This window comes from Lentzea sp. NPDC003310 (assembly GCF_040610935.1).
Lineage (GTDB): Bacteria > Actinomycetota > Actinomycetes > Mycobacteriales > Pseudonocardiaceae > Lentzea.
The window spans coordinates 1-56,752 of record NZ_JBEXNC010000021.1 but is presented as its reverse complement, the minus strand read 5'-3'; the positions used below and the strand labels follow the sequence as shown (position 1 = coordinate 56,752).

Annotated in this window: 52 protein-coding genes (1 of these 52 cut by a window edge); 25 read left to right on the top strand and 27 right to left on the bottom strand. The window is 69.8% G+C overall.

Annotation, left to right across the window (positions count from 1 at the left end):
- Positions 1–595, top strand: the 3' portion of a protein-coding gene (locus ABZX02_RS36000) for an exodeoxyribonuclease III (RefSeq protein WP_355305208.1). Its footprint begins 275 nt before the window's first position; 595 of the gene's 870 nt are visible here — the last part of the coding sequence; its start codon lies beyond the left edge, outside the window; the stop codon is at positions 593–595.
- On the opposite strand, the gene ABZX02_RS35995 is transcribed toward ABZX02_RS36000, so the two are convergent.
- The 5 genes from ABZX02_RS35995 to ABZX02_RS35975 all read right to left on the bottom strand — a co-directional run bounded on the left by ABZX02_RS35995 (position 573) and on the right by ABZX02_RS35975 (position 3,992).
- On the bottom strand, positions 573–1,892 hold the full coding sequence (locus tag ABZX02_RS35995) for a HAMP domain-containing sensor histidine kinase (RefSeq protein ID WP_355305206.1): 1,320 nt from the start codon (positions 1,890–1,892) through the stop codon (positions 573–575). The genes ABZX02_RS36000 and ABZX02_RS35995 overlap by 23 nt on opposite strands.
- A complete protein-coding gene (locus ABZX02_RS35990) occupies positions 1,889–2,560 on the bottom strand; it encodes a response regulator transcription factor (protein ID WP_355305204.1) in 672 nt (223 codons plus the stop codon). Before ABZX02_RS35990 ends, ABZX02_RS35995 begins: the two co-directional genes overlap by 4 nt.
- Before the next feature lie 4 nt (positions 2,561–2,564).
- The gene (locus tag ABZX02_RS35985) at positions 2,565–2,696 is read right to left on the bottom strand and encodes a hypothetical protein (RefSeq protein ID WP_355305202.1); all 132 of its coding nucleotides are present in this window, start codon (positions 2,694–2,696) and stop codon (positions 2,565–2,567) included.
- The gene (locus ABZX02_RS35980) at positions 2,693–3,055 is read right to left on the bottom strand and encodes a hypothetical protein (RefSeq protein WP_355305201.1); all 363 of its coding nucleotides are present in this window, start codon (positions 3,053–3,055) and stop codon (positions 2,693–2,695) included. The genes ABZX02_RS35985 and ABZX02_RS35980 overlap by 4 nt, the downstream gene beginning before the upstream one ends.
- Before the next feature lie 64 nt (positions 3,056–3,119).
- A complete protein-coding gene (locus ABZX02_RS35975; protein WP_355305199.1) occupies positions 3,120–3,992 on the bottom strand; it encodes a hypothetical protein in 873 nt (290 codons plus the stop codon).
- Positions 3,993–4,150: 158 nt separating this feature from the next.
- On the opposite strand from ABZX02_RS35975, the gene ABZX02_RS35970 reads away from it, so the two are divergent.
- On the top strand, positions 4,151–4,390 hold the full coding sequence (locus ABZX02_RS35970; protein WP_355305197.1) for a hypothetical protein: 240 nt from the start codon (positions 4,151–4,153) through the stop codon (positions 4,388–4,390).
- Between the two features lie 29 nt (positions 4,391–4,419).
- Here the strand turns inward: ABZX02_RS35970 and ABZX02_RS35965 are convergent, their stop codons facing one another.
- Positions 4,420–5,196, bottom strand: a complete 777-nt coding sequence (locus ABZX02_RS35965; RefSeq protein ID WP_355305195.1) for a hypothetical protein — start codon at positions 5,194–5,196, stop codon at positions 4,420–4,422.
- 233 nt (positions 5,197–5,429) lie between these two features.
- Here ABZX02_RS35965 and ABZX02_RS35960 point away from each other — a divergent pair, with 233 nt between their 5' ends.
- Positions 5,430–7,610 carry a LuxR C-terminal-related transcriptional regulator gene (locus ABZX02_RS35960; protein WP_355305193.1) on the top strand — a complete coding sequence of 727 codons (2,181 nt, stop codon included), beginning with the start codon at positions 5,430–5,432 and terminating at the stop codon, positions 7,608–7,610.
- Positions 7,611–7,663: 53 nt separating this feature from the next.
- Here the strand turns inward: ABZX02_RS35960 and ABZX02_RS35955 are convergent, their stop codons facing one another.
- Positions 7,664–8,731: an LCP family protein gene (locus ABZX02_RS35955; RefSeq protein WP_355305191.1), complete on the bottom strand. Its 1,068-nt coding sequence runs from the start codon at positions 8,729–8,731 to the stop codon at positions 7,664–7,666.
- A gap of 34 nt (positions 8,732–8,765) precedes the next feature.
- On the opposite strand from ABZX02_RS35955, the gene ABZX02_RS35950 reads away from it, so the two are divergent.
- The 7 genes from ABZX02_RS35950 to ABZX02_RS35920 all read left to right on the top strand — a co-directional run bounded on the left by ABZX02_RS35950 (position 8,766) and on the right by ABZX02_RS35920 (position 17,600).
- Complete coding sequence (locus ABZX02_RS35950) at positions 8,766–9,194, top strand: DUF6542 domain-containing protein (RefSeq protein ID WP_355305189.1); 429 nt, start codon at positions 8,766–8,768, stop codon at positions 9,192–9,194.
- Between the two features lie 82 nt (positions 9,195–9,276).
- Positions 9,277–11,160, top strand: coding sequence for a bifunctional polysaccharide deacetylase/glycosyltransferase family 2 protein (locus ABZX02_RS35945; protein ID WP_355305187.1), 1,884 nt, complete (start codon positions 9,277–9,279; stop codon positions 11,158–11,160).
- A 15-nt stretch (positions 11,161–11,175) separates the two neighbouring features.
- Complete coding sequence (locus tag ABZX02_RS35940; RefSeq protein ID WP_355305185.1) at positions 11,176–11,739, top strand: TetR/AcrR family transcriptional regulator; 564 nt, start codon at positions 11,176–11,178, stop codon at positions 11,737–11,739.
- 78 nt (positions 11,740–11,817) lie between these two features.
- Positions 11,818–13,011, top strand: coding sequence for a cytochrome P450 (locus ABZX02_RS35935; protein ID WP_355305183.1), 1,194 nt, complete (start codon positions 11,818–11,820; stop codon positions 13,009–13,011).
- Positions 13,011–13,205, top strand: a complete 195-nt coding sequence (locus ABZX02_RS35930) for a ferredoxin (protein WP_355305181.1) — start codon at positions 13,011–13,013, stop codon at positions 13,203–13,205. The genes ABZX02_RS35935 and ABZX02_RS35930 overlap by 1 nt, the downstream gene beginning before the upstream one ends.
- Positions 13,206–13,514: 309 nt before the next feature.
- Entirely contained in the window at positions 13,515–14,444 is a 930-nt protein-coding gene (locus ABZX02_RS35925; RefSeq protein WP_355305179.1) for a hypothetical protein, read from the top strand.
- A gap of 228 nt (positions 14,445–14,672) precedes the next feature.
- Positions 14,673–17,600, top strand: coding sequence for a BTAD domain-containing putative transcriptional regulator (locus tag ABZX02_RS35920; RefSeq protein WP_355305177.1), 2,928 nt, complete (start codon positions 14,673–14,675; stop codon positions 17,598–17,600).
- A 453-nt stretch (positions 17,601–18,053) separates the two neighbouring features.
- Here the strand turns inward: ABZX02_RS35920 and ABZX02_RS35915 are convergent, their stop codons facing one another.
- From ABZX02_RS35915 to ABZX02_RS35900, 4 genes are all read right to left on the bottom strand, one after another.
- Entirely contained in the window at positions 18,054–18,245 is a 192-nt protein-coding gene (locus ABZX02_RS35915) for a ferredoxin (protein WP_355305176.1), read from the bottom strand.
- A complete protein-coding gene (locus ABZX02_RS35910; RefSeq protein ID WP_355305174.1) occupies positions 18,242–19,450 on the bottom strand; it encodes a cytochrome P450 in 1,209 nt (402 codons plus the stop codon). Before ABZX02_RS35910 ends, ABZX02_RS35915 begins: the two co-directional genes overlap by 4 nt.
- 31 nt (positions 19,451–19,481) lie before the next feature.
- Complete coding sequence (locus ABZX02_RS35905; RefSeq protein WP_355305172.1) at positions 19,482–21,023, bottom strand: ABC-F family ATP-binding cassette domain-containing protein; 1,542 nt, start codon at positions 21,021–21,023, stop codon at positions 19,482–19,484.
- 125 nt (positions 21,024–21,148) lie between these two features.
- On the bottom strand, positions 21,149–21,685 hold the full coding sequence (locus ABZX02_RS35900; RefSeq protein WP_355305170.1) for a TetR family transcriptional regulator: 537 nt from the start codon (positions 21,683–21,685) through the stop codon (positions 21,149–21,151).
- A gap of 73 nt (positions 21,686–21,758) precedes the next feature.
- Between ABZX02_RS35900 and ABZX02_RS35895 the strand changes: the two genes are divergently transcribed.
- The 5 genes from ABZX02_RS35895 (at position 21,759) to ABZX02_RS35875 (ending at position 26,663) form a co-directional block, all read left to right on the top strand.
- Positions 21,759–22,829, top strand: a complete 1,071-nt coding sequence (locus ABZX02_RS35895) for an FAD-dependent monooxygenase (protein ID WP_355305168.1) — start codon at positions 21,759–21,761, stop codon at positions 22,827–22,829.
- A gap of 206 nt (positions 22,830–23,035) precedes the next feature.
- Positions 23,036–24,187, top strand: a complete 1,152-nt coding sequence (locus ABZX02_RS35890) for a nitric oxide synthase oxygenase (protein ID WP_355305377.1) — start codon at positions 23,036–23,038, stop codon at positions 24,185–24,187.
- A gap of 11 nt (positions 24,188–24,198) precedes the next feature.
- Positions 24,199–25,263 carry an APC family permease gene (locus ABZX02_RS35885; RefSeq protein WP_355305375.1) on the top strand — a complete coding sequence of 355 codons (1,065 nt, stop codon included), beginning with the start codon at positions 24,199–24,201 and terminating at the stop codon, positions 25,261–25,263.
- 39 nt (positions 25,264–25,302) lie between these two features.
- On the top strand, positions 25,303–26,400 hold the full coding sequence (locus ABZX02_RS35880; RefSeq protein WP_355305166.1) for an NAD(P) transhydrogenase subunit alpha: 1,098 nt from the start codon (positions 25,303–25,305) through the stop codon (positions 26,398–26,400).
- On the top strand, positions 26,397–26,663 hold the full coding sequence (locus tag ABZX02_RS35875) for an NAD(P) transhydrogenase subunit alpha (RefSeq protein ID WP_329794064.1): 267 nt from the start codon (positions 26,397–26,399) through the stop codon (positions 26,661–26,663). Before ABZX02_RS35880 ends, ABZX02_RS35875 begins: the two co-directional genes overlap by 4 nt.
- Here the strand turns inward: ABZX02_RS35875 and ABZX02_RS35870 are convergent.
- Positions 26,653–27,705, bottom strand: a complete 1,053-nt coding sequence (locus ABZX02_RS35870; protein ID WP_355305373.1) for an RNA-guided endonuclease TnpB family protein — start codon at positions 27,703–27,705, stop codon at positions 26,653–26,655. The genes ABZX02_RS35875 and ABZX02_RS35870 overlap by 11 nt on opposite strands.
- Before the next feature lie 18 nt (positions 27,706–27,723).
- Positions 27,724–27,846: a helix-turn-helix domain-containing protein gene (locus ABZX02_RS35865; protein WP_355305371.1), complete on the bottom strand. Its 123-nt coding sequence runs from the start codon at positions 27,844–27,846 to the stop codon at positions 27,724–27,726.
- 74 nt (positions 27,847–27,920) lie between these two features.
- On the opposite strand from ABZX02_RS35865, the gene ABZX02_RS35860 reads away from it, so the two are divergent.
- Complete coding sequence (locus ABZX02_RS35860) at positions 27,921–29,282, top strand: NAD(P)(+) transhydrogenase (Re/Si-specific) subunit beta (protein ID WP_355305164.1); 1,362 nt, start codon at positions 27,921–27,923, stop codon at positions 29,280–29,282.
- Here ABZX02_RS35860 and ABZX02_RS35855 read toward each other — a convergent pair.
- From ABZX02_RS35855 to ABZX02_RS35845, 3 genes are read right to left on the bottom strand one after another with little or no spacing between them, the layout of a single operon-like run.
- Positions 29,248–31,218 carry a diguanylate cyclase gene (locus ABZX02_RS35855; protein ID WP_355305162.1) on the bottom strand — a complete coding sequence of 657 codons (1,971 nt, stop codon included), beginning with the start codon at positions 31,216–31,218 and terminating at the stop codon, positions 29,248–29,250. The genes ABZX02_RS35860 and ABZX02_RS35855 overlap by 35 nt on opposite strands.
- A 54-nt stretch (positions 31,219–31,272) precedes the next feature.
- A complete protein-coding gene (locus ABZX02_RS35850) occupies positions 31,273–32,076 on the bottom strand; it encodes an SAM-dependent methyltransferase (RefSeq protein ID WP_355305160.1) in 804 nt (267 codons plus the stop codon).
- A gap of 40 nt (positions 32,077–32,116) precedes the next feature.
- A complete protein-coding gene (locus tag ABZX02_RS35845; protein WP_355305158.1) occupies positions 32,117–33,151 on the bottom strand; it encodes an MFS transporter in 1,035 nt (344 codons plus the stop codon).
- A gap of 57 nt (positions 33,152–33,208) precedes the next feature.
- On the opposite strand from ABZX02_RS35845, the gene ABZX02_RS35840 reads away from it, so the two are divergent.
- From ABZX02_RS35840 to crcB, 3 genes are read left to right on the top strand one after another with little or no spacing between them, the layout of a single operon-like run.
- Positions 33,209–33,652, top strand: coding sequence for a MarR family transcriptional regulator (locus ABZX02_RS35840; RefSeq protein ID WP_355305156.1), 444 nt, complete (start codon positions 33,209–33,211; stop codon positions 33,650–33,652).
- Positions 33,653–33,668: 16 nt separating this feature from the next.
- Entirely contained in the window at positions 33,669–33,959 is a 291-nt protein-coding gene (locus tag ABZX02_RS35835) for a CrcB family protein (RefSeq protein ID WP_355305154.1), read from the top strand.
- Positions 33,956–34,294: a fluoride efflux transporter CrcB gene (gene crcB, locus ABZX02_RS35830; RefSeq protein WP_355305152.1), complete on the top strand. Its 339-nt coding sequence runs from the start codon at positions 33,956–33,958 to the stop codon at positions 34,292–34,294. The genes ABZX02_RS35835 and crcB overlap by 4 nt, the downstream gene beginning before the upstream one ends.
- Here the strand turns inward: crcB and ABZX02_RS35825 are convergent.
- The 4 genes from ABZX02_RS35825 to ABZX02_RS35810 form a co-directional block, all read right to left on the bottom strand.
- Entirely contained in the window at positions 34,239–36,806 is a 2,568-nt protein-coding gene (locus tag ABZX02_RS35825) for an NACHT domain-containing protein (RefSeq protein WP_355305150.1), read from the bottom strand. The genes crcB and ABZX02_RS35825 overlap by 56 nt on opposite strands.
- Positions 36,807–36,815: 9 nt before the next feature.
- Positions 36,816–39,290, bottom strand: a complete 2,475-nt coding sequence (locus tag ABZX02_RS35820; RefSeq protein WP_355305148.1) for an NACHT domain-containing protein — start codon at positions 39,288–39,290, stop codon at positions 36,816–36,818.
- 19 nt (positions 39,291–39,309) lie between these two features.
- Complete coding sequence (locus tag ABZX02_RS35815) at positions 39,310–41,541, bottom strand: AAA family ATPase (RefSeq protein WP_355305370.1); 2,232 nt, start codon at positions 41,539–41,541, stop codon at positions 39,310–39,312.
- Positions 41,542–41,666: 125 nt separating this feature from the next.
- Positions 41,667–42,095 (bottom strand): MarR family transcriptional regulator, encoded by a 429-nt coding sequence (locus ABZX02_RS35810; RefSeq protein WP_355305146.1) that lies wholly within the window; start codon positions 42,093–42,095, stop codon positions 41,667–41,669.
- Between the two features lie 136 nt (positions 42,096–42,231).
- On the opposite strand from ABZX02_RS35810, the gene ABZX02_RS35805 reads away from it, so the two are divergent.
- The 3 genes from ABZX02_RS35805 (at position 42,232) to ABZX02_RS35795 (ending at position 43,776) form a co-directional block, all read left to right on the top strand.
- Positions 42,232–42,834 (top strand): hypothetical protein, encoded by a 603-nt coding sequence (locus tag ABZX02_RS35805; protein ID WP_355305144.1) that lies wholly within the window; start codon positions 42,232–42,234, stop codon positions 42,832–42,834.
- Position 42,835: 1 nt separating this feature from the next.
- Complete coding sequence (locus ABZX02_RS35800) at positions 42,836–43,054, top strand: DUF6343 family protein (RefSeq protein WP_355305142.1); 219 nt, start codon at positions 42,836–42,838, stop codon at positions 43,052–43,054.
- Positions 43,055–43,149: 95 nt separating this feature from the next.
- On the top strand, positions 43,150–43,776 hold the full coding sequence (locus ABZX02_RS35795; RefSeq protein ID WP_355305140.1) for a TetR/AcrR family transcriptional regulator: 627 nt from the start codon (positions 43,150–43,152) through the stop codon (positions 43,774–43,776).
- Here ABZX02_RS35795 and ABZX02_RS35790 read toward each other — a convergent pair.
- From ABZX02_RS35790 to ABZX02_RS35780, 3 genes are read right to left on the bottom strand one after another with little or no spacing between them, the layout of a single operon-like run.
- Entirely contained in the window at positions 43,764–45,101 is a 1,338-nt protein-coding gene (locus ABZX02_RS35790; RefSeq protein ID WP_355305138.1) for an NAD(P)/FAD-dependent oxidoreductase, read from the bottom strand. The genes ABZX02_RS35795 and ABZX02_RS35790 overlap by 13 nt on opposite strands.
- A 20-nt stretch (positions 45,102–45,121) precedes the next feature.
- Positions 45,122–45,481 (bottom strand): VOC family protein, encoded by a 360-nt coding sequence (locus ABZX02_RS35785; RefSeq protein ID WP_355305136.1) that lies wholly within the window; start codon positions 45,479–45,481, stop codon positions 45,122–45,124.
- A 12-nt stretch (positions 45,482–45,493) separates the two neighbouring features.
- On the bottom strand, positions 45,494–46,732 hold the full coding sequence (locus ABZX02_RS35780) for a hypothetical protein (RefSeq protein ID WP_355305134.1): 1,239 nt from the start codon (positions 46,730–46,732) through the stop codon (positions 45,494–45,496).
- A 143-nt stretch (positions 46,733–46,875) separates the two neighbouring features.
- On the opposite strand from ABZX02_RS35780, the gene ABZX02_RS35775 reads away from it, so the two are divergent.
- Both ABZX02_RS35775 and ABZX02_RS35770 read left to right on the top strand, forming a co-directional pair.
- Positions 46,876–48,216 carry a S8 family serine peptidase gene (locus tag ABZX02_RS35775; RefSeq protein WP_355305132.1) on the top strand — a complete coding sequence of 447 codons (1,341 nt, stop codon included), beginning with the start codon at positions 46,876–46,878 and terminating at the stop codon, positions 48,214–48,216.
- Positions 48,217–48,417: 201 nt separating this feature from the next.
- Entirely contained in the window at positions 48,418–48,921 is a 504-nt protein-coding gene (locus ABZX02_RS35770; protein WP_030474501.1) for a DUF3145 domain-containing protein, read from the top strand.
- A gap of 18 nt (positions 48,922–48,939) precedes the next feature.
- Here ABZX02_RS35770 and ABZX02_RS35765 read toward each other — a convergent pair whose 3' ends face one another.
- From ABZX02_RS35765 to lanKC, 4 genes are all read right to left on the bottom strand, one after another.
- Positions 48,940–50,658 carry an ABC transporter ATP-binding protein gene (locus ABZX02_RS35765; protein ID WP_355305129.1) on the bottom strand — a complete coding sequence of 573 codons (1,719 nt, stop codon included), beginning with the start codon at positions 50,656–50,658 and terminating at the stop codon, positions 48,940–48,942.
- Positions 50,658–52,274: an ABC transporter ATP-binding protein gene (locus ABZX02_RS35760; RefSeq protein ID WP_355305128.1), complete on the bottom strand. Its 1,617-nt coding sequence runs from the start codon at positions 52,272–52,274 to the stop codon at positions 50,658–50,660. Before ABZX02_RS35760 ends, ABZX02_RS35765 begins: the two co-directional genes overlap by 1 nt.
- 143 nt (positions 52,275–52,417) lie before the next feature.
- Entirely contained in the window at positions 52,418–52,582 is a 165-nt protein-coding gene (locus ABZX02_RS35755; protein ID WP_090058697.1) for a SapB/AmfS family lanthipeptide, read from the bottom strand.
- Between the two features lie 33 nt (positions 52,583–52,615).
- Positions 52,616–55,180 carry a class III lanthionine synthetase LanKC gene (gene lanKC / locus ABZX02_RS35750; protein WP_355305126.1) on the bottom strand — a complete coding sequence of 855 codons (2,565 nt, stop codon included), beginning with the start codon at positions 55,178–55,180 and terminating at the stop codon, positions 52,616–52,618.
- 602 nt (positions 55,181–55,782) lie between these two features.
- Between lanKC and ABZX02_RS35745 the strand changes: the two genes are divergently transcribed.
- Complete coding sequence (locus ABZX02_RS35745; RefSeq protein ID WP_355305124.1) at positions 55,783–56,355, top strand: hypothetical protein; 573 nt, start codon at positions 55,783–55,785, stop codon at positions 56,353–56,355.
- The last annotated feature ends 397 nt before the right edge of the window (positions 56,356–56,752 follow it).

Sequence of the window (56,752 nt, the reverse complement as noted above, 5' to 3'; positions counted from 1 at the left end):
CCCGCACATCGAAGGCCGTGCGGTAGCAGCAACGTGTGCAGGCGTGCGCGTTCATTCGCTGTACGTGCCCAACGGCCGTGAGCCGGAGTCAGACCACTACAAGTACAAGCTGGAGTGGCTCGCGGCCCTCCGCGACGTGCTGGAATCCGGCCCGGCGGACGCCCTGGTGTGCGGCGACATCAACATCGCCCCCACCGACGCCGACCTGTTCGACCCCGAGGCCTACATCGGCCAGACCCACGTCACCGAGCCCGAACGCGCCGCATTGCAGGCCATCGAGGCGTTGGGCTTCCACGACGTCGTGCGCGACCGTTGGCCGAACGAACGCATCTTCAGCTACTGGGACTACCGCGCCGGCATGTTCCACCGCGACCTCGGCATGCGCATCGACCTGATCCTCGCGTCCGACTCGGTCGCACCGCGCACCAAGGCGGCGTGGATCGACCGGCACGCGCGCAAGGGCACCGGGCCGAGCGACCACGCGCCGGTGATCGTCGACCTGGACGAGGCGCCGGACGGCGACATCGGCCCTGTGGTGCCACCACCGTCGTCGCCGGGCTCGAAGAAGAAGGTCAAGCTCCCGCAGGCGAAGTGACCTCCGGCGGCCGCAGGGTCACGGTGAACGCAGCCCCGCCCTCCGCCGCCGGCCCCGCCACGATCGTCCCGCCCATCCGTGTCACCAGCCCGTGCACCAGCGCGAGTCCCACGCCGGTCCCGACCGGCCGCGAGTCCTGGTAGCGCGCGTGCAGCACACCGCGGTCGAACGCCACGGCGTAGTCCTCGGCGGCCAGGCCGGGGCCGCCGTCGCGCACCTGCAGCACGCCGGACAGGGCCAGCACGACGGGCCGTCCGGCGGGCGTGACGCGCAGGGCGTTCTCCATCAGGCCGTCGACGACCTGCCGCAGCCGCCGCGCGTCCGCCCACACCACGGGCGACGCGGACACCTGCAGCGAGAACTCGACGCCGCGCGCGTGACAGCGGGCGTGCCACACCTCGGCGGCCGAGCGGACCACCGGTTCCAGCGAGATCGCGGCCATGTCCAGGCGGAAGTCGTCAGCGCCCAGGCGGGCGAGGTCGAGCAGGTCGGTCACCAGGCGGTCCAGGCGGCGGGACTCGTCCAGGATCACCGTGCCCACCGGGGCCACCTGCTCGCCGGTGACGACGCCGTCCGCGAGCGACTCCGCGAAGCCCGTCACGGCGGTGAGGGGTGTGCGCAGTTCGTGCGAGACCGAGAGCAGGAAGTCGCGCTGGCGGGACTCACTGCGCTGCAACGCGTCCGCCAGCGCGTTGACCGCCTGGCTCACCTCGGCCAGCTCGTGCGTGCCGGACACCGGGACCCGCAGGTCCCGCCGGCCCGCCCTCATCGAGTGCGCCACGGACGCGACCCGGCGCAGCGGGCGGGCCAGGAAGGAACCGAGGGCGAGACCCGCCAGGCACGCCACGGCGAGGCCGATGCCGAGGGCCAGGAGGATGTTGCGCACCAGCTTGCGGTACGTGCCGCTGGTCTCGGTCTCCTGCACCAGGGCGAAGCCGCCCGCCCCCGACGGACGGGCCTCCACGTTCAGCCGCCCGCTCACCCCGGACACCGGAGACCCCGACAGCACCTTGCGGTAGTCGACGGTGCGGACCGCGCGCACGGCCGCCCGGTCCTCGCCGGTGACGTCGCCGTCGGCCGTGATCCGGACGATCGCGATGTCCTGACCCTCCAGGATCTGCTCGACGCGGGCGTTCGAGATCTGCCCCGCCACCACGTCGGCCTGCGACCGAAGGAACTCCCGGCTCACCTGCTGCGAGGTCGAGAGCACCAGGCGCGTCGACACGAAGCCCGCCACGGCCACCGCGACGAACGCGACTCCCAGGCACAGCAACGCGATCCTGCCCGCGAGGTTCACGACGCGTCCGCCGAGTACCCGACGCCGCGGACCGTCCGGATCGGACTCGACGCACCGAACTTGGCGCGCAGCTGGGCGACATGAACGTCAACGGTTCGTGTGCCCGCCATGGACGAATAGCCCCACACGGCCGAGAGGAGCTGCTCGCGCGAGAACACCTGACGTGGGTTCCTCATCAGGTACGAGAGCAGCCCGAACTCCGTCGTGGTCAACGAGACCTCCTCGGCGCCGGCGAACGCACGCCGTTCCCCGACATCGAGCCGTACGGCACCCACCTGCAGAACGTCCGACACGGCGCCGGAGGAGCGACGTAGGACCGTGCGCACCCTCAACGCCAACTCGCGCGGACTGAACGGCTTGGTGATGTAGTCGTCCGCACCCAGCTCCAGTCCGAGCAGGCGGTCCACCTCGTCGTCGCGGGCCGTCACGAACAGCACCGGCGTCCAGTCCCCGGCCGCGCGCATGGCCCGGCAGACCTCGATGCCGTTCAGCACCGGCAGGCCGACGTCCAGCACCACCGCCACCGGCGAGAGCGACCGGACCGCGGCCAGTGCCGCGTCCCCCGAGGACTCCAGGTGCACGCCGAAGCCGTCGCGGCGCAGGTACAGCGCCACGAGCTCGGCGATCGCCGGTTCGTCCTCCACGACGAGCACCAGGCCACGTTCCACGCACTCACCCCGGCTGGTCGATGTCCGACTCGATGCTGTTCAACGTCGATTCCACATCATCCAAGTCCGACACCGGCGCCTCGCCCCGGCACGCCGTCAGGGCGAACAGCAGGACGGCGGCGGCGACCCACCTCACTTCGACCCGCAGTGCTCGGACTTGAACTCGGCGACGCGCTCGCCCGCCTTGCCGAGCTTCACCAGCTGTGCGTCCCGCAGCTTCAACTTGGCGTCCAGCACGTCCGCACGGGCCGTATTACCGGCCTTGCGCGCGTCGGCGGCCTTCTGCTCGATCCACTTCTTCGAGCCCAACGTCTCCGCGGTGCCGTTGATCCGGTCCGTCAGCGCCTTGACCTTGGCCTCGACCCGCGGGACGCGGTTCGAGCAGATCTGCTGCACCTTCTCCGGGCTGATCGTGATCGGTTCCTGCGCCGACGCGGTCCCCGCGCCCAGCAGCAGCATCCCCGCCACGAGCCCACCGATTCGCGAAATGTTCATGACGCAGAACGATGACCGGCGCGCGTCAGGACCAGGTCCGCCGAATGTTCGGGTTCTGCAAAGATCAGCGCAGCGCGATCCCACGCCCGGCCGCCGCGTGCAGCAGCGGGCGCAGCCGGTCCCACACCCGCTCCGACCGCAGCTCCTCCGCCGCCTCCACGGCCCGTGCCCCCACGGCCCTGCCCTCGTCGAGGTCACCGTCGAGGAAGTGGCACGACGCCAGTGAGATCAGGCAGAACGTCCGGCTGCGCGCCATCGCCGGCCCGAAGCCCTCGACCGCCGCCAGCAGCGCCGGGATCGCGGCACGGGTGTCGCCGAGCTCGGTGAGGACCGTGCCGGTCATCGCGGTCAGGTCGGTCTCGTCGTGGAACCGCGCCCAGTCCGGCACCCGTGCGAGGTCCGCGCTCGCGAACGCGTCCCGCGCCTTTCCCAGCGCTCGCAAAGCCTCTGCGGAACGGGCCTGACGCGCATATGCCCACGCCTCGTTCGCGTGCATGATGCTCGACGCCAACGGCGCGAAAGCACCCCTCTGGAAGTATGCGAGCGCATCACCCGATGCACCGTGGTGCAGATGCACGCGCCCACGCCGGTAAACGATGTTCGTGGTCAGGTCCTCGTCGTGCCGGGCGAAGTCCAGTGCGCGGTCGAAGTGGTGGTACGCCGCTCCGACCTGGCCGCTGTCGAACGACGTCCACCCGGCGAGGTTGTGCAGGTCCGCGACCGCGGACAGCAGGCGGGCCCGCACCGCGTCCGTCGCCTCCGCGGCCAGCAGCTGCTGCGCCCAGTAGATCCGCACGACGACGGCGTCGCGGCACGCACCGCCGCCGTACCGGTAGTCCACCGACCGCAGCGAACGGGTCTGCGACTCCAGTTGCTCCACATCGCTCGCACCGATGCGGCTGGAGTGCGGGGGAGGGAAGTACGCAGGATCCGCCATGGCAAGTACACCTCTGCGCCGCCGTTGGAATCCGAGGGTAGGACGCTCGCGTCCGGCTAGGAAGAGGTTCTGGGCGGCGTGGAATTACCCGGAAGTGGAGATTGAGCGGGTATCAATACGGGTAGGCCCGATCAATTCCGAGGAGCACGATTTTTCCCATGAGGCGACGCGCGCACCTCCGGCTGGTGAGCTCCTGCGAGGCAGTGGACCCGACGCTGACAGCGGTCCTGGACGCCGAGGACCTGGCCGAGGAACTGGGCCTCGACCCCTGTTCGCGGATCACGTGCGCCCTGCATCGCTGCTGGTTGCACCAGTGCGTCGACTCCTGGGAGGCGGCGGCGGACGGGCAGGTCCTGAGGGCGTACCGCACCAGCGTCGCGGCAACCCACGCCCAGTAGCACGGTCCGGGCAGAACGACCCGGAAGTGTTAAGCCTGGTGGGTGAAGACCGCGGTCTCCGGCAGGGAGATCGGCGGACGTCGGCTGTCCTCCGGCACGTCGAGCATGGCCCAGATGATGTGCCGCCCACCGCCGGCCGGTGTCTCGCCCATGGTGAAGTTGCAGACGGCGATGGACGCGACGTTGTGCCGCATGTTGTGCCACTGCTTGAGGTCGAACCGTGCGGTCGTGCGCACGGCCACGGACAACTTGTCCCCACGCATGCGAAGCAGCAACGAGAGAGGGCTGTTGTCCTCGACGTGCGACACGAGTTCGACGGCCACCTGCGGTGCGACGTCGAGCAGCGACTGGACACCCCACCGCTCGCACGCGCGTTCGGTGATCCGCTCCGCCACGTGCGGCAGGCAGCGGCACGACGGCAGCGGCGCGTCCACGCGGTCCTCGTGCTTGTGCCGCACCACGGCGGCCACGGCGGCCGCGGTCGACGAGTGCAGCGGGATGTGCCGGGGCAGGCCGCGGGACTCCAGCGTGGAGCGCAGCTCGTGATCGGTGACGACGAGGCTCAGCGAGATCCCCGGCCACCGCGCCGCGGACAGCCACACCACGTCGAACACCACGAGCAGCGCGGGCGACTCGGCGACGAGCTCGTCCAGCTCCACCACGACCCCGACGAGCTCCTTGGTGGCGCAGTCGAGCAGCACGTCCTGCACGCGCAGGTAGGTCATCCAGTCGAGCCTGCCGCTGAACCGGACGACGACCACGCCGTTCTGCTCCCGGACGTCGACCTCGAGGCTGTCGCCGGCCATGAGTCCCCTCTCGCAGGCGTGTCCCAAGCCTTCAAGACTGACGACGTCACCGCATGCGCCCTAGGGGGTAACTACCCGTGTTTCGACGTTGGTACCTCCGGGGGACCGCGTTGCAGCGGGAGATCGGGCCCACCTAGGGTGCCGCTGTGGGCGGTTCGCTTTCCCCAGGTCGCAAAGGCAATTTGCCTGCCGACACAACTACTTTCGTCGGGCGCAGGCAGGACGTCGGCGAGGTGCGGCGACTGCTGGCCGAGTCCCGCCTCGTCACCCTGACCGGGGTCGGCGGGGTGGGCAAGACCCGGCTCGCGCTGCGGGCGGCGGGCGAGACCAGCAGGGCGTTCCGCGACGGGGTGTGGTTCGTCGAGCTGGGCGGCGTCACCGACCCGGAGCTCGTCGTGCACACGGTCCTCGGACAGCTGGGCGTCCACGACGACACGGTCCGCCCGCACCGCACCGTCCTGGTGGAACACCTGCGCGACCGCCAGCTGCTGATGGTCCTGGACAACTGCGAGCACGTCGTCGCCGCGACCGCGGACCTGGTGGACGCGTTGCTGCGCGGCGTCCCCGGCCTGCGCGTGCTCGTCACCAGCCGCGAACGCCTGGGCGTCGACGGCGAGCACCTCTGGCAGGTCACACCGCTGCCGCAGGACCCGGCGCTCGCGCTCTTCGCCGAACGGGCCGCCGCGGTCGAGCCGGGGTTCGTCCTCGACGAGAGCAACCACGAGAAGGTCAGCCAGATCAGCGCGCTGCTCGGCGGCATCCCGCTGGCCATCGAACTGGCCGCCGTGCGCCTGCGCGTGCTGAGCCTCGACCACCTGTTGTCCAGATTGGACAACACCTTCCGGGTGCTCTCGGACGGCAAGCGCGGCGGCGACCCCCGCCACCAGACGCTGCACGCCGCCGTGGACTGGAGCTTCCACCTGTGCACGCGGGCCGAGCAGATCCTGTGGGCGCGCGCGTCGGTGTTCTCCGGCACGTTCGACCTGGAGGCCGCGGAACGGGTCTGCTCCGGCGACGACGTCGCGCCCGAGGACGTCCTGCACTCGCTGATGGGCCTGGTCGACAAGTCCGTCGTGGTCTCCGAGCAGCACCCCTCCGCCACCCGGTTCCGGCTGCTGGAGCCGTTGCGCCAGTACGGCCTCGAGAAACTGCGGGCGGCGGGCCGCGAACAGGTGATGCGCGAGCGGCACCGCGACCACTTCATCGAGTGGGCCGAACGCCGCGAAAAGGAGTGGTTCGGCCCCGCCCAGCCGCAGATCTTCGGCGTCACGCGCCTGGAACAGGCGAACCTGCGGTCCGCACTGGACTTCTGCTTCGACCACGACGGCGACCACTGCGTGCACCTCGCGAGCACGCTGTGGTTCTACTGGGCGGGCTGCGGCATGCTCGGCGAGGGCCGCCACTGGCTCGACCGCGCCGTCGCGAGCGCGAAACCCGGCCCCTTGCGCGCCAAGGCCCTGTGGGTCAACGGGTACGTCTCGACCCTGCAGGGGGACCTGCCCGCCTCCGTGCGGATGCTCGACGAGTGCCGCGCGTACGCCGTCGAGTCCGGCGACGAGTCCGCGCTCGCCTACGCCACCCACCGCATCGCCTGCACGCACCTGGTCGGCGACGACCTCGACCTGGCCGACAGCGGGTTCGCCGAGGCCATGCGCCTGTACCGCAGCCAGGGCACGGTCAACAGCCACACCATGCTCGCGGGCATCGAGCTCGCGATCTCGGCGACGTTCCGGCACGACTTCGAGTCCGCGGAACGGCTCTGCGTCGAGGCCAAGGCCGTCGGCGAGGAGCACGGCGAGCTGTGGGCGCAGGCGTACGCGATCTGGGTGCTGGCGTTGTGCGCCTGGGTGAGCGGCGACCTGGCCCGCGCCGACCGCCTCGGCCGCGAGTGCCTGCGGATCAAGCGCTCGTTCCACGACCTGCTGGGCATCGTGCTCGCGATCGAGCTGCTGGCCTGGATCTCCGCCTCGCAGGGCCACGCGCCGCGCGCCGCCACACTGCTCGGCGCCACCAACGAGATCTGGCAGTCCGTGGGCTACCCGATGTTCGGGTCCCGGTACTTCGGCGCCCCGCACGGCGAGTGCGAGTCGGCGACGGTCTCCGCGCTCGGCGAGCAGGAGTTCCGGACGATGTTCCGCCGGGGCATGGACCTGGAGCTGGAGGACGCCATCGCGTTCGCGATCGGCGAGGAGCAGACCTCGGACCCGGCGCCGGTGGTGACGCTGACGCCGCTGACCCGGCGCGAGCAGCAGGTCGCGGACCTGATCGCCGGCGGGATGTCGAACAAGGAGATCGCGGCGCGGCTGGTGATCGCGCGGCGGACGGCCGAGGGGCACGTGGAGCGGATCCTGCAGAAGCTCGGGTTCACGTCACGGGCGCAGATCGCCACCTGGGTGACGGAACGGCGCGCCTGACGCTCAGGGCAGGGCGGCTCACGGCGCAGCAGGCCTGCGTCCCGGCACCGCACTCAGTCGATGCACGGCACCCCGTCGTTCGGCGGCGGAGGAGGCGGCGCCGTCGCCAGCTCGGTCACCTTCGCCCGCACCTTGGCCTGGTCCACCTTGTTCACGTCGAGCCCGCCCAGGTGCGCGCCGCCCTCGATCGGCAGCGTGTCGAACCGCACCTCGGTCGGGATGTTCCGCGCGAACTCGACCAGGTCGAACCGCGCGTCCAGCACGACGTCCTGCTTCGCCATGTCGATCATCGCCTGGACCACGCCCACGTCCGCGCCCCTGAGCCGCTTCGCCACGGCGGACAGGAACGCCTGCTGCCGCCGGGTGCGTCCCAGGTCGCCGTCGGGCAGGCCGTGCCGCTGCCGCACGAACGACAGCGCCTGGCCCGCGTCGAGGTGTTGTGGTCCGGCGGGGAAGTCCGCGCCGGACAACGGGTCCTTCGTCGCGGCCCGCAGGCACACGTCCACGCCGCCGAGGCCCTCGGCGATGTGGAAGAAGCCGATCAGCGAGACCTCCACGAGGTGGTCGACCGGCTGGTTGAGGAACGCCGACACCGTCCGCACCTGGGCGCGGCGGCCCGCCTCGCGCCCCGCGCGTTCGAGCTCGCGTTTGTCGTGCGTGCCGGCCGCGCGCAGCCGGTCCTCCTCGGCGATCTTCGCCCGGCCGTACGCCTCCTTGATCTTGCCCTCGCCGCCCGACGCGAGCGGCACGAGGTTGTCGCGGGGCACGGACATCGCCACGGCCGGGCCGGAAACGGGGATGTGCAACAGGATCAGCGTGTTGGCGTTGTAACCGCCGCGGTCGCTCTCGCCCGCCTGCATGCGCCGCAGCACGTCGTCCGGCAGCGGTTCGCCGTGCAGGTCGAGCCTCGTGGTCAGGCCCATGATCAGGATGTTGCGGCCGGACTCCGAGCGCGGCGCGTCGTCCGGGATCGCGTACGACCGCTCGACTCCCGTGGAGATCGTGGCCACAGTTGCCCACGCGAACGCCGAGGCGGCCAGCACGACCGCGCTCAGCGCTGTCCACGCGAGGCGCGTCAGGACGAGAAAAGCCGTGCGGTGATAGCCACCACGTGCTTGCATGAACAGAACACCCCCTCAACTATTCTAGGTGGTCATGGGGGTGGAACTGCCGAGTCTCGCCGCGCTCGCGGTGCTGGCGGTGCTGGCGGTGTTCACGCAGACGGGGGTCTGGGTGGACGGGGGCAACTTCGGCTGGGTCTTCGGCGTGTGGTTGGTGAGCGGCACGCTCGTGGCCGCCGCGCTCGTGAGGCGTGTGGGTTTGTGGACGGTGGCACCGGCGCCACCTCTCGTGTTCGTCGTCGTCGCCGTGGGCAACGCCGCCTGGGAGCGGCAGACGAAGCGGCTCGGTTTCTGGGGGAACAGCAAGGAGTTCGCCGCTGACGCGGTCCCGTGGCTCGTGAACGGGTTCCCGTGGATGGCGGCGGCGGTCGGCGCGGCACTCGTGGTCGCGGCCGTCCGAATCGTCTCTGGGGGGAAGCGGAAGTGCAGGTCTTCGTCGATCGCAACGGCGGCAGACGGGTAGCGGCGAGGCTGGTCAGCTGGACCGTCGCGAGTGGACTGGTCGTGGTCGCGGCCGTGGTGGGCGGCACGTTGCTGGGAGCGTGGTGACGCGCACGCCGCGGCTGCACTGGATCTCCATCCTGCTCGGCCTGGTCGCGCTGCTGTGCGTGGTCTCGTTCCACGCCTACGCCGCGATCAAGCCCGAGCCAGTGCCGCACCAGGGCGGGCGCCTGGACCTGCCGGAGGGCACGCTCGCGCTGGCCTTCCACGGCGGTCCGGACCCGAAGTGGACGCCGCGCACGCTTGAGAGGTTGCGGGACGCGGGGATCAAGGCGACGTTCTTCGTCACCGGCGCGCAGGTCACGCGCCACCCGGACGTCGCGCGGCGGATCGTCGCCGAGGGGCACCGGATCGGCGTCGACGGCTTCCGCGCGGAGGGCGACCACACCGACCCGCTGAACCTCGCCCTCGCCCAGGCCGCGCTGGCCGACGCGCTGGGCGTCCACACGCGGCTGGTGGGTGCTCCGGCGGAGGTCGACAGCGGCGACCGCGACCACCAGGACATCGGCACGCTGGTGCGGATGTCGTTGCGGGAGAGGGGAGGCGTCGTCCGGCTGCACGACGACGGCAGCCTCGGCGGCGACATCGCCCGCGAGCTCGCGAAGGAGCCCGGCTACCGGTTCGTGCTCGTCACCGACGACCTGCCGGAGCGGGCCTCCGCGAGCGAACGCTTCACCGGCGCCGTCACCACGTGGTCGCAGCGCAACGGCGGCGTGGTGCTCGCGCTGTTCGGCACGGCCATCGCGATCGCGGCGCTGCTCGGCCTGCTGCGCACGCTGATGCAGCTGGGCCTCGCGCACACCGACCGCCGCCGGCGCCGCGAGGAGGAGCCACCGCCGTGGTTCGCCCCGCCGGTGTCGGTGGTCGTGCCGGCGTACAACGAGGCGCTCACCATCGCCGCCACGGTCCGGTCCATCGCCGCGAACGACCACCTGGCCGACGTCGAGGTGATCGTCGTGGACGACGGCTCGACCGACGGCACCGCCGGCCTCGCCGAGGAACTGGACCTGCCCGGCGTGACGGTGATCCGGCAGGAGAACCAGGGCAAGCCCGCGGCGCTGAACGCGGGCGTCCGCGAGGCCGCGCACGACGTGCTGGTGCTGGTGGACGGCGACACGATCTTCGAACCGGACACGATCGGCCAGCTCGTGCAGCCGTTCGCGGACGCGGGCGTCGGCGCGGTCTCCGGCAACGCCAAGGTCGGCAACCGGCAGGGCCTGCTCGGGCGCTGGCAGCACCTCGAGTACTGCGCCGGGTCCAACCTGGACCGGCAGATCCTGCACGCGCTGCGGTGCATCCCGACGGTGCCGGGCGCGGTCGGGGCGTTCCGCCGGGCCGCGCTCACCGACGTCGGCGGCGTCAGCGACGACACCCTCGCCGAGGACACCGACCTCACGATGGCGGTCACGCGCGCGGGCTGGCGGGTGGCCTACCGCCCGCAGGCCAGGGCGTGGACGGAGGCGCCGGCCACGGTCCGCGGCCTGTTCCGGCAGCGGTACCGCTGGTCGTACGGCACGTTCCAGGCGATGTGGAAGCACCGCGGCGCGTTGGTCGAGAAGGGACCGATGGGCCGGTTCGGGCTCCTCTACCTGCTGGCGTTCCACCTGCTGCTGCCGCTGCTCGCACCGGTGATGGACCTCTTCGTGCTGTACGGGTTCCTCGTCGCGGACGCACCTCTCGGGCTGATCGTGTGGACGGTGTTCCTCGGTGTCCAGACGGCCAGCGCGGGCTACGCGCTGCGGCTCGACGGGGAGTCGCTGCGGCCGTTGTGGGCGTATCCCTTGCAGCAGCTCGTCTACCGGCAGCTGATGTACGTCGTGGTGATCCAGTCGTTGATCACGGCGGTGCACGGCACGCAGCTGCGGTGGATGTCGGTGCGGCGCACGGGGAGGCTGTCGGACGCGCCCGGTACTGTGCCCGTCACCTGAACGACAGGAGGCTTGGTGGGCCGCACGCCACTGGACGCGCCGGAGCGCTTGCAGGAGGTCTTCGCCGCTGTGCTCGGCGTCCTGGCCGAGGTCGGCTACGCCCGGTTCAACATGGACCTCGTCGCCGGCCGCGCCCGCGCCAGCAAGGCGAGCCTCTACCAGCGCTGGCCCTCCAAGGCCCGGCTGATCACGGACGCGCTGAGGGCCAACCTGCCGCAGCTGCCCCAGCCCGACGAGGGCACGTTCGCCGAGGACGTCCGCCAGATCCTGACCGGCTGGGGCGAGCCGATGCCGTTCGACACGGCCGGGATCTTCCTCGGCCTGCTGGAGGGAAGCCGCCAGGACGCCGACCTCGCGAGCCTGCGCGAGGAGCACGTCGACCGCGCCTACACCGAGCACCTGCGGGTCGCGGTCGAGCGGGCGAAGACGCGCGGCGAGCTGCCGGAGGACCTCGACGCCGACGTCCTCATCACCGCCCTGATCTCGACGTTCGTGCTGCGCTCCGAGGAGCCGGGGGTCATCGAGGGCATCGTCGACGGCCTGTTGAGACCGTTGATCAGTGCATTTCGGACCAAATAACTCGTCAGAACGTAGTCGGTGCGCTACTTTCGGTCATGGAGTCAAAAGAACAGTTCTGTTCTGTTGAGGGGGAATCCCGTGACCGAAGCTGCCGTCTGCCCTGTCCCGCACGAGAACCGCGTGCACCCGCTGGGGGCGCCCGCGGGTTTCGAGGAGGCCATCAGCAACGGCCCGGTGAGGATGCTGTGGCCCAACGGCGTCGAGGCCTGGGTCGTGAGCAGCTACGCCGGTGTGCGCAAGGTGCTGTCCGACCCGCGCTTCAGCGCGAACAAGGACGGCCAGCCCGAGATGCGCACCGAGGGCGAGCAGGTCCTCGGTCTGCCCGAGCCGGGCAACATGAACGTGATGGACGGCGACGCGCACCTGCGTCTGCGCCGGCCGCTCTCGCGGGCGTTCATGGTCAAGCGCCTCAACGAGATGCGACCGCGCATCCAGGAGATCGTCGACGAGCACCTCGACGCGATGGAGCGTGCGGGGGCGCCCGCCGACCTGGTGTCGTCGGTCTGCCTGCCGGTGCCGTCGCTGGTGATCGCCGAGTTGCTCGGCGTGCCGCCGGAGCACCAGGAGCTCTTCCAGGCCACGGCCAGGGAGATGTTCGGCAAGAACGGCTCGCGTGCCGAGTACGAGGCCAAGGCCGCGGAGCTGGGCGGCGTGCTCATGAAGGTCGTGGAGGAGAAGAAGGCGTCGGGCAGCACCGACGACCTGATCGGCCTCATGGTCAACGACACCGACTTCGACATGGACGAGCTGCTGTTCCTCGCCATCGGCCTGCTCGCCGCGGGCCACGAGACGACGTCGAACTTCTTCGGGCTGTTCACGCTCACGCTGTTCGAGAAGCCCGACCAGCTCGCGGTGCTGAAGCGCGACCCGAGCCGCGCGGACGTCATCGTCGAGGAGCTGATGCGCTACACGGTCGGCAGGCTCGGCGGCGCGGGACTCGCGCGCAGGGCCACCGAGGACGTCGAGGTCGACGGCGTCACCATCCGCGCGGGCGAGTGGGTCGCGGTGACGTTCCACGCCAACCTGGACGAGTCGCTGTGCCCGCGCGCCGACGAGCTCGACCTGGAGCGCAAGGCGGTGTCGCACCTCGGCTTCGGGTTCGGCCCGCACCAGTGCCTCGGCGCGAACCTGGCCCGCGCGGAGCTGCAGATCCTGCTGCGCACGCTGTTCACGCGGTTCCCGGACGTGCGCCCGGCGGTCCCCGTGGCCGAGATGGACTTCCGCGAGGACATGATCACTTACGGCGCGGCGGCGATTCCGGTGGTGTGGTGATGACGGTCCGGATCGACCAGACGAGGTGCATCGGGTCGGGCCAGTGCGTGCTCGCCGCACCGGACGTGTTCGACCAGTCGGACGACGACGGGCTCGGCCTCGTGCTGGTGCCCGAGCCGTCGCCGGACCTCCTGCCGGGCGTGCGTGACGCGGTGGACAGGTGCCCGGCCCAGGTGGTCACCCTGGAAGAGTGAACCCAGCGGCCGTTCCGGTGAGGAACAATCACCGGAAATGGATTCAGTTCCGGTGAGCTGACACCTCGTTGGCCCCTTTCCGATCACCACGGCCTTCCGAAATCGTAGGCGCGACCGCCACGGCGTTGTGGCGGTCGCGCCGCCGTGTCCGGGGAGAGTCCAAAGACCCTTCCCGACCAGGTCCGACAGCGGGATGGTGACGACGGCGCGGTGAGTACCGGCGGTGTGTAACGGGTATCCGCACAACGGGTGACCGGCGCACGTCAGGAGGGCCCAGCTATGTTCAACGGCGATGCATTTCCGGCTCGCGTGGACAAAACAGACGTGCGGCACGTCGAAACTCTGACGGGTGCACTGAGAGCGCTGGACTACGAATACGGCGGCGGCGCCTGCCGGGACGCCTGCGTCGCGTTGCTCAAGTGGGCGAACCCCCTGCTCGACACCGGCTCGTCCGGGCAGGTCGTGCACCGGCTCCAGGTCGCGATCGCGGACCTGCACAACCTCGCCGGCTGGGCGTCGTTCGACATGGGGCTGCTCGAGTCCGCACACCTGCACTTCGGCCGTGCGATGGGCCTCGCGCGCGCGTCGGGCAACAGCGCGCTGGAGGCGAACATCCACTACCGGATGGGCCGCGTGCACCTGCACTACGAGCTGGCCGAGGACGCTTTGGCGTCGTTCCAACGGGGACTGCCGATCGCGCAGGCCAGCGGGTCCACTCTGGCCGTGTCGATCCTGCACGCCAACGAGGCGTGGGCGTTCGCGAAGATGGGCGCGGAAAGGCAGGCGCTGCGCCAGTTCGCACGCGCCGAGGACGAGTTCGAGCGGTCCGTCGCCGAGGACGCGCCGCCGTGGGCGCGGTTCTTCGACCTGGCCGACCTGGTGTCGATCGGCGGCATGGTGCACACCGAGCTCGCACGCACCTGCGACGTGAAGTACGCGCGGACGGCGATCCCGCTGCTCACCAGGGCGATCGAGTCGGGCGGCGAGGACGCCTCCCGCAGCCAGTCGTTCCGGCTGGCCGCGCTCGCGATGAACTACCTGGTGCAGAACGAACCGGAGCAGGCGCGCGACGTCGGGGAGCAGGCGATCGCGATGTCGGGTCCCATCCGCTCGGCGCGCACCCGGGACCGCATGCGGCCGTTGCGGCAGGAGGCGGAACGGTTGCGGGGCAACGAGGCGGCGGACGACCTGGTGTCGCAGCTGGGGAAGTTCATGACCGGCTCGCAGGGTGCCGCCTGAGCCTGGAGGCGCCGCCGGAGCCCGTGGAGAGGTTTGGGCTTCGGACCCCGGCGGCACCGTCTGGGGAGGAGCGACGTCCAGCTGGGGGCCAGGACGCCGCTCCGCTCTTGCGCCACCGGTGGACCGCTGTCGCGTCGCCGGCGGTGACCGGGTGACGACTGTGAGCATCACGACCGCCGCTGACATTTCGCTGACACCTGGGGTTACCGGCTGGTTAGGATCGGCCCCATGCAACGGCGGTGGGGGTTCAGGGTTCTGGGATCGTTGCAGGTCATCGACTCCGGCCGGGTCGTGGAGCTGCGCTCGGCCAAGCAGCGTGTCCTGCTCGCCGCCTTGCTGATGAAGGCGAACGCGCCGGTCACGTCGTACGAGCTGATGGAGCACCTCTGGGGTGAGGAGCCGTCGGGTGCCGCGCGCGCGACACTGCAGACGTACGTCATGCGGCTGAGACAGTCGCTGGACGACCTGGCGGACCGCAAGCTCGTCCGCACGTGGCCCACCGGCTACTCGATCCACCTCGAGGACGACCAGCTCGACCTGCTGACGTTCCAGCGGCTGCGCGCCGAGGCCCGCCGCGCGCCCGACCTCGAGACCGAGGCCCGCCTGCTCGGCGAGGCGGCCGCCCTGTGGCGCGGCCCGGCCCTCGACCAGGTGTCGTCGCTGCGGATGGAGCAGACCGACGTGCAGCGCCTGAACGAGCAGCGCTGGGAGGTCCTGGAACGCCGCAACGACGCCGAGCTGCAGCTCGGCCGGCACGACCAGATCGTCGACGAGCTGCGCTCGCTCGTCACGGAACACCCGCTGCGCGAACGCTTCTGGTACCAGCTGATGCTCGCCCTGCACCGCACCGGTCAGCAGGCGCAGGCCCTCGACGTCTACCGGCGCGCGAGCGAGGTGCTCGCCGACGAGCTCGGCATCGATCCCAACGCCGAGCTCCGCGCGCTGCACATGGAGGTGCTCGCGGGCTCGTCCGCGCCGGTCGCCGCCGTCCAGACCGGACCGTCGTGGCTGCCGCCCGCGGTCGGCGACTTCTCCGGTCGTGCCGCCGAGGTCACCCGCCTGACCGCGGGACTGCGCTCCGGCGGCACGTGGACGATCACGGGACCCGGCGGCGTCGGCAAGACCTCGCTCGCCGTGCACTGCGCCCACGCCGTGCGCGACACGTTCCCGGACGGGCAGCTGTACCTGAACCTGCGCGGCGGTGAGCAGAAGCCCGTCGAACCGGCCGCGGCGCTCGACCGGTTGCTGCGCGGGCTCGGCGTCTCCGGTGGCGCCATCCCGTCCACTGTGGAGGACCGGGTCGACCTGTACCGGGACCTGTTGTCGGACCGGCGGATCCTCGTCGTGCTCGACAACGCCGTGAACGAGGCCCAGGTGCGCCCACTGCTGCCGGGCACGACCTCGGGTGCCGCACTCGTGACGTCCCGCGCCGCGCTGGCCGGGTTGGAGGCCGCGCACGTCGTGCCGCTGGACGTGCTGCCTTCGACGGACGCGCTGGCACTGCTGCGCGCGGCCGTCGGTGAGGCGCGGTGTGCCGCCGAACCCGCTGCGGCGCAAGAGATCGTGACGTACTGCGGCAAGCTGCCGCTCGCGTTGCGGGTGGCGGCCGCCCGCCTGGTGGCCCGCCCGCACTGGCAGCTCTCGAAACTCGCGGGCCGGCTGTCGGACGAACGCCGCCGGTTCGACGAGCTGTCGCTCGGAGACCTCGACGTGCGGGCCTCGCTCGCGCTGTCCTACGACGGCCTCGACGAGTCGCACCGGACCGCGTTCCGGTTGCTGTCGCTGGTCGACACGCCGGACTTCCCCGCGTGGGTCGCGTCCCCGTTGCTGGGACTGGACCTCGACGACGCGGAGGACCACGTCGAGGCGCTGGTCGACGCCCGGCTGGTCGACTACGCCGGACGCGATGCGCTGGGACAGGTGCGGTACCGGCTGCACGACCTGCTGCGCGCCTTCGGTCGTGAGGCCGCTTCGGAGGATCCCGCCGTCGCTTTGCGGCCGTTGTTCGAGCGGTGGCTGGACCTGGCGACGCGGGCCGACGTCGAGCTGCCGCACCAAGGGGTTCGGCTGGAGCCCTTGGCGGTGGAACCGTTCGACCTCGGCGCTGCGGACGAGTGGTTCGACGCGGAGTGGTTGAACGTCCACGCCGTGATCACGCAGGCCGCTGCGTTGGGGCTGGGGTCGCTGGCCGCTTCCTTGGCGATCCGGTCTGCCGCGTTCTGCGATCTGCGGGCTCGGTTCGACGACTGGTCGCAGATCAACGCTCTTGCGTTGTCGTGCGTGCCTTCCGGGTTGCGGCCGATGTTGTTCCAGCAGCGGGGGATTCTGCGGGCTCGGTTGCACGACTACGCCGCTGCTTCCGCTGATTTCCAGGCGGCGCAGGAGGGTTTTGCCGCTGCCGGGGACGTGTGGGGTGAAGCCTATGGCTGGTACGGCCAGGGGTGGATGCACGAGTGGAGCGGGCGGTCGCTCGAGGCTCGTGCTGCTCATCGTGAGGCGATGGCCCGGTTCGTGGTTGCCGGGAATCCGCACGGTGAGATCGAGGTGTTGTGTTCGCTCGGGGCCATTGAGCGGCGGGCCGGCGGGTTGGTTGCTGCTCAGGAGTACCTGGAGCGGGCTCAGCGGGTGGCTTCGGAGTTGGGGGACGAGCAGAGTTCGCTGATGGCCACGCTCGAGTTGGGGCGATTGCACCAGTTCACCGGGGAGTTGGCTGAGTCGGCGGCTTTTCTGCGGTCGTCGTTGGCTGCTGCGCAGAAGCTCGGGGATCCCGATCTGGCGGCCAACATCCGGTTGTTCCTGGCGGACACGTTGGTGCGGTCTGGGCAGGACTCTCTTGCCGAGGAGCAGTTGCGGCAGGCTTGGGAGTTCTTCGAGGAGCACGACGATCGGCAGGGGCGGATCTGGGTGTGGCGGTTGCGGTCCGGGATGGCTGCTTCTGCTGACGAGGCGTTGGAGTTGGCGCTGCTCGCGTTGGAGCAGGCTCGGGGGATGGGGTCGCCGCCTGAGTTCGGGCGGTCTTTGCGGGTGGTGGGGAATGCTTTGGAGCGGGCCGGGCGGGGGGATGAGGCTCGGGAGCACTGGCGGTTGGCTGTGGAGACGTTGACCGCGGCCGGGTTTCAGGCTGAGGTGGACGAGTTGCGGCTCGCCACGTCCTAGGCCTGTGGCCGTGCGGGTCGGCTTACGAGGGTGGTCGCCTTTGGCCGCGCGTCCCGTCGCCTTCCAGCGTGGTCACCTTGCGTCCTGTACCGAGCCGGTGCCGGTCATCGCCGCTGCGCGACGATCGCGATTGGGACTTGACTTCGGGGCCCTTGCGAGGCCTTCCTCGGCCCAGAAAAGCCGGGTCTGAACAGCCCGGCCGAGGGTCAAGTTTAAGGCCTCGCACCCAAAGTCAAGCCCCAATCGCCGTCGTGGTTGCGTCATCACCGCTGATCAGAGGCTTGCAGCTCCCACGCCTCGGCTTCGCCATTGCGCCATGCCCGCTTGAACGACGTCGAGTGCTCACACGCCTCGGCTTCGCCATCGCGTGAGACGGGCGTTGCCCCCGAGACTACGACGTTGGTGCCAGGCGACGGGCACGGTTTGTCGCCTGGCGGCTCAACGTCCGGCGGATCAGGTGACGGTGATCGCGCCTGCCGGGCAGAGGCCCGCCGCTTCCTTCGCGGTGGCCTCGTGCGCGGCGTCGGGGTGTTCCACGAGGAGCACCACGGTGCCGTCGTCCTCGCTCTGGTCGAAGAGGTCCGGGTCGGTCAGAACGCACATTCCCGAACCGCAGCACTTGGTCTGGTCGACGGAAATCTTCATGACGTCCACGCTACTGGCAGCGAGTGGACCCCGTAGATCCCCATGTCGGTGCGCAGCGGCACCTCCTCGGGGGCCACGTCGAGGCGGAGGTCCGGGAACTCCTGGAACAGCTTGGAGAAACCGATCCTCATCTCGATGCGGGCGAGCTGCTGGCCGAGGCACTGGTGGATGCCGTGGCCGAACGCGACGTGGCCGCTCGCCGGGCGGCGCAGGTCCAGCTCGTCGGGGTTGCCGGGGAACTTCTCCGGGTCGCGGTTGGCCACGGGCACGTGCATCACGACCGTGTCGCCCGCCTTGATGAGGTGGCCGTCGATCTCCACGTCCTCGGTCGCGGTGCGCGACGGTCCGAAGTGGATGATCGACAGGTACCGCATCAGCTCCTCGACGGCGTTGTCGACCACCTCGGGCTCGTCCCGCAGGACCTTGAGCTGTTCCGGGTGCTGGAGCAGCGTGAACGTGCCCAGGCCCAGCATGTTCGCCGTGGTCTCGTGGCCCGCGAGGAGGAGCAGCATCGCCATGTTCGACGCTTCCTCGTCGGTCGGTTCCCCGGTGGCGAGCAGGTCGCTGATCATGTCGTCGCCCGGGTTCTCCTTCTTGCGGGCGATCAGTTCGCGCATGAACTCCTGGATGCGGGCCATGGCGTCCATGGCCTCCTGGAACGTCGACTCCAGGCTCAGCAGCTTCGTCGTGTCCTCCTGGAAGCGGTGCCGCTCGTCGTAGTCGACGCCGAGCAGCGCGCAGATCACCAGTGACGGCACCGGGAGCGCGAACTCCTTCACGAGGTCCGCCCTGCCGTCGAACGTCCGCAGGTGCTTGAGCTGGTCGTCGACGATCGTGCCGATCCACTCGGACAACTGGTTCATCCGCCGGACGGTGAACTGGCCCTGGAGCATCCTGCGCAGCCTCGTGTGGTCCGGCGGGTCCTGGCTCAGGAACATGCCCGGCTCGACCTTGCGGCGCTCCGGTGGCGCCTCCCCCTGGAACCGGACGTCCAGGAGGTGGTGCCGGGTGGGGTCGTTCGTGAACTTCGGGCTCCCCAGCACCTCCCGCACCTGGTGGTGGCCGGTGATCAGCCAGCCGAGGTGGCCGTCGGCGAACTTCAGCCGGCTGACGCGGGCCTGGTCGCGGATCCGGGTGGCCTCGGCTGGCGGGTCGAACGGGTTCTGGCGCTTCGTGGGCAGTTCGTCGGAGATCAGTTCGGTCATCTCGCACACCTCCCAGTGCTCGGCAGAGGACCTATTTCGAAGCTACAGAAGTTTCATTACTTCGTGAAGGTGAATTGATGGTCACGGACCGCCACGAGCCGAAATCTGTCCGCATCTGCCGGTCGTGGGTCGCGACGGCCACGGCGGCCTCGGTCCGGTCCAGCGCCTCGGTCAGTTCGTCGACCAGGGCGATCGACAGGTGGTTGGTCGGCTCGTCGAGCAGCAGGACGTGCGGTGAACCGCTGAGCAGGACGGCCAGCTCGAGGCGCCGGCGCTGCCCGGTGGACAGCCGGCCCACCGGGCGGGTCAGGTCGTCTCCTCGGAGCAGACCGATGTCCTCCACACGCGGACAGAGCTCGAGGGCCGTCGCGTCCTCGTTCTCGAACGCCGACTCCTGGGCCAGCAGCGCGACCCTCCCGACGTGGTGCACCGTGCCGTGCGCGGGCGTGATCCGACCGGCGAGCACGTTCAGCAGCGTCGACTTGCCGGCCCCGTTCGGGCCGGTGACCAGCAGCTTCTCGCCCGCGCTGAGCGAGATCGGCTCGGTGAGGAGCAGTCTGCCGGGCACCGCGAGCGGGGTGGCGTGCAGCAGGTCGCCGCTCGCCTCCAGCGCGGGCGGCGTGAAGCGCAACGGGGGTGGGGGAGCGGTGACGCGCTGGTCGTCGAGCTCCTCCAGCCGGCGGGCGACGGTGCGCATCTTGTTCGCCGCGCGCGTGCCGCGCTTGTGCTTGAACGCGCCCTTGGGCGGGCGCCAGTTGTCCTTCAGGCGGGACTGCGCGCGGTCGACCTTCTCGGCGAGGTCGTCGTGCTCGGCCTCCTCCTGGGCGAACCGCTGCTCCCAGCGCTGCCTCTCGGCCCGTTTGGCCTCCTTGAACGCCCGGTAGCCGCCGCCGTGCAGGTGCACCTCGCCGTCCGGCGTGGGGTCGAGGTCGAGCAGCTGGGTGCAGACCTCGTCCAGCAACGTGCGGTCGTGGCTCACGAGCACGACGACGCCGTGGTGTTGCCGCAGGCGTTCGGTCAGGAACTCGAGCGCGCTCGCGTCGAGGTGGTTGGTCGGTTCGTCGAGCAGCAGGACGTCGGCGCGTTCGGCGAGCAGGCACGCGAGCCGGACGCGGTAGCGCTGCCCCACGCTGAGCCGCCCCAGCTCCACCGACCGGTCGTGGTCGGCGTCGAGGGCCTTCAGCGCGATCTCCGCGCGGCGGTCGGCGTCCCAGGCCTCGATCGCCTCGGCGTGGGAGAGCGCTTTCTCGTAGCGCTGCTGGTCGAACGGGTCGGCGGCACTGTCCAGTTCGGACAGTGCGGAACGGCTCTCGCGCAGCGCCTCGGACAGCAGGTCCCCCACGGTGTCGCCGTGCCGGAAAGGCATTTCCTGGTGCACCAGGCTCAACGAACCGTGCCGGGTGACGGTTCCCTGGTCCGGCACCAGGTCCTCGGCGAGCAGGCGGAGGAGGGTGGACTTGCCGCGGCCGTTCTCGCCGACGACGCCGAGGCGCTGGCCGGCGGAGACAGTCAGGGAAATGCCGTCGACGACGGGCCCGGCCTCATAGCCCTTGGTGAGGTCTTGGGTCGTCAAATGAACATGCGAACGCACGGGGATCCTCTTTTGGGTACGCGAAATCAGGACGTGTTGCGGTGAGGCACACGTCCGTGATCAGAGGTAGAAGACCCCGTACCCGAATCCCATGAAACCCACGGTACCTACGGTCGCAACGCCTTTTCGACGGCCTGCTTCAGGTCGCGCACGCTTTCCTCGGTGCCCGGCGCCGGCCCGACCGTGCTGCCGCCGCCGACGAGCCGGTAGAAGAGCAGACCCTCGAGGAACGCGGTGAAGTGCGCGCCCGACCGTTCGGGGTCCTCGTGGCCGAGCATCGTCGCGAGCGCGGTGGCCTGCTCCCGCGGCGAGTGCTGCAGGATCGACTTCAGCTCGGGGTGGTGCGTGGCCTCCAGCATCGCGGCGTACCGGGCGAGCGTGCGGTTCCGCTCGACGAGCCAGCTGTCGAGCGTCCGCGCGATGCTGCCGGCGACGTCGTCCGGATCGGGCACGACGTCCAGCCGCTCCTGGTCCGCGAGCCGTTCCACGAACCCCTCGACCAGCGCCTTGCGCGTGCGGAAGTACGCGCTGGTCGACCCCTCCGGCAGCCCCGCCCGGCGGTCGACCGCGCGGTGGGTCAGCCCGCGCATGCCCTGCTCGGCCACGAGCTGGATCGCGGCGTCGGTGATGAGGTCTCTGCGCACCTGTGGTCCCAATCTCTCTCTACAGCTGTATTCTACAGGTGTAGAATCCTCTACACCTGTAGAGGAGGAAGCGATGAAGGCGATTGTGGTGGGCGGCGGCATCGGCGGGCTCGCGGCGGCGGTGTCGTTGCGCCGCGTCGGCTGGGAGGTCGAGGTCCACGAGCGCGCGGCGGCGTTCGGGGAGATCGGCGCGGGGGTCGGGGTCATGCCGAACGCGCTGCGAGCGCTGGAGTGGATGGGCCTCGACGCCGAGATCCGGCGGCTCGGCACGCCGCGCGTGTCCGGCGGGGTCCGGTCCGCGGACGGGCGCTGGCTGGTGCACCTGCCGGACGTCGGACAGGAGAAGGTCATCGCGATGCACCGCGCCGACCTGCACGGCGTCCTGCTGCGGGCGTTGCCGCCGGAGATCCTGTTCACCGGCACCGAGATCACGAGTGCCGACGACCTGGACGCCGACCTCGTCGTCGCGGCCGACGGCATCCACAGCCGCCTGCGCGCGGAGCTGCTGCCGGACGCGCCCGGCCCGGTGTACGCGGGGGCCACGGCGTGGCGCGGGGTGGCGCCCAGGCCGTACGACCTGCCGATCTCGCAGACGCTCGGACCCGGCGGCGAGGCCGGCGTGCTGCCGCTGGGCGACGGACGGGTCTGCTGGTACGTGGCGGTGGTCGCGCCCGCCGGGGCCGACCTGGACCCCGTGGCGTTGTTCGCGGACTGGCACGACCCGCTGCCGGAACTGCTGGCCTCGACGCCGGAGGTGATCCGGCACGACATCTACGCCCTGCCGCTGCTGCCGACGTTCGTGTCCGGACGGGTGGCGCTGCTCGGCGACGCGGCGCACGCGATGACGCCGTACCTCGGGCAAGGCGCGTGCATGGCGTTGGAAGACGCCGTGACGCTCGCGGCGGTCGACGGCGATTTGCCGAGGTACGACGCATTGCGGCGGCCGCGCACTCAATCGGTGTGGAAAGGGTCTCGAATGGCGGGCAAGTTCGGCATCGAGATGCGCTCGCCGATCGCACTGGCGGTGCGGAACTTCGCGTTCCGCGTACTGCCCAGTTCGTTGGCAATTCAGGGGATGACGCGCTTCTCCGCGTGGGAGGTGCCGCAAGTTCACTCGAACGGGTCGAATCCAGTGGTGACCTAGATCACTGGTCAAACTTTGATTTCGGCAGGATAACGGTCGAGAACCACCCTTTGTCGCGGCCTTTGTCACCCGGTTGTAGGATCAAGTACTTGCTGAGCGTGTCGGACGCGGTCCAGTGATCCAGACGGCGTAGCGCGACAGGCGGTTCCTCCTCCACGAAAGCGCAACTACGGTGCCTCGCCATGACCCCCGTCCCTACTGATGTGATGCCCCGTTCCCTCACGGCGCTTCCCCCGGCGCAGGACGAGAAGACCGGCGAGATCGACATCGCCGAGGCAGAAGACTTCATCAGGCAGCACCACGCCGAACACCCGGACCTGGGCCCGGTCGAGGCCAGGCTCGCGGAGGTGCACGCGGAGATCGCCGCGACCGGCACCTACCGGCACACGACCGCCGAACTGACCTTCGGCGCACGTGTGGCGTGGCGCAACAGCTCCCGCTGCATCGGCCGCCTTTACTGGCGGAGCTTGAAAGTGCGCGACCTGCGGGAGACGTCGACTCCCGCGGACGTCGCGAACGAGTGTCTCGAACACCTCCGCGTGGCGACGAACAAGGGCAAGATCCGGCCCGTCATCACGATCTTCGCCCCGGCCGAGCCCGGCACGCACGCACCGCACATCGTCAACGAGCAGATCGTCCGCTACGCCGCCTACCGCGGCTCGGACGGCGGCGTGCTCGGCGACGCGCGCAACGCCGCCCTGACCGAGCTCGCGCTGAAGCGGGGCTGGAAGCCGCCCGCCACGCGCGGCCCGTTCGACGTGCTGCCGCTCATGGTGACCTGCCAGGGCCACGACCCCGCACTCGTCGAGATCCCGGCGGACGACGTGCTGGAAGTCCCGTTGTCGCACCCGGACTTCCCGTGGCTGAAGGCGCTCGGCGTGAAGTGGCACGCCGTGCCCGCCATCAGCAACATGCGCCTGCGCATCGGCGGCATCGACTACCCGTCGGCGCCGTTCAACGGCTGGTACATGGGCACCGAGATCGGCGCCCGCAACCTGGCCGACAAGGACCGTTACGACCTGCTGCCGTACCTCGCCAAGCGAATGGGCCTGGACATGTCGTCGGAGGCGACGTTGTGGCGCGATCGAGCCCTGGTGGAGCTCAACCGCGCCGTCCTGCACTCGTTCGCGGAGGCCGGGGTCACGATCACGGACCACCACACGGAGTCGCAGCGGTTCCTGACACACCTGGAGAAGGAGGAGGCCGCCGGACGTTCGTGCCCCGCGGACTGGTCGTGGATCGTGCCACCCGTGTCGGGCGGGCTGACACCGGTCTACCACCGCTACTACGACACGGATGAACTGCTGCCGAACTTCTTCCCCGCCGACAAGCCCTCGGGGTGCCCTGTCGCACACTGAGCGGTGTGCAGCTGACCCGGAGTTTGACGCTGACCGACGCCGTGTTCGTCGGCCTGGGTTCGATGATCGGCGCCGGAGTGTTCGCGGTGTTCGCCCCGGCTGCGGCGGCAGCCGGGTCCGGCCTGCTGGTGGCGCTGGTGATCGCCGGTGTGGTCGCCTGCTGCAACGCGTTGTCGAGCGCCTGGCTCGCGGCCCGCTACCCGCAGTCCGGCGGCACCTACGTCTACGGCAGGGAACGCCTCGGACGCGTCTGGGGCGACCTGGCCGGGTTCGCGTTCGTGCTCGGCAAGACGGCGTCGTGCGCCGCGATGGCGTTGACGGTCGGCGTGTACGCGGGCTGGCCGAAACCCGTCGCGGTCGCGGCGATCGTCGCCCTGACCGCGCTGAACCTGACCGGCGTCCAGAAGTCCGCGCTGGTCACCCGCGTCATCGTGGTCGTCGTACTGCTCGTGCTCGTGCTGACGTCGGTCACCGCACGTGAAGCCGTGCAGCCGGCGGAGTTCCTGCCCGCAGGAATCCTTCCCGCCGCCGCGCTGCTGTTCTTCGCGTTCGCCGGCTACGCGCGCATAGCCACGCTCGGAGAGGAGGTGCGCGAACCAGCTCGGACGATCCCACGTGCCGTGGTCATCTCACTGGCGATCGCCTTGGCCGTCTACGCGATGGTGGCCCTCGTGTCGTTGAACGCGTTGGGCAGCCGTCTGGCCGTGTCGACCCTTGCCGACGTGTCGCCTTCTCTGGCCCCCGTGATCCGTGTGGCCGCCTGCCTGGCGGCTTTGGGGTCGTTGCTCTCGTTGCAGCTGGGCGTGAGCCGGACCGCCCTGGCGATGGCGCGCGACCGCAGGCTGCCGGGGTTCCTCGCCGACCTGCGCTGGGCCGAGATCGCGACGGGCCTGGTGGCGATCGGGCTGGTGCTCACCGTCGACGTCACGCGCGCGATCGTGTTCAGCTCGTTCTGCGTGTTGCTCTACTACGCGATCGCCAACGCCAGCGCGTGGACGCTCGGTAAGCGGGTCGTGCCTGCGGTTGGGCTGGCAGGGTGCCTGACCCTGGCCGGTGCGGTGCTCTGGCAACTGTGATGTGGCCCAGGTCACCTTTGATCGCGTAACGTGCGTACGGTGAAAGTGGGAACCCCCGCAGAGTCGCGGCCCGCCGAGCGCCGAGTCGCCTGCGTACCGGAAACGGTGTCGTCGCTGGTCGACGCTGGACTGACCGTGCACGTCCAAGAGAGTGCCGGGCGCCACGCCCACGCTCCCGACGCCGCGTACCGCGCGGCCGGGGCCACCGTGACGCCCGAGGACCCGACACCGGAATCCGATGTCGTCGTGTCCGTGCAGCCGCTGACCACCGCCCAGGCGTCGCGTCTGAAGCCCGGCACCATCACCATCAGCTTCCTCCAGCCCGCCTCCGAACGGGACCTGCTGGAGGTCTACCGCGACCGCGGCGTCACGTCGTTCAGCTTCGACCTGCTGCCCCGCGTCACCCGAGCCCAGAGCGCGGACGCGTTGTCCTCGCAGGCCCTCGTGGCGGGCTACCGGGCGGTCCTGGTCGCCGCCGAACGACTACCGCGCTTCCTGCCGATGTTCACCACCGCCGCCGGCACCGTCCCCCCGGCCAAGGTGCTGGTGCTGGGCGCCGGAGTGGCGGGCCTGCAGGCCATCGCGACCGCACGCCGCCTGGGCGCCGTGGTCGAGGCCTACGACGTCCGCAAGGCCGCGGGCGAGGAGGTCCGCAGCCTCGGCGCGAAGTTCCTCGAACTGGACCTGGAGACCCAGTCCGGCGTCTACGCGTCCGTGCAGTCCGAGGAGTTCCTGGAACGCCAGCGAGAACTCATCGGCGACCACGTGGCGGCGTCCGACGTCGTGATCACCACGGCCGCCATCCCAGGCCGCAAGGCCCCCGTCCTCGTGACCACGGACATGCTCAAGGCCATGGCGCCCGGCTCCGTGCTGGTCGACCTGGCCGCGGAGTCCGGCGGCAACTACGCGGGATCCGTTGCGGGCTCGGAGATCTGGGTCGGCGAGGTGCTCGTGCACGGCGCGCTGAACCTGCCGTCGTCCATGCCGGTGCACGCGAGCCGCCTGTACTCGCGCAACGTCGTGAACCTGCTCAAGCTGATGACCGCCGACGGGGTCGTGGCGCCGGACCTCTCCGACGAGGTGCTCGACGGCTGCTGCGTCACGCACGACGGTCAGATCCGCAAGGAGTTGCCGTGATCGACCTGCTGACGATCTTCGTGCTGGCCGTGTTCGTGGGCTTCGAGGTGGTCTCGAAGGTGTCCACGATCCTGCACACGCCGTTGATGTCCGGTGCCAACGCCATCCACGGCGTGATCCTGGTGGGCGCGATCCTGATCACCGGGTCGGCGGAGAGCACGCTGGAGCTGGTGCTCGGGTTGCTGGCGGTGTTCCTGGCGACGGTGAACGTGGTCGGCGGGTTCGTGGTGACGGACCGGATGCTGGAGATGTTCAAAAATTGACCTTTCCCCTCGTGCGAGGGGATTTCTGCTTCGTTGCCGATCGCCCGCCCGGAGTGTTCCGTTGAGGTCTTGCACCGGCTCCACAGACTGTCGCCGCCAGCCCGGCGGCCAGGATGTTGCGCGCCGCGTTGACGTCGCGGTCGTGTGTCGTGCCGCAGTCGCAGTTCCAGGTGCGCACGTTCAGCGGCAACGCCGTCTGGAGCACGCCGCACGTGGAGCACGACTTGGAGGACGGAAGCCAACGATCGACCACGACCAGCCGCCGCCCGTACCAGGTTGCCTTGTACTCCAGCATCTCGCGGAACTGCCGCCAGCCGGCATCGCCGATGGAGCGCGCGAGACGGCGGTTGCGGAGCATGTTGGCCACGGCCAGGTCCTCGATCACGAGCGTTTGGTTCTCACGCACGAGCCGAGTGGTGACCTTGTGCAGGCGATCCGCACGCCGGTCCGCGATGCGGGCGTGGACGCGACCAACTGCGAGCTGGGCCTTCTCCCGGTTGTTGCTGTCCTTCCGTTTGCGAGCGACGGCTCGCTGTGCCTTGGCGAGTGCACGTCTGTCACGACGCTCGTGGCGGGGATTGGTGATCTTCTCGCCGTTCGAGAGCACCACAAGGTGGTCGAGTCCGAGATCGATCCCCACCTCGGAGCTGATGACCGGAAGCGTCCGCACATGCGGGTCGTCGCACAGCAACGCCACGAACCAACGTCCTGCCGCGTCTCTCGACACGGTCACCGACGAAGGCTCCACGCCTGCGGGCAGCGGCCTAGACCAGCGGATGTTCAACGGTTCGGCCATTTTGGCCGGCGTCAGCACGCCATCGCGCCACCGAAACGCGGATCGCGTGTACTCGGCGCTGGGCCGCGACCTTCTCCTGGACTTGTAACGAGGGTGTCGCGCTCGCTTCGCCCAGAAGTTGAGGAACGCGGCCTGCAGGTGCCGCAACGTCTGCTGCAGCGGAACGCAGGACACCTCGTTGAGAAAGGCGAGTTGCTCAGTGCGCTTCCAGGCCGTCAGCAAGGCGGACGAGGCTTTGTAGTCGATCGGCTCCAGACCTCGCTGTCACGCCTCCGTGCGTGCCTGCAGAGCCAGGTTGTAAACCTTGCGGACGCACCCGAACGTCCGCAGCAACTCTGCCGCCTGCGCATCGCTCGGGTAGAAGCGGTACCTGAAACCCCGCTTCACCCCGCTGCTCACAGTTCGAAACCTAGCGGATGCCGTGCGGCCCTGAGCGGGCGGGTTTCCTTGGAGGGCTTCAAATGACGGTCGTCCAGCTGATGTACCTCGTCGCCTCGCTCTGCTTCATCCTGGCGCTGAAAGGCCTGAGCTCGCCCAAGTACGCGCGCTACGGCAACTTCATCGGCGCGTTCGGCATGCTGGTCGCCGTCGTCACCGCCTACCTCCACGGCGTCGTCCACAACGGACTGTGGATCCTGATCGCCATCGCACTCGGCGTGGTCGTGGGCATCCCTGCGGCGCGCTCGGTCAAGATGACCGCCATCCCGCAGATGGTGGCCCTGTTCAACGGAGTCGGCGGTGCGGCGGCGGCTCTGGTGGCGCTGGCCGAGTTCTTCGCGGTGCCCGAGACCACGGTGATGTTCCGGCTCGCCACCGTGCTGACGGTGCTGATCGGCTCGGTGAGCTTCTCCGGGTCGGTGGTCACGTTCCTGAAGCTGCAGGAGCTGATGACGACGCGGCCGGTGCTGCTGCCGGCCGGGCAGCAGCTCGCGATCGCGGCCGCCGCGTCGTCCGTTGCGTTGTGCGCCTTGACGATGGCGGTGCCGAACGGGTTCCTGCTGTGGTTGCTCGCGGCGGTCGGGCTCGCGCTCGGCGTGTTGTTCGTGCTGCCGGTCGGGGGCGCGGACGTGCCGATCGCGATCTCGTTGCTCAACGCGTTCACCGGTCTCGCGGTCGCCGCTTCCGGTTACGTGCTGGCGAACACGCTGCTGATCGTCGCCGGCACGCTCGTCGGCGCGTCCGGCACCATCCTGACGCGGTTGATGGCGCAGGCGATGGGGCGCTCGCTCGCGAACATCCTCTTCGGCGCGTTCAAGGCCACGACGGTCGCGGCGCACGAGGAGGAGCAGCGCACGGTCAAGTCCGGCACGGTCGAGGACGTCGCGATCCTGTTGGGGTACGCCAACAACGTGGTCGTGGTGCCGGGGTACGGGCTCGCCGTGGCGCAGGCGCAGCACGCGGTGCGGGAGCTCGTGTCGCAGCTCGAGAAGCGCGGAGTCGCGGTGGCGTACGGGATCCACCCCGTGGCCGGGCGGATGCCGGGGCACATGAACGTGCTGCTGGCCGAGGCGGACGTGCCGTACGAGCAGCTCAAGGAGCTCGACGACGTGAACCCCGGCATCACCTCGGTCGACGTGGCCGTGGTGGTCGGGGCGAACGACGTGGTGAACCCCGGCGCGCGCGACGAGCCGTCGAGCCCGATCTACGGCATGCCGATCTTCGACGTGGACCGCGCGAAGTCCGTGGTGTTCATGAAGAGGTCGATGCGGCCGGGGTTCGCGGGCGTGGACAACGAGCTGCTCTACAACCCCAAGACGACGTTGCTCTTCGGGGACGCGAAGGACTCGCTCACGAAGCTTCTGGCGGCCGTGAAGCAGTTGTGAGCAGGTCGGTGACCTCGTCGGCGCTCAGGGCGGGCAGCAGGCCGATCACACCGTCCGCGCCGGCGGCGCGCCAGTGGTCGGCGTCGGTGAGGGTGTGCACCTCGTCGACGCCGAACCGCACGCCGAAGCCGTGCACCGTCGCGATCAACGCGCGCATCGCCTCGTGCAGCGGGGAGTCCGGGGCGGGCGCGGGTGCCCTCGTGATCACCGAGCGGACCGGTACCTCGGTCAGCACGGCCAGTTCGTCGTGGCCGCCGTGGAACCCGTCGAGCGCCGTCACGATGCCGCTGTCGTGCAGCACCACGGCGTTGTCGTCGCCCGCCAGCACGGACGAGATGTCGAGGGCGATCCGCAGCCGTTCGGGCGGCAGGCCCGTCTCGTCGAGCGCCCGCTTGACGTCGGCGACCAGGTCCTCGTCCCGGGACTGCAGAGCGCCCAGCGCGATGTGCAGCGTGGGCGCCCTGTCGCCGAACTCCTCGACCCATCTCGCGGCCTGGGCGCACGCCTCGCGCAGCAACCACCTGCCGATCGGCAGCGACAGGCCCGTCGAGTCCGCGAGCGCCATCGTGTCGTTGTGGCTCAGGTCGTCCCAGTGCAAGCGGGCGACGGCGCCGAGCACCTCGTGCGTCTCCAGGTCGTGCACCGGCGCGTAGACGATCTCGATCTCGCCGTGCTCCCATGCGCCCGGCATCGACGCGGCGAGCGCGTACTTGCCGCGCCGCCGTGCGTCGTCGTGCGGGTCGTGCAACGCCCACTGCCGCTTGCCGCGCGCCTTCGCCTGGCGCAGTGCGGCGTTGGCGCAGCGCAGGAGCTCGCCGGCGGTCGCGAACGCGGGCGGGCGGTCGACGACGCCGATGCTCGCCGACAGCGCGATGCCGTGATCGTCCACAAAGGTCGGTTCGGCGAGGGCGTCCTGGATCTCGTCGATCGTCGTGGTCACGTTGTCCGCCACCGTCATCAGCGCGAACTCGTCGCCGCCGATGCGCGCCACCACGGCGTTGCGCTCGGCGGCGAGCCTGGCCAGGCGGCCGGCGACGATCTTGAGCAGCTTGTCGCCCGTGTCGTGGCCGAGGCCGTTGTTGACGACGGAGAACGCGTCGAGACCCAGGTGGTAGAGGGTGAGCGGGCCGCCGTCGAGCTGCCGTTCGACCTGCGAGATGAAGTGCTGGCGGTTCGACAGGCCGGTGAGCGAGTCGTGCAGCAACTGGTGGTCGAGGCTGCGCTGCAACAGGTGCAGCTCGCTGATGTCGTCGACCATCGTCACGTGGTGCGTCGGGCGCCCGTCCGCGTCGCGCAGCACCGAGACGACGAGCTGCACCCACACCGGCTCGCCGTCGGCCCGGATGAGCTTGCGCTGGTCGCGGAACCGGTCGAGGTGACCCTCGCTCACCTTGCGGTACGAGGAGCCCAGCACGGCCAGGTCCTCGGGGTGGTAGAAGTCGCGCAGGTCGCGGTCGGTGAGCTCGGAGCCCGACTCCAGGCCGACGATCTCGGCGAGCTTGTCGTTCGCCTCGACGCACCGGCCGGTGAGGTCGGTGATCGCGATGCCGAGCGCCGCGGAGTCGAACACCTCCTGGAACCGCGCCTGGCTGACCTTGAGCGTGCGTTCGACCCGCTGTTTGGCCCGCACGATCGCGACCTTGATCTGCTCCTGCTGGTCGAACGCGTCCATCCGCATGGCCTGCGCGTACGCGGAGCTGAGGCGGGCCAGCACGGGTAGTTCGAACGTGGTCGACAGCAGCTCGATCGTGGTGCTCAGCGAGTCGGGTCCGGTCGCGTGCAGTGACACCAATCGACAGGCGACCGATTCGGGTGACTCCGGGAGCTCACGCAGCGACTTGAGCAGTGCCGCCTCGATTTCGGCGTGGGACAGCGGGATGTACGCGGTCGACGTCAACGCGTGCATCCAGCGGGCGGCGAGCTCCGGAAGTTCCATCCTGTGCACAGAGCGTACGGATTCGGCGCCCGACGGCCAACAACGACAGGCGGGCTACAGCTTCCTGCCCACGGCGGCGTAGATGCCCGCCTTGTCCGGATCGTCGCTGTTCGCCGCCTCCGGCCGCCACAACGGCGTCGGCACGATGCCGGGCTCCACGAGCTCGAACCCGTCGAAGAGCCTCTCGATCTCGCTCCTGGTGCGTGGGTACATCGGGTTCTGGCTCTTCTTCATGACCTCGACGATCCCGGCCATCTCCTCAGGCTGCAGGTCCTGGGTGAACTGCGAGACGGCGAGGTAGCTGCCCGCGGGCACGGCGTCGCGGTAGGCGGCGACGACCCCGTTCGGGTCGGCCTCCGGCGGCACGAAGTGGAAGACGCCGGCCGTGAGCACGCCGACGGGCCGGTCGAAGTCGATCAGGCCGCTCTCGCGCGCCGCGTGCAGCACCGCGCCGGGCCTGGTCATGTCCTCCTGGATGATCGTGGCGCGCGGGTCGTGCTCCAGGATGAGCTGGCTGTGCGCGACCGCGACCTCCTCGAAGTCGACGTAGACGACGTGCGCCTCCGGGTCGGCCTTCTGTGCGATCTCGTGCACGTTGCCGACGGTGGGGATGCCGGAACCCAGGTCGAGGAACTGGCGGATGCCCTCGTCGACCATGAACAGCACGGCCCGGCGCAGGAACGCCCGGTTCAGCCGTGCGATGGCGCGGGCGTTCGGCTGGGCCTGCAGGAACTTCTCCGCGAGCGCGCGATCGGCGGCGAAGTTGTGTCCTCCCCCGAGCAGGTAGTCGTAGAGGCGCGCGGCGCTCGGCCTGGCCGTGTCGACGCCGTCCGGAACCCAGCTCATCCGTTCAGACATGCGACCAGGCTACTGAGGCGGTGCAAGGGTTCCGTTGCTGTCACTGAAAAGTGTGAATCAGCAGGGTGGCCGCGGCGACGCCGAGCGCCGTGCCGAGCCCGCGCGCCACGTTGACCAGCCCGCTCCCGACGCCGGCCGCGCTCTCCGGCAGCACGCTCATGACGTGCTTGGTGCAGGCGGGGGCGATGATGCCGAGCCCGATGCCCGCGACGACGAGCTGCACCGTCAGCGGCACGGGCAGCAACAGCGCCGTTCCCGCGATCACCGCACCGGTCTTCAGTCCCGGCCTGCTCAGCGCCGTCGCCGCGAGCGCGAACCCGAGAGGCAACGCCGCGACCGTGAACCCTATATGTGCCAAGGGTTGTTTCAGGGTGAACGGCAACAACGTCATGGGCGCGAACAAAGCCGCGTAGGTCAGCAGCACTCCGGCGAGCCCCGGCACCACCCGCCACGACGGTTTTCCTTTGTCCCGCGCGGTCTTCGTGCGGGGGAGCAGGTAGTGCCCCGCGATCATGGCGACCACGCCGATCGGCACGTTGATCGCGAACACGGCCTGCCACCCGAAGTTCTCGGTGAGGTACCCGCCGAGCAACGGCCCGGCCGCGAGCCCGCCCGCCTGCGCCGCGGCCTGGATCCCGAGCGCCTTGCGCCGCTTCTCCGGCACCACCGCCGTGGTGACGAGCGCGACGCTGTTCGCCTGCAACATCGCCGCCCCCACCGCCTGCGCGACGCGGGCGGCGATCAGCGCGTCGAACCCCGGCGCGTAGACGCAGGCGACGGACGCGCCGGTGAACAACGCGAACCCGTAGATGTAGACGATCTTGCGCCCGACCCGGTCCGCGATCCTGCCCATTGGGACGAGCAGGGCCACGAGCGTGATCAGGTAGCTGAGCGAGATCCACTCGGGGTCGGCGTGGAAGTGCGCGCTCATCGCGGGGAACGCGAGCGTGACGATCGAGGCGTCCAACTGCCCCATGAACGCCCCGAAGCAGACCGTCGCGATGACCAGCCAAGGCGCGTACGACCGGCGCGCGATCCACGCCGGCCTGGGCGACTCCGTGACGAACCAGTTCATCGTAAGCCGATTATATCTGACACCGAGCTATTGCCGTGGGTTCAGTAAGATTTCCGCATGTCAGACGAAGCCCGCACGCTCACCGACGTCGTCACCCGTCTGCGCCGGGCGTTGCGGACGAGCATCCGGGCCGACTGGCCGTGGGAATCCCTGCCGATGGCGCAGGTAGAGCTGCTGCAGACCCTCGCGGAGCGCCCGCCGATGAAGGTCGGCGACCTCGCCGCGGCGTTGCGGCTGGCCCCCAACACGGTGTCCGGACTGGTGTCCCAACTGATCGACTCGGGCCTGGTCGTGCGGGGCGGAGACCCCAAGGACAGACGGGTAGCGCGGCTATCCGTCTCACCCCGTGGACACGAACAGCTGCTGGTCTGGCAGCGCGAACACGAGAAGCGGATCGGGGCGGCGCTGGCCAAGCTGGAGCTGTCCGAGCGCGAGGACGTGGTGCGCGCGTTGAAGGCCCTGGACCACCTGGTGGAGCACCTTGCCGAACCCACGTCCTGAGTCGTCGCTCGCCTTCGTGTCGCTCGTGTCTTTGGGCGGCGGGTTGGGCGGGGTGGCTCGTTACGGGCTGTCGTTGCTGGTGCCTGGGGCCTGGGGGTTGTTTCTGATCAACGTGGTGGGGTCGTTCCTCATCGGGGTGTTGATGGGGACGGTGCCTCGGCCTTTGGTGCGGGCGTTCTTCGGGGTCGGGGTGCTTGGGGGGTTCACCACCTTCTCGTCTTATGCCGCTTCGTGGTCTTGGGCGTTGGTGGCTACTCCGGTTTTTGCTGTTCTGGCGGCGTTTCTCGGGTTGCGGGTGACTCGGTGACCGTGCTCGTTGTGTTCGTCGGGGCGGCGCTGGGGGCTCCGGTGCGGTACCTGGTGGATCGGGTCGTGCAGTCTCGGCACTCTGTCGACTTCCCGTTCGGGACCTTGGTGGTGAACGTTGTCGGGTGCCTGGTGATCGGGTTTGTGGTGGGGACGGCTTGGATGCCGTTGGTCGGGGTGGGGTTTTGTGGTGGGCTGACGACTTATTCGACGTTCAGCTACGAGACTGTGAAGCTGTTGGAGGCGGAGAAGTACCGCTCTGCCTTGCTGAACGCCGTGGTCAGCGTTGTTCTCGGGGTGGGGGCGGCGGCTCTGGGGCTGTTCCTATCAAGTTGAACTCTCCGTGCTCCCAGCGACTCACGAACGCATACACCTCTGGAGCGCACTTGTACTTCTCGAGACCAGGGGCCACTGCGCGTCGGTTGTTCCCCGCTTCCGCGAACGGAAGAGACAGCAACAGCCGCAGGTCTTCGCGAAAATGAAAGATGAGCGGCGATTTGGGGTTGTACGGAGGGTGTGTCAGCCACGGGGTCGGGTGAGAGGTGATCACGCGGACGATGCGAGCGGCCTCCTCTTCCCTCAGGAACGCTGACTGGTGCCCGTCCAACAGCCTGAGCGCCGCACTGTGATGGCGATAGTCGAAGTGCATGCACGTTGAGAAAAGCGCCGTCATGCCATGTCTGTTGATGACGTCCAGTAGAAAGCCAGGCTCAGCTATGGCAAAGCCGCCTGCCCATGGTGCGGTTTTCGTGATCTCGATCAGCCGCTCGCGGTGCTGGGTGATCAGTTCGTGCCTGATCGATCTCCAGGCACCGTCGCCTCTAGTCAGGAGCGCGGTGTCGAGCACCAGCGCTGCTCCGACCTCACCTCGATCGATGAGCGTCTCCAGGCGATCTCGCACGGAGCGGTGAAGGGTCGGCAGGTTTGCTGGCGAGCAGTTCAACACGCAGTTCAGGAAGGGTGCGTCCGGACTCACCACGTCCGGTGGTGTTTCGGCAGTGCGGACGTGGAGGGGGACGAACACCGACGCGTTCAGCGCAGCTGCACCGATCGCGGTGATGGTCCGGTTGGACGGGAACACGTACTGCAACGACCGGGCGGCAAAGCCCAGCCCGTTGTCGAGCGACTCCATCAGCAACTCGTCCACACCGCCTTCGACGTGGCGGTCGTAGAGTTGCAGGACTATCTGGGCAACGACGTCCCACTGGTCGATGTTCGGTTCCAACGCAGCCCACAGCTTCTCCGCGGTGCGGTGTGTGCGCACTAGATACTCGGCCGCGAAGTATTCCAGGAACGTGCGGTGTGTGAATCCGTACTGGTCTGCGCCGACGTCTGTCAGGATCCATGCTCGTCCTGTGCAGAAGTCCAGGAACCGGGCAGCGGTGGCGCTCGACTCGTCGTGGTCGTCGAGCTTGGGCTCCAGGTACTCCGTGAGCACGCGGACGATCCTGGTGCGGGGCAGCGCCTTTCCCGACTCCGCCGCCGTGAACATCCGCCAGGCGAGGTGCTGTACCGCGCCCCGCAGCCGTCCTTCGAAGCTGAGTGGAAGCGCGATTCCGCGCTTGGAGTCCCAGTGCTCGAACAACATCAGTGCACAACGCTCGTACACCTGTGCCAGGTTGTGCGGGAGATACCGATCGCTGGAGTACATGGCGCACAACAACGTCAGCAGCAACGGGTTGCTGCGCAGCTCCGGGATCCGCGCGCTGTCCTCCAGGAAAGACCTGGCCAGCCGTTCACGCTCGACGGGCGACGTTGACTCGTCCAACGCGAACCACCGCGTTACGTAGTCGGCAACCTGGCCCCTGGTGAACTCCGCGATCTGGCTCGACACGAACAGGTCCGTGCTGAGCGGCGCGTCCTCGTAACCGATCTTCCGCGCCGTCACCAGCATCGGCACCAACGGGTACAGGTGCGCGAACCCCTCCACCAGCGACACGACCCGCCGCCGCAGTTCCGTCTGCACCAACTCGTCCAACCCGTCGAGGATCACGACGGCCCGCCCGGTGCGCAGCAGGTACTCGACGCCGTCACGCGGCGGCTTCACGTTGTACGGCGCCAAGCAGAGCCTCTCCAGGTAGTGCAGGAGGTCGCGGCCGCCCTCGTCGAACGACGTCGCGAACTCCCGCAGCACCAACAAGAACGGCACGCGCCCCGACCCGTCCACCGCGACGTCGTGGGCGAGCTTCGCGGCCAGCGTCGACTTGCCGGCGCCCGGATCGCCCTGGACCAGCACCCGCTCGCCGGGAGCGCCGAGCCTCAACGGGGACGACGAGTCCAGCGTCGGTGGCACGTAGAGCTGGTCGTAGCGGACCGAGCGGCTCACGCCGACGTGCGGCATGCGGATTCGGCTGTGCAGTGCGGCCACCTGGTCGCGCAGGCGTGCGCCGAAGGAGTGGATGCGCGCCGAGGACTTGAGGCGGCGGAGCATGGCGCTGTTGTTCGTGGCCGCCGTGTAGAGGTCGCTGCGGTCGATCCTGCCGCCCGCGTCGGAGAAGTGCGGTGCCACTTCCTGGCAGGCGGCGACCATGACGTCGTGCACGATGTCGGTGACGCGGGGAAGCGGGTCGGCGGACATCCCGGCCAGCCGGAGGCCTTCGCGCAGCTGGTCCTTCGCGGACTTGCCTGCCATGTTGCCGATGCGCTTCTGCGCGACGACCGCGGCGAAGCCGAGGGAGTTCAGGTACTGATCCAGTGCTTCGAGATCGGCGCGACCGAGGTCGGTGAAGAGGTCCGCGGTCGCCGCGGTCGAGGCGGCCGGCTGCGGGAGTTCTCCGGTGAGGCGGGCGGAGAGCTGGTCGCTCACGTCGACCACGACGCGCGCGACCGTCGACTCGATGCCGGGCAACGAAGACTCCTATTCGAAGACGGTGAACGAGCCGGAGGTCCAGCGGGTCAGCAGATCGGCAACGTCGTCCTGGCGCACGACTGCCACAGCGGCACGGCCACCGAACTCCAGGTACGGCAGGCTGAGCAGGAGCTCGAGGTCGGCGCCGAGACCGTTGGCGGGCATGAGCGGCGGCCCCCAGGCCGGGTCGTACGTGCGCGTCCAGCTCTCGCGGGAGATCCACGGCCGGAAAGACGCCCGCACGACCGCGCCGACCAGGTTCGCGACCTCCGCCGAGTCGAACGAGCCCGAAGACGACAGCAACACCGCTGCCGGCGAACGGACGGTACCGCCCAGGTACGAGTAGTTCTCGAACAGCACACGCGGGCCGTGCGCCTGCACGAGCAGCAAGAGGTCGCCGAGACCGTCCGACGGCAGCCACGGCCGGTAGCCGGGGCGGGGGCGGCCCACCTCCGGCACGTCGTGGCTCGCGGCGCCGAGCATGCCGCGGAAGAAGCTCGCGAACGCCGTGTCGCCCGCGCGGTGCAGCGCGGTGGCCTCCTCCAGCATCGCGCGGCGGGCGAACCTGGCGTTGGCGGGCAGGCTGTGGCGCAGGCACATCTGCAGCGGCACGTCCTCCTTCACCAGCAGGAACGCGGTGGAGTACGTCACGCGTGCCTCCAGTGGCACCGACATCGCGCCGTGCAGGCACGCGAGGGTGATGCGGTCCACGACGTCGGGGCGCGGGGTGACGTACTGCAGTGCGTTGGCGGCGAAGCTCGTGAAACCTTCCTCCAACGCCAGCGTGAGCACGGCTTCGGCGCCGTCGTCGACGTTGCGGTCGTGCAGTTGCAGGGCCACGCGCGACACGACGTCCCACGCTCCCTCGGAGATGTGCGGCCGCAACGCCTGCCACAGAGAACGAGCGTCGGTGTGGCGCCGCACCATGCGTTCCGCGGCGAAGTACTCCATGAACGTGCGGTGGGTGAAGCCGAACAGCGGCTCGTGCCGGGTGGTGCCCACGTCGGTGAGGATCCAGGCGCGGCCGGTGCAGAACTCGGCGAACTGCTCGGCGGCCGCGAAGGCGTCGTCGGTGTCGAACGACTTCGAGACGAGGTAGCCGGCCAGCAGGCGGACGATGCGGCTGCGCGGCAGGGCTCGGCCGGATTCGGTGCTGTTGAACAGGAACCACGCGAGGTGCTGGACCGCGCCGCGCAGCCGGCCGTGGAACTGCACGGGAAGCGCTATGCCGCGCATCGAGTCCCAGCGGTCGAACAGCATCACCGCGCACCGCTCGTAGACCTGGGCGAGGTTGCGCGGCAGGTAGTGCTCGCTGGAGTACATGGCGCACAACAGGGCCAGCAGCAACGGGTTGCGGCGCAGCTCGGCGATCTCCGCGCTCTCCGCGACGAAGGCCGAGGCGAGGCGGGCGCGCCGGCCGGCCGGGGTGGCGGCGTCCAGGGCGAACCACCGGGCCGCGTAGGCCTCGACCTGCTCGGTGTCGAACTCGTCGATGGACCCCAGGGTGAACAGCGACGAGCTCAGCGGGGCCTCGGAGTACCCGACCTTGCGGGCGGTGACGACGATCGGCGTCAGCGGGTACTGGTGGGCGAAACCCTCGATCAGCCGGACGACCCGGCGCCGCAGCTCGGGTTCCACCAGCTCGTCCAGGCCGTCGAGCAGGACGACCGCGCGGCCGTTGCGCAGCAGGTACTCCACGCCGTCGCGGGGTGGCGCGAGGTTGTACGGGTCGCGGCTCACCTGCTCCAGGTACCGCAGTAGCTCGCGGCCGCCCTGGTGGAACCACGGCGTGAACTCGCGGAGCACCAGCAGGAACGGGACGCGGTCGTCCGCGAGCGCGAGGTCGTGCGCGAGTTTCGCGGCCAGCGTGGACTTTCCCGCGCCTGGGTCGCCGAGCAGCACGGTCCGCCTGCCGGGCAGGCCCAGGTCGTCGACGGAGAGATCGGGGTTCAGCGTCGGCCGCACGTACAGCTCGCGGTACGGCACGGACCGGCTGACCCCTATGTGCGGTAATCGCATCTCCGCGTGCGTGGCGACGATCTGCTCGCGCAGCCGGCTGGCGTAGGAGTGGAAGCCGGTCAGCGAACGGGCTCGCCGCAGCAGCAGGCGGTTGTGGGCGGCGGCGCTCGCGAGGTGCGCCACCGCCACCGCGGTCGGGGTGTCGAGGTCGTCGGCGCCCAGCGGCCGCGGGTCCGTCAACGCCGTCAGCACCGCCGAGGGATCACCGGACACGCCCGCGTGCCGCAGTCCCTGCACGATCTGCTCGCGCAGGTCGGAGGCGAGCGACGGGTCCAGCGTGCCGCGCATCGCCCGCCACAGCACGACCTGGCGCGCCACCTCCGCGAAGTCCGGTGATTCCAGGTACGTCAGCAACACCGGGTCGACGTCGGGCGGCGGGGGAGGGACGAGCCGGGAGAGCCTGGGGGCGAGCTGGTTGCTGACGGACACCACGATGCGGCCGACCGCCGCGTCCACGCTCGCCACCCGGGCCTCCAAACGTTCGTTACGAAACGTCCTTCAGCCGGGATAGCACATCGGGCAGCGCCGCGGTGTGCACGACGCCGAGTCGTTGCGTCGCACGGGTGAGCGCGACGTACAGGTCCGACGCGCCGCGCGGCGACTCCGCGAGGATGCCCTCCGGGTCCACCACGACCACGGAGTCGAACTCCAGGCCCTTGGCGTCGGTCACGCCGAGCACCACGACCTGGGCCTCCTCCAGCTCGTTGCCCACCGACGAACCGGGCACCGCCGAGGCGATCGCCGAGCCCACCGACGGCAGCAGCGCGGCCGGCACGATCACGGCGACCTTGCCGTCGCCGACCGCCGCGACCTCGCGCGAGATCAGCGCCGGCACCTCGGACTCGTACGACGGCACGCGCGCGGTCCACGGCGGCACACCGGTCTCGCGCACCGACGTCGGCGGCACCAGGGAGGCGTCGACCGACGCGAGCACGTCCGCGGCCACCTCCATGATCTCGGCCGGCGTGCGGTAGTTGACCGTCAGTTCCGTGAGACGCCAACGGTTCTGCACGTACGGCGAGAGCACGGACCCCCACGACGTCGCGCCGCCGACGTCACCGGTCTGCGCGATGTCGCCGACGACCGTCATGGACTTGCTGGGGCAGCGGCGCATCAACGTGCGCCACGCCATCGCCGACAGCTCCTGCGCCTCGTCCACGATGATGTGCCCGAACGTCCACGTGCGGTCCGCCGCGGCGCGTTCGGCCGCCGTCTCGTAGCGGTCGACGCCGTGGCGCTGGGCCAGGCTGTACGCGTCCATCAGGTCCGAGGCCATCAGGATGTCCGGGTCCGCGTCGTCGTCCAGGTCGAGGATGTCGAGCACCCCCTGCGCGTACTCGATCGCCTGGCGGCGCTGGCGTTCCGCGCGGGCCTTGGCCTCCGAGTCGTCCTCGCCGAGCAGTTCCGCGGCCTCGTCGAGCAACGGCACGTCCGCGGGCGTCCAGTCGTCGCCCACGCGCTGCAGCAGATCGCGTTCCTCGCGGGTGAACTTGGCCATCGCGCGGTTGCGGCGCTTCGGGTTGCGGTAGAGCTCCGAGAGCAGCGAGAACGGCGTCAGCACCGGCCACAGCGACGAGATGGCGGCCTGGACGTCCTCGGACTCGCGCAGCTCGCGGCGGATGTCGTCCAGGTCCGCCTTGTCGAGCAGGTGGTTGCCGAGGCGCGACGCGACCATGCCGGCCAGGGTCGAGATGATCTCGCGGGCGAACGTGCGGCGGGCCTCGTTGTGCGCACGGCGCGTGCGGCGGGCACGGCCCCGTGCGTCGGAGATGGCGCGGCGGTCCAGGCGCAGCACGTCGTTGTCGAAGCGGACCTCGACGAACGGCGGCGCTTCCTGGCGGTCCCGCACGGCGGCGGCGATCACGTCCGCCATCTGGATCCGGCCCTTGATCGCCGCGACCTCGGGCGCCTCGCGACCGGTCGCCGTCAGGTTCGGGTACAGCTCGCCGACGGTGGACAGCAGCACGCCGGTCTCGCCCAGCGACGGCAGCACCTGGCTGATGTAGCGCAGGAACGTCGTGTTCGGGCCGACCACCAGCACACCGCGCTTCGCGAGCTGCCGGCGGTGCGTGTAGAGCAGGTACGCGGCGCGGTGCAGCGCCACGGCGGTCTTGCCGGTGCCCGGTCCGCCCTGCACGACGACGACGCCGTTGAGCTCGGACCGGATGATCACGTCCTGCTCGGCCTGGATGGTCGCGACGATGTCGCTCATCTGGCCGGTGCGCGACTCGTTCAGCGCGGCCAGCAGCGTCGCCTCGCCGGTCAGCGACTCGCTGCGGGTGACGTCGGCCGAGTTGATGTCGAGGACCTCGTCGTCGAGGCCGATCACCTTGCGCGACCGGGTCCGCAGGTGCCGGCGCCGGCGCACGCCGTCGGGGTTGGCGGCGGTGGCGAGGTAGAACGGCCTGGCGGCGGGCGCCCGCCAGTCCATCAGCAGCGGCTCGTATTCCTTGTCCTCGTCGAAGAGACCGATTCGGCCGATGTAGAAGCGGTCCTCGTTGTGGAAATCGAGCCGGCCGAACGCGAGTCCGTTCTCGACGGCGCTGTACTGAGCCAGTTGATCGGTGTACATCGCGACGGACGTGTCGCGCTCGGACCGCATCTGGTGCGTGCCGCCGGTTTGTCGCAACGACTGTGCGAGTCGTTTCGACGTCTGTTCACGGAGGTCGTCGAGCCGGCCGTACAACATGGCCACGTATTCCTGCTCCGGCTCCATTTCGGCGAGCCGGAGGTCATCGGAGGGGCTTGACAACTTGCCTCATTTCTCGATACTCTGCGACATCGGTTTTCATGCCGATTCGCCCATTCCTGCCCGCGCCAGGTCGCTTGAGCGCAGACTGTCTAATCTACACGCATATCAGCGTGGTGCAGGTACGCCTTCCGCAGCAGTGTGGCCAACGTATCCCGCTCGTGCGGTGTCAACGGCGCCAGCAGCTCGTCCTCGTGTTCCCTGGCCGCCTCCAGGCGCTCGCGCAACGCGCGTCTGCCCCCGTCGGTGATCGACACGGTGAACCGGCGCCGGTCCTTCTCGTCCCGCCTGCGCCGCGCGAACCCGAGTCCTTCGAGGTGGTCGAGCACCGAGACGAGGTCGCTCGGGTCCATCCGCACCCGGTCACTGATCCGCTTCTGCGCCACCGCCTCCTGCTCGGAGAGGTAGGCGAGCACCGTCAGGTGCGGCCCACGCAGGTCCGCGCGCCCGATCCGGCGGGCTTCGCGCACCAGTCCCAGCATCAGGTAGCTGGGCAGGCGCAGAAGCTGATCGATGCTCATGTCCTCAAGTCTAAGAAAGATCTGTCGCCCGATCGTGGATTGCGCTGCGTGATGAACGCGCTCGGACGGGGGCCGACAGGGTGAGCGTTGGGGTGACGTTTCTCCACGAACCACCAGGAAGCGGCATGGTGGGGGTATGACGCGTGCGGAGATCGTCCGGCTCGCCCACTGCGTGGTGCGCCGGCCCCGATGGCAACTCGTCGTCGCCGTGCTGCTGTCCGCGTGGACACTCGCCTGGGTGCTCGGTCAGCTCGCCGCGCAGCCCCTCAGTCCGCTCGGTCTCCTCGCCTGGACCGGCATTCCCCTCGATTCGGCATCCCTATGGGCGCGCGAGCGGGCGGACGTCCTCGCCTGGCTCGCCACGCTCGGCGGACTGAGCTGGGCGGCCACCACGGAACGGGGTCAGCTGCCCGCGCTCGCCGGGTGGTTCGCGGTGCTCGTCGCGGGGGAGGCCGCGGGCTACGACCACGCCGTGCAGCGCGCGATCATCAGCATGGTGGTCTTCCTGCTCGTCCTCGCGGCCGTCTCCGTCACCGGGCGACGCGCGTTCGTCGTCGACCGCGTCGCCGTCATGCCCAAGGACGTCGTGCGGGCCGGCATCACCGCCGCCGTGCTGACCGCCGTGGTCCCGCTCATCGCCCCCGGCCTGGCCCTCACCCGCCTCGTCCGCCCCTACGTGACGAAACCGCCGCGGCGCCTGCGTCCGGTTGAGACCCACCTGCTGCGGGAAACCGGATGAGATGAGCGACTACCTGCCCCCGCCCGCGCCGCCGCGCAGCGCGTTGACCCTGCGGTTGTGGCTCGCCGGGTTCGGGGTGGTCTTCAACTCGGTGGCCGGGTGGCTGGCGCTGCGAGCTGACCTCGCGTGGCTCGGGATCCTGCTTTTGCTACTCGCCGTCGTGTGCGTCGTCGACTTCGTTTGGGTGGTGCACCGGAAACGTCGCGGAGATCCGGGCTGAAAGCTGTCACAAACCTGTGCTTGGGCTGAAGCCCTCGCATGGATAAAGATGTCGACGTGCATGAAGATCCGGCCAAAGGCAGGTTAGCCAGGGTGATGCGGCGGCAGCCCGTGCAACAGCGCGGTGCGGCGACTGTTTCCGCGATCGTGGACGCGTGCGCGAGCCTGCTCAACGAATACGACTACGACGACATCACCACGGCGCGCATCGTCGATGTGGCCGGAGTGCCCATTGGTTCTTTCTATCAGTACTTCCCCGACAAAAGATCTGTCGTGCACGCGCTCGCGCTGCGCGGGATGGAGAACTACCTCGGCAAGGTCGAGGAGCTCTTCGCCGCCGATCTGATCGCGGACACCTGGCGCGAGGCCATGGCGCAGGTCGTCGAGGTGTACCTGCGGATGCTGCACGAGGAACCCGGCTTCGGGCGGGTGCGGTTCAGCGACATGCTCGACAGCCACCGCCTCGACTCGAGCGTCGACCAGTACGAGCTCATGGCCGAACGGCTCGCGGAGATGTTCGTCAACCGGTTCGGCGCCCACGGCGACGCCCCGGTGATGCTCACGTTCCGGATCGCCGTGCAGACCGCGGACGCGCTGTTCAAGCTCGCCGAACGGGTCGGCGAGCAGGACCGCGCGTACGTGGTCGGCACGGCGAACGAGCTGCTGAGCGGCATGCTCGGCTCCGTGCTGGAGAAGCCCCGGGACGCGGTTCAGAGCCCGTAGGCCTCGAGCATCCGCAGCCAGACCTCGCTGATCGTCGGGTACGCCGGCACCGCGTGCCACAGCCGGTCGACGGTCACCTCGCCGACGATCGCGACGGTCGCCGAGTGCAGCAGCTCGGCGACGTCCTGACCGACGAACGTGACGCCGACGAGCGTCCGCGTCCGTTCGTCCACGACCATCCGCGCCTTGCCCTTGTAGCCGTCGGCGTGCAGCGACGAGCCGGCGACCGCGATGTCCAGGTCGACGACCTTGACGTCCCGCCCGGCGGCGCGGGCCTCCTCGGCGGTGTGCCCGACGAACGCCACCTCGGGATCGGTGAACACGACCTGCGGCACGGCCACGTGGTCCGCCCACGCCTGCCCCGCCGACCGCTCCTTGGGCTCGAACCCGCGTGCCCGTTCCAGGATCGCCGTGCCGACCGCGCGGCCCTGGTACTTGCCCTGGTGCGTCAGCAGCGCCCGGCCGGTGACGTCGCCCGCCGCGTACAGCCAGCGCCCGTCCACACCGGACACGAGGCCGGAGTCGTCGATGGTCAGCGGCTTGCCGTCCTTGGTCGCGGGCACCCGGCCGGTCGCGACGAGGATGTGCTGCCCCTGCACGACGCGGCCGTCCTGCAACGTCAGCTCGCCGGGCTTGACCGCCGACGCGCGCCCGTTGAGGAGCACCTCGACGCCGTCGGCCTCCAGCCCCTCGACGACCAGCGGGCCGACGAAGTCCTCCATCTTCGGCAGCGGCCGGTCGCCGGACACCACCAGCTTCACCCGCGACCCGAGCCGTGCCCAGGCCTGCGCCATCTCGACGCCGACGACCCCGCCGCCGAGCACGACCAGCGAGTCCGGCACCTCACGCGCCGACGTGGCGTCCCGCGAAGTCCACACGGGAGTGTCGTCGATGCCTTCCAGCGGCGGCATCTTCGGCACACTGCCGGTGCACACCACGACGGCCTGCCGCGCCCGGTGGACCTCGCCGCCGACCGTCACCTCGCGTTCGCCGGTGACCTCGCCCTCGCCGCGGATGACGTGGATGTTCTCCGACTCGGCCCACTTCACCTGGCCGCTGTCGTCCCAGTTGGAGGTGAACCCGGTCCGGCGCTCCAGCACCGCGGCGGGGTCGAGCCGGCCGCCGACCACGCCCACCCGTTCCGCCGCGGCGAGCGCGTGACCGGAGCGCAGCAGCGCCTTGGAGGGCATGCAGGCCCAGTACGAGCACTCGCCGCCGACGAGCTCCTTCTCGATCATGGCGGTGGACAGGCCACCGGCGGCTGTCCGCCATGCCACGTTCTCACCTACGGGGCCACCACCGATGACGATGACGTCGAAGTCCATGGCGCCACACTAGGCCTCGATCAAGGAAGCCACATGAGGCAGAAGGGGTGCCCGACCGGATCCAGGTACACCCGGAACGTGTCGTCGGTGTCCTTCTGCAGCAGCCGCGCACCGAGCTCCAGCGCCTGGGACTCGGCCACCTCGATGTCCTCCACCAGCACGTCCAGGTGGAACTGCTGCGAGCCGTGCGGATCGGGGAACACCGGCGGCCGGTACTCGGGCGCCTTCTGGAACGCGATCCGCGTGCCCTGCACCACGATCACGACCCACGTGTCGTCCTCGCCGGGCAGGCGTTCGGCGCCGAGCAGCCGTTCGTAGAACGACGCGAGCTCGGCGGGGTCCGGGCAGTCGAGCACGACAGAACGCAGTTGTCCGACCATGCCCTCCACCCTCTACCGGGTGACGGGGAGCCGCAACGCCTGCTTTGCGATCGCATCGAGCGGTCCCACGCCCGCCTCGCCGGACCACACCGCGAACGCCAGCGTCACGTGGCTGCCCTTGGTGGTGTTCGCGAACGCCGCGCTCTCGAGCGGCTTGCCGTCCATCCCGAGCACACCGCCCGACCCCGGCAGCGCGACGACCGCGTGCAGCGACTTGGCGCTCGGCGCGTCGTACACGTCCATGTCCGCCACCAGCACGGTCGCCGGCTTGCCGCCGGCCGTCGTCTCGTAGGTGGCGCGCAGCAGCACGCCGCAGTCGTTCGCGATCAGCCACGCCTTCACGTCGCCGAACGCCTGGGACTGGCACTCCTGGTCCTTGCGCATGTCCTTCGGCACGAACGTCGTACCGTCCACGACCACCGTCGTCGGCTGCGCGGACGAGGTCGGCGCCGGCGTCGCATCGGCCGGCTTGTCGTCACCGGGCAGCGCGACCACGAGCCACACCACGAGGATCAGTGCGACGAGCGCGGCGCCCGCGAGGTAAGGCCAGGTCAGCTTGCCTGGCAAGCGCTTGCGGCCGATCGCCTGCCGCAGCTGCGCCTTGGGGATCAGCATCGTGTTCGCGGCCGCGAGGTCGGGGGAGACCGCGTCGCTGAAGCCCTCGGCGAGGAACGCCTTCGCGTCCGGTGGCGTGCCGGTGGTCTGCAGGATCGCGCAGAGCTTCGCCGCGTGGTCCGCGGTGCACGGCACCGTCGACGTCGCGAGCTCGCGGGCGGCACTGAGCACAGTGGACGGTTTGGGGTGCAGCACGCGCACACCGCGGTTGAGGTCGACCGTCGGCTGCACGACCTGGCTCACGAACGGGCCTACCGCGACGATCGTGCTCACCGGGAGCGGTTCCGCGCGCATCGCCTGGATCCGCTGCGCCACCGCGGTCGCCGCCGCCACGGCCTCCGTCGCCGGGTTGGCGACGCCGTCCTCCGCGACGAGCGGCCAGCCGTCGATCTTCCACTGCCCGCCGAGCGGGGCCTCGAGCTTCACGCCGGGGTCGGGCAGGTCCACGCCGACGATCACGAGCACGCCCTTGGGCAGCACGACGATGGCGTCGAGCGGCAGGGGGCAGTCCGGCGGCTGGACGCCGATCAGCGCGATGCCACCCAGGACCTCGGTACCCGCGCCCCACGCCGTGAGGGCGGCACGGACGTCCGCCCCAATGGCCGAGGGTTCAGCGCCCAGACGGATCAGCCGCACGAGTCCCTACCTTTCCGCACGGGGGGACACCGTAGCGGTCCGGGGTCGCCTGAACGCAGCCGGTCGAGACATTCGGTGATGCCCGTCACCGATAAGTGGATCACTCGTTAGATGGATTGCCTGCCTATGTTCACGGAGGGTCCATGTACAAACGCGCAGCATCGCTCGCCGTACTGCTGGTGGCCGTCGCATCCCCTGTCGCGACGGCCGCACCGGCCTCCACGGTCTACGTCCACGGTGCCGACATCACCGCCGCGGAACAGGCGGTGGAGGCAGCCGGTCTGCAGAAGATCACGAGCTTCCGCAAGATCGGCGTCGTCGCCGCGCGGGGAGACTCCGCGCAGATCTCCTCCGCCAGGGCCAAGTCGGGCGTGACGCGCGTCGAGGTCCAGCAGCCCATCAAGTTCCTCGGCTCGACCTCCCACACGGCCACCCGCGGTCTCGACGCCCGCAACAGCCTCGGCCTCACCGGCGCGGGCGTGTCGGTCGCCGTGATCGACTCGGGTGTCGACCCGACCCACCCGTCGTTCGGCGGCCGGATCGTCCGCAACCTCAAGAGCCTGTGCCTCGACGGCTCGACGCAGACGAACTGCATCGTGCCGGTGCCGAACTTCCTCGACACCGACACGACGTCGCTCGGCGGCCACGGCACGCACGTCACCGGCATCGCGATCGGCGGCGACGTGCAGACCACCGGCGGTCCGGTGATCCGCGGCGCGGCACCGGGCGCGAAGGGCGTCGTCATCTCGACCGGGGCGGCCATCCTCATCCTCGGCGCGGACGCCGCGCTGAACTGGGTGCTGGAGAACCACGCGGCACCGTGCGGGGCCGGCGTGCCCGCCTCGACCTGCCCGCCGATCAAGGTGATCAACAACTCCTACGGTCCGTCCGGCGGCGGGTCCTTCGACCCCGAGTCGGTCACTGTCAAGTTGCAACGGCAGCTCGTGGCCGAGGGTGTCGTCGTCGTGTGGGCGAACGGCAACGACGGCGGCGACGGGTCGGCGAACCTGTCCAACCCGCCCGGTGTCGACCCGACCCCCGGTGTGATCTCGGTTGCCTCCTACAACGACCAGGAGACCGGCACCCGCGACGGAGCCCTGTCCGACTTCTCCTCGCGCGGTCTCGCCACCGACCAGGCGACCTGGCCGGACATCTCCGCACCCGGCGAGAACATCGCCTCGTCGTGCCGGCTCTACCTGCCGATCTGCGCGACCGGCCTGAAGCCGCAGAACGGTCCGGGCCTGCTCGACCTCGGCACGTTCAACACGATCAGCGGCACGTCGATGGCGGCGCCGCACATCGCCGGGATCGTCGCACAGCTGTTCCAGGCCAAGCCTTCCGCGACCCCCGCCGACATCGAGCGGGCGCTGAAGTCGACGGCCTACAAGTACGGCACCGGCTACCAGCCGGCCGGCCCCTACACCTCGTCGTTCGACAAGGGCACGGGTCTGGTCGACGTCGTGGCCGCGGTAAACGCCCTCTAGATCACGATCACGCATCGCTCGACCGGGGAGATCGGGACTTAAGACCTGTATCTGCCCCGGTCGGGTGATGATCGAGCTGGTTCTTATGGCGGACATGCCTCCAGTCGAGGCAGAATGCAGCGAGCGGGTTTCGCGGCGATCACCTCATCACTCGGCAAGGCGTAGGGGAAGACGTCCCTCGTCGAGTAGCGGAGGTCAGCAGTGAGCACCCGTGGCAGCACCAGTGGCGTGGTTTACGTCCACTCGTCGCCGTCTGCGGTCTGTCCGCACGTCGAGTGGGCGATCTCGGGCACCCTCGGTGTCCGGGTAGACCTCAGGTGGGCAGCGCAACCCGCGGCACCAGGCCAGTTGCGCGCTGAATGCGCGTGGACCGGAGACGCTGGCACCGGCGCCAAGCTCGTCGCTGCGCTGCGCGCGTGGCCGATGCTCCGGTTCGAGGTGACCGAGGAACCCTCCTCGGGGCAGGACGGCGAGCGCTTCTGCTTCGCGCCGGTCCTGGGACTGTGGCACGCCCGCACGTCCGCCAACGGAGACATCGTCGTCAACGAGGACCAGCTGCGATCGCTCGCGGTCAGAGCCCGCGGGGGTGAGTCCTTCGCGCACGGTGTGGACGAACTCCTCGGCGCCGCGTGGGACGACGCGCTGGAACCGTTCCGCCGTGCGGGAGACGGCGCACCGGTCACCTGGCTGCACCGCGTCGGATGAGTCCTGAGTGGACCCCGCTCACCGTTTGGGCAGCGGGGTTTCTTCTCGCTGCGTGGGATCCCAGGCCAGCATGAGCTGCCCGTAGAGCGGCGAGGTCTTCAGCAGGTGCTCGTGGGTGCCGAGCAACGGCTTCCCGCCGTCCATGACCAGCACCCTGTTCGCCCGCAACGCCGAGCTCAGCCGGTGTGCGATGACCACCAGGATCCCGCCCCGCCGCGCGAAAGCCCGTTCGGCGCGGGCCTCGGCGGCCGGGTCCAGGTGGGAGGTCGCCTCGTCGAGGATGACGACGCTCGCGGAGGTGACGTAGACCCGCGCGAGTGCCAGGAGCTGGGCCTCACCGGCGGAAAGTCCTTCGCCGCCGTGTCCGATCACGGCGTCCAGTCCGCCCAACGAGTCCAGGAGTTGTTTGGCGCCAACCTTGTTCGCCGCCTCGACGAGCTCCTGGTCGGTCGCCCGCGGTGCGAGCAGGGCGAGGTTCTCCCGGACCGTGCCGGTGAACAGGTACGTCTCCTGCGGGATCAACGCGATCGCGTGGTGGCGGATCGCCGGCACCACCCGGTCCACCGGAGCGCCGCCGAACAGCACGCCGCCGCGGTCCGGGGGCATCAGACCGGTCAGCAGACTGGCCATTGTGGACTTGCCGATGCCGGACGGGCCGACGACGGCCAGGTGGTCGCCGGGGGCCAGGTCGAGCGACAGGCCGCGCACCACCGGTTCCGCGTCCGGGCTCCAGCCGAACGTGACGTCCCGCAGCACGAACTCGCCGGTCGACGGCGTCTCGGTGCCGGTGGCGCCGCCACCCCGGGGTGCCGCCTCCTGCAGTCGTTTGAGGGCGACCATCAGCCGCATCACGACCGTGCTGGTCGTGCGGGCCAGGCCGTGCAGGGCCGGGTTCACGCTGCCGGTCAGGTAGACGACGGCGGCCAGCACCGCGCCGGTCGTGAGCTGACCGGACGCGACGAACGGGGGAGCGAACGCGACCAGCAGGGCGATCGGGGCGAAGCCGCCGAGAGCGATCACCGTGGCGCGCAACGCGTTCGCCCACGCGACCGTGACGGTGGCCCTGGCCTGCGCGTCGACCTGCCGCGCGATGTCCTGGTAGGCCTCGGAGGAGGCGTGGCAGGCGGCGACGTCGCGCAGTCCGGTCAGCACCGCGCCGGACGCCTCGGCGGTGCGTTCGTCGGCCATGACGGCGACGCGCTGCCGTTTCGCGAGCGAGGGCAGCATCAGTCCGAAGAGCAGCAGCGCGGCCACGATCGGCAGCACCACCAGCCAGATCAACGCCGCGGCCGTGGTCGCGAGACCGACGAGCGCGGCGATCGTGGTGACCAGGAGGGCACGGGCCTGCACCAGCACACCGGCCGTCGCGTCGCGGACCACCTCGACGTGCCGGGTGATCATGGCGACCGCGCTGGCGTCCGGCGTGCGGCGGTGCGACGGGTCGTTCAGCACGCCCCGCACGACCCGTGCGACCAGCGCGTCACGCATCGGTTCGACGACGGAACCCAGCCGGGAGAACACCTGCCGCTGCCCCAGCGCGCCCACCACCGCGAGCGTCGCGAACGACAGCAGCCACAGCACGCCGGCCAGCGGTTTCCCGGCCGCGAAGCCGCGGTCGACGGCGCTGCCGACGAGCCGTCCGCCGAAGAACGCGGGAATGCCCTCGAGCAGCGACCAGCCGAGCAGGATCAGCACGCCCTTGCGGTGTCCCGCCAGTGTGGAGAGGTAGAAGCGCATCACTCGCCCCCGGTGAACACGGCTCGGTAGTCCTGTTGAAGCCACAGGTCGCGGTGCCGGCCGGTGCCCCGGACCCGCCCGTTCTCCAGCCAGATCACGAGGTCCGCCCGCGCGGCCGTCGCCGGCCGGTGCGTGACGACGACCCTGGTCCGGCCGGGCAGCGCCGTGGTGAGCGCCCTGTCCACTTTGGCCTCGGTGACCGTGTCCAGACTGGCCGTCGCGTCGTCGAGCACGAGCACGTCGGGATCGCGGATGATCGCGCGGGCGAGCCCGATCCGTTGCGCCTCACCACCGGACAGCGGGGCGTCGGCCACCGGTGTCTCGTAGCCCTGCGGGAGGCGGATCAGCACGTCGTGCACCTGGGCGGCGACGGCGGCGTCCCGGATCTGGACCTCGTCCGCGTCCGTGCCGTAGCCGATGGACCGGCCGATCGTCGTGCCCAGGAGCGCCGGGCGTTCGAACGCGTACCCGACCGCGTCGTGGCCGATGATCTCGCCTTCGTCCACAGCGGACAGTCCGCCGAGCACCGCCGCGAGCGTCGACTTGCCCGCGCCAGAACTGCCGACGACCGCGGCGAACGTGCCGGCGGGGATCATCAGGTCCACGTCGCGCAGCGCGTCACCGACACTGACGCCGCGGAGTTCGACCACCCCGTTGGACGGCCTGGCGGTGGCACGCTTCGGCGCCGGGGTGTCGAGCACCTCGGCGATCCTGGCGGCGCTCGCGCGGGTCCGTTCGAGCACGGTCAGCTGGGTCATCTGGCCGACGATGCCCATGCCGAGCGCCGCGTAGCCGAGGGCGGCGAGCACGTCACCGGTGCTCAGCCTGCCCTCCATGACACCGAACCCGGCGGCGGTGAGGACCGCGACCTCGACGGCGGGCAGCAGCAGTCCGGCCCGCCACATCATCTTCGCCTGGGTGCGCCACATGCCGGCACCGGCCGCGGCGAGCCGGGGGAGCGGCTCCAGCACGCGGTCGGTCTCGCGGCCCGCGATGCCGGCGGCCGCGATCGTGCGCAGGCCGGACACCGAGTCGAGCAGCCGGGCGCTGACCTCGCCGGAGACCTCCTGGTAAGTCAGGACATCGTCGGCGGTCATGCGCATGTGCGTGCGGATCAGGAGACCCGCGAGCGGAACGCTCACCAGGAACACGGCCGCGAGCCGCCAGTCCAGCAGAGCGAGCGCGACGACGGCGCCGACCGAGGACACGGCCGTGACCAGCAGCGTGATCAGCGTGACGGCGATGCCGCCCGCGTTGCCGCAGTCGCCGGTGACCCGGCTGACCGCGTCACCGGCGGCGAACGGGGACGGGTGTCCGAGGGTGAGGAGTTTTCGGGAGAGCCTGCGGCGCAACCAGGCGGTGGCGCGGCTCGTGGTGCTCGCGGCGAGCACGATGCCGATGGCGTCGCCGACGATCTCGGTCGCGGCCAGCAGGAGCAGCCACACGATGGTGAAGAGCACGAAAGTGCCGCTCAGGGCCATGTCGACGGCGTCGGCGAGGGCCGCGGGGAGCAGCAGGCCGCCGGTCGTGGCGACGGCGGCGTTGAGCATCAGCAACCACGGGCGGTGGTCGCGGCGGACGACGGAGAACAGCAGGGCGTCACCTGGTTTGGCCATCGGCTGTTCCTCCGGGGGTCGCGAGGGCGCATCATGAGCGAGGGCCCGACAGCTGGCCGGCTGCCGGGCCCTGCAGTCGGAGGGTGAGCGGCATACTTCGCCTATGCCGCTCACTCACCGCGGTGTTTCAGTTGACGCGCAGGTCAGCAGGCCAGCAGGCTGACGGTGCTGTGCGAGCAGGGCAGCAGCAGCGACGCGTTGGACGCGGTCGTGGAGCCGCCACCGCCACCGCCGCCGTGGCCCGACGCCATCGCGTTGCTCGGGGCCTCGGGGGTCTCGAGGTCCTGCATGTCAAGGATGAAGCCCATGACTGTCTCCTAATTCGAGGGATCGATCTCTTGCTACCGGCCCGAGTGGGCCGGGGTCTGGGCCCTTCCGAGGAAGGGGAGTGGTGGACGTCCGTCCACTGTGGAGGCGATGGCGAGCAGGACGCCCGCGCCGCCGGTGTTGAGGTCCATGGAGAGCCGGCGCAGCTGCACGCCGGGGAACGCGAGCCCGCCGCCGTAGCGCACGGCGTGCCAGCCCAAAGCCTTGAGGTGCTGCCGCACGGAGCGCTCGAGGCGCTCGTCCGGCGTGTGCCGGGTCGCGTGGGCGAGTGTCGCCAGCAGTCCGGCCCTGCCCAGCGTGAACGCGGGCTGGATCACGAACTCACCGGTGCAGCCGCCGAGCAGCTCGGGAAGCCTGGCCGCGCAGGGACGTTCCGGGGCCGCCTTCGCGAACTCCGTCAGCACCAACGCGATTCCCGCGCCGCCGATGCCGACGTAGGGCAGGCTTCGGAACGTCCCGTCGCGTACCTGCAGCGAGCCGTCCAGCGCGACCATCGTCTCGGCCAGGTCGCGTTCGAGCGCCCGTTCCGCGTGGTCGAGCCAGCGCTCGTCACCGGTGTGCTCGAACAGCCGCAGGAAGAACAACGCGGGACCGGACCAGCCGTGCAGCAGTCCCGCCCTGGCCTTCGGGCCCGGCCCGGGGTCGTCTGCGAGCTGCCGCGCGAGTCGTTCGGCGAGCTCCTCGGCCTGGGCCGTGAAGCCGCTGTCCTGCCGTGCGTCGGCGAAGTGCAGCAGGTTGAGGCCGATGCCGGACAGGCCGGCGCTGAGCCCGTGGTCCCGCGTGGTGCCGACGAGCGGCCGGTAGCCCTCGACCAGTTCGGTCGCGAGGTCGTGGTGGCCGAAGTTCTCCAGCACGTGGGCGATCCCGTGCGCGCCGACGAAGAAACCGGGCTGCTTCGGCGGGTCGGTGCGGACCGCCTCGACCAGCCAGTCCTCGTGCTCGGGGTAGCGGCCCTCGCCGCTCTCGGCGAGCGCGTGCAGCACGCCCGCGGCGCCGTGGCCGAAGCCCAGGCCGCCGGTCTCGAACTGCTCGATGTCGCCGGGGAAGAGGCGGTCCCCGCGGTGCGGCGTCGCGCTGTGCAGGATCGCCGCGGCGATCTCCTTGCGCACCACCGCCCAGTCGGGCTGTTCGTCGTCGAACGCGGTGAACGCGGGGTCGGCCGGTGGGTCGACGCGCGGCGTGAGCACGTCGAGGATCTGCCGCTGGTAGTCGCCGTCCAGCCCGAACCGGTCCGCGATCACGTGCACGTGCTGGCGCAGCTTGGCCGGGGCGAGCTCCAGCACCGCGTTCAGCGGCAGGAAGATCCACAGCTTGAGCGCGGCCAGCGGGTAGGCGTCGATGTCGAAGCCCTGCCGGTCGTTCGGCGCCTGGAAGCCCGGCGCGCCGAGCGTGGGCCGGTGCACGTCCTCGATGGTCGACGACAGCTCGAAGTCGATGAGCGAGACCTCGTCGTCCTCGTCCACGAGGATGTTCATGGTGTGCAGGTCGCCGAACACGACGCCGCGGTCGTGCACCCTGGCCACCAGGTCCTCGACCTTGCCGATGAGCGCTTCTGCCCTGGCGCGGTAGGTCGTGAGCTTCTCGTCGGTGACGTCCCGGTGCGTGAGCGGGTAGTTGTGGCCGAGCCACTGCCCGAGCGACCGCCCCGGCATGAACTCCATGGCCACGAACAGGTGCTCCCACTCCGTGAAGCGGTCGTACACCTCGGGAACACCCTTGATGCCGTGCAGCTTCGTGAGGATCTCGTGCTCGAGCTCCAGCCGTGCCACGGCGTCGCGGCCCTCGCGGTCGAGGCCGGCGTGCGGCCGTGCCTCCTTGAGTACGACCTCCTTGCCGTCGCTCTTGCGCGTGGCGAGGTAGACGCCGCCGCCGTTGGAGAAGTGCAGTGAGCTCTTGATCCGGTACGGGAACTGCTCGGGATCACCGGCGTTGCGCTCGGCCAGGTGGGGCTTGAGGAAGGCCGGCAGCTCGATCCACTCGGGGAGGCTGAAGACGGGCTTGCGCTTGTCGGGGATCAGCGCGCCGTCCGGGCCCTCGATCGCGAGCACCTGCTGCCCGTCGACCTCGAGCCACTGCTCGGCGAACCCGCCGTAGCGCACGTACAGCGGTCCCTTGCCGAAGCGCAGGTCGCTGAGGATGTACGCCCCGTGCTCGCCGTCGAGGACCTCGGCCAGCTCGGTGCAGATGGTCTCCAGCTGCTCCACGCTCGCGGGGTAGATCGTGACGAGCTTGCCGCTACCGTCCCGCGGCGCGTACTTGGAGTTGCGGGCCAGCACGATCGAGATCGTCTGCAGGTACTTGAAGGGAATCCGCCGCTCGACGCAGTAGTCGAACGTGGCCTTGAGCACCCGGCCGGCGTTGTCGAGTCCAGCGGAAACGTGGATTTTCCACCCTTGGTTGGGCAGCTGTACCCCGGTCGGGTGGTGGTGCCGCCACACGTTGCGCTCGATCGTCACCCAGTCGGGTGGGAGCGCGGGCAGTTCGGTGGAAAAGTCGTCCGCGGGAGTGCTTTCGGTGCTGCTCTGCAGATCGTAGAACTGCCGATCGGCGAAGCAGTACGCCTCGTATCTGAGGTCCACCGAATTCCCCTCCCTGACTCGTTTGCGTTTTGTTTGACGCGGCATATTTCCGCACAATCTCGCGGCTATCGGGAATCCGCCGTTAGGGTCATATGGGTACCCCGTTCGTGTCCGAAAGACCATCGGTTACCCGTGCGTATGTGACGTCGCGTGATGAGGTTTGGGTCCATCTCACCCGGTTGAGATGTTTGCTCCGTGACGCTGGGTCGGTGTTGCGTGTCGTTTCCGTTAAACGGCACCGTCGCGTTCCTGATGTTGGGCGCCTCTGACCTGCGGTATTCCATTTCGGGTCCGACGTATAGTTACGGGGGTGCAAACGTCGTGCACGCGCTGTGTCGGTTGCTCTTTCCGAGTGAAGCCAAAAATGGCTGCCATTGCGCGTTTGGTACGGCCGAACGGCGGTATGGAGACCCCCATTGGAACCCATTCGTAGGATGAGATTGGCGTCGGTTATTTATGTAGCAAACATTGTCTTACTACATGCAACCGACTAAATTTTGGTGTGATGTAATCGTTCGAGTGAAATCCGTGTTTTGATGTAACGCGACACGTTTCACGAGCGGCCTCTGCTGCCCGGCGTGTCGTGCGGCTAGGCTGCGGGTGTGGGGAGCGTGGCAAGCCGCTGGCTGGTGCCGGCCGTGGTGGTGATCACCGGTGCGGCGGTGGCGGCGGGCATGGTCGGCAGAACCGTCTACTCGCGCCCGGCCGAGGCCCGCGGCACCCCTGCGGTGCCGTCCTCCTCGGTCGTGGGCCCGCTCCCGGGTTCCGCGGAGGTGCGCCTGAGCCCGGACTCCTTCACCCACCCGGACCGGACCGCCGTGCAGCGCGTCCTGCAGGCCTACTTCGACTCGATCAACGCCCGCGACTTCGACGCGTGGCGAGGAGTGGTGTCGGCTCGGCGGGTGTCGGTCACTCCGGTGGAGAGCTGGATGTCGGCGTACGAGTCGACGCGGGACGGCGGGATGGTGGTGCAGCGCGTCGAGTCCGATGTGGTGGGGCGGCGGTTGCGGGTGCTGATCTCTTTTGTGTCCACTCAGGACGTTGCCAAGGCGCCGCCTGCTTTGCCGGAGCGGTGCATTCGGTGGCGGGTGGTGTACGTGCTGGTGTGGGAGGGTGGGGTGTTGAAGGTGGACGAGGCGCCGGAGAACCGGAACCCGCAGATGGAGAAGTGCTGATCGCTTCGCGCCTGTTGGGTGGGACGTCCCCCTGGTGCGTTGGCGGGTTCCTGTTTGGTGTCCGTGCGTGGGCGCGTTGAGTCCGTAGCTGCGGCTGCTTCCTGGGGACTCCGCCCCCAGACCCCCACAATCTGATCAAAGACCGGCCAGCGCCGGGAGCGGGTTGATGGCACGCCTGGTGCTCACGGCGGCTTGCTGTTGAGCAGCTGGTTGCGTTGGTGGGGTGGTCCCGTCACGAGCCGCACCAGAGCGGGCCACATCTGAAGAGGAGGGTCAAGTCGACGAAGAGCGTGTCGACTTGACCCTCCTCCTAAGGGGCAGGAAGGACAGTGGCGCGACACGGGACGGGGCCCCCCCACCCCCGGCGGGCGGCGAGTACGGCACGCCCTAGGCGGCG

Coding starts and splice junctions, on each gene's coding strand:
- ABZX02_RS35980 (WP_355305201.1), bottom strand. CDS start 3,055: ATGAACATTTCGCGAATCGGTGGGCTCGTGGCGGGGATGCTGCTGCTG.
- ABZX02_RS35975 (WP_355305199.1), bottom strand. CDS start 3,992: ATGGCGGATCCTGCGTACTTCCCTCCCCCGCACTCCAGCCGCATCGGT.
- ABZX02_RS35970 (WP_355305197.1), top strand. CDS start 4,151: ATGAGGCGACGCGCGCACCTCCGGCTGGTGAGCTCCTGCGAGGCAGTG.
- ABZX02_RS35965 (WP_355305195.1), bottom strand. CDS start 5,196: ATGGCCGGCGACAGCCTCGAGGTCGACGTCCGGGAGCAGAACGGCGTG.
- ABZX02_RS35955 (WP_355305191.1), bottom strand. CDS start 8,731: ATGCAAGCACGTGGTGGCTATCACCGCACGGCTTTTCTCGTCCTGACG.
- ABZX02_RS35950 (WP_355305189.1), top strand. CDS start 8,766: ATGGGGGTGGAACTGCCGAGTCTCGCCGCGCTCGCGGTGCTGGCGGTG.
- ABZX02_RS35930 (WP_355305181.1), top strand. CDS start 13,011: ATGACGGTCCGGATCGACCAGACGAGGTGCATCGGGTCGGGCCAGTGC.
- ABZX02_RS35920 (WP_355305177.1), top strand. CDS start 14,673: ATGCAACGGCGGTGGGGGTTCAGGGTTCTGGGATCGTTGCAGGTCATC.
- ABZX02_RS35915 (WP_355305176.1), bottom strand. CDS start 18,245: ATGAAGATTTCCGTCGACCAGACCAAGTGCTGCGGTTCGGGAATGTGC.
- ABZX02_RS35910 (WP_355305174.1), bottom strand. CDS start 19,450: ATGACCGAACTGATCTCCGACGAACTGCCCACGAAGCGCCAGAACCCG.
- ABZX02_RS35895 (WP_355305168.1), top strand. CDS start 21,759: ATGAAGGCGATTGTGGTGGGCGGCGGCATCGGCGGGCTCGCGGCGGCG.
- ABZX02_RS35890 (WP_355305377.1), top strand. CDS start 23,036: ATGCCCCGTTCCCTCACGGCGCTTCCCCCGGCGCAGGACGAGAAGACC.
- ABZX02_RS35860 (WP_355305164.1), top strand. CDS start 27,921: ATGACGGTCGTCCAGCTGATGTACCTCGTCGCCTCGCTCTGCTTCATC.
- ABZX02_RS35855 (WP_355305162.1), bottom strand. CDS start 31,218: ATGGAACTTCCGGAGCTCGCCGCCCGCTGGATGCACGCGTTGACGTCG.
- ABZX02_RS35850 (WP_355305160.1), bottom strand. CDS start 32,076: ATGTCTGAACGGATGAGCTGGGTTCCGGACGGCGTCGACACGGCCAGG.
- ABZX02_RS35845 (WP_355305158.1), bottom strand. CDS start 33,151: ATGAACTGGTTCGTCACGGAGTCGCCCAGGCCGGCGTGGATCGCGCGC.
- ABZX02_RS35840 (WP_355305156.1), top strand. CDS start 33,209: ATGTCAGACGAAGCCCGCACGCTCACCGACGTCGTCACCCGTCTGCGC.
- ABZX02_RS35815 (WP_355305370.1), bottom strand. CDS start 41,541: ATGGAGCCGGAGCAGGAATACGTGGCCATGTTGTACGGCCGGCTCGAC.
- ABZX02_RS35810 (WP_355305146.1), bottom strand. CDS start 42,095: ATGAGCATCGATCAGCTTCTGCGCCTGCCCAGCTACCTGATGCTGGGA.
- ABZX02_RS35805 (WP_355305144.1), top strand. CDS start 42,232: ATGACGCGTGCGGAGATCGTCCGGCTCGCCCACTGCGTGGTGCGCCGG.
- ABZX02_RS35800 (WP_355305142.1), top strand. CDS start 42,836: ATGAGCGACTACCTGCCCCCGCCCGCGCCGCCGCGCAGCGCGTTGACC.
- ABZX02_RS35795 (WP_355305140.1), top strand. CDS start 43,150: ATGCGGCGGCAGCCCGTGCAACAGCGCGGTGCGGCGACTGTTTCCGCG.
- ABZX02_RS35790 (WP_355305138.1), bottom strand. CDS start 45,101: ATGGACTTCGACGTCATCGTCATCGGTGGTGGCCCCGTAGGTGAGAAC.
- ABZX02_RS35785 (WP_355305136.1), bottom strand. CDS start 45,481: ATGGTCGGACAACTGCGTTCTGTCGTGCTCGACTGCCCGGACCCCGCC.
- ABZX02_RS35775 (WP_355305132.1), top strand. CDS start 46,876: ATGTACAAACGCGCAGCATCGCTCGCCGTACTGCTGGTGGCCGTCGCA.
- ABZX02_RS35765 (WP_355305129.1), bottom strand. CDS start 50,658: ATGCGCTTCTACCTCTCCACACTGGCGGGACACCGCAAGGGCGTGCTG.
- ABZX02_RS35760 (WP_355305128.1), bottom strand. CDS start 52,274: ATGGCCAAACCAGGTGACGCCCTGCTGTTCTCCGTCGTCCGCCGCGAC.
- ABZX02_RS35755 (WP_090058697.1), bottom strand. CDS start 52,582: ATGGGCTTCATCCTTGACATGCAGGACCTCGAGACCCCCGAGGCCCCG.